This is a genomic window from Bacteroidota bacterium, assembly GCA_036522515.1.
Classification (GTDB): domain Bacteria; phylum Bacteroidota; class Ignavibacteria; order UBA10030; family SZUA-254; genus VBOC01.
In genome coordinates, this window is sequence record DATDFQ010000019.1 from 115343 (window position 1) to 164034 (window position 48692).

General features: G+C 60.2%; 41 protein-coding genes and 1 riboswitch (1 of these 42 cut by a window edge). Of the genes, 22 read left to right on the plus strand and 19 right to left on the minus strand.

Annotated features, from left to right (window positions below; all coding sequences use genetic code 11):
• The 3 genes from accC to efp form a co-directional block, all read right to left on the minus strand.
• Window positions 1–827 carry the 5' portion of an acetyl-CoA carboxylase biotin carboxylase subunit gene (accC, locus tag VI215_03100; GenBank protein HEY6191293.1) on the minus strand. It extends 514 nt beyond the left edge of the window, so only the first 827 of its 1341 coding nucleotides appear in the window; it begins with the start codon at window positions 825–827; the stop codon falls past the left edge of the window.
• 62 nt (window positions 828–889) lie between these two features.
• Window positions 890–1351 (minus strand): acetyl-CoA carboxylase biotin carboxyl carrier protein, encoded by a 462-nt coding sequence (gene accB / locus VI215_03105; GenBank protein ID HEY6191294.1) that lies wholly within the window; start codon window positions 1349–1351, stop codon window positions 890–892.
• Between the two features lie 90 nt (window positions 1352–1441).
• Window positions 1442–2008, minus strand: a complete 567-nt coding sequence (gene efp / locus VI215_03110; protein ID HEY6191295.1) for an elongation factor P — start codon at window positions 2006–2008, stop codon at window positions 1442–1444.
• Window positions 2009–2299: 291 nt separating this feature from the next.
• On the opposite strand from efp, the gene VI215_03115 reads away from it, so the two are divergent.
• Window positions 2300–2653 carry a hypothetical protein gene (locus tag VI215_03115; GenBank protein HEY6191296.1) on the plus strand — a complete coding sequence of 118 codons (354 nt, stop codon included), beginning with the start codon at window positions 2300–2302 and terminating at the stop codon, window positions 2651–2653.
• A gap of 75 nt (window positions 2654–2728) precedes the next feature.
• On the opposite strand, the gene VI215_03120 is transcribed toward VI215_03115, so the two are convergent.
• On the minus strand, window positions 2729–4525 hold the full coding sequence (locus tag VI215_03120; protein ID HEY6191297.1) for a GAF domain-containing protein: 1797 nt from the start codon (window positions 4523–4525) through the stop codon (window positions 2729–2731).
• Between the two features lie 42 nt (window positions 4526–4567).
• Complete coding sequence (purM, locus tag VI215_03125) at window positions 4568–5569, minus strand: phosphoribosylformylglycinamidine cyclo-ligase (protein ID HEY6191298.1); 1002 nt, start codon at window positions 5567–5569, stop codon at window positions 4568–4570.
• A 71-nt stretch (window positions 5570–5640) separates the two neighbouring features.
• Here purM and VI215_03130 point away from each other — a divergent pair, with 71 nt between their 5' ends.
• The 8 genes from VI215_03130 to VI215_03165 all read left to right on the plus strand — a co-directional run bounded on the left by VI215_03130 (window position 5641) and on the right by VI215_03165 (window position 16959).
• On the plus strand, window positions 5641–6372 hold the full coding sequence (locus VI215_03130) for a fumarylacetoacetate hydrolase family protein (GenBank protein HEY6191299.1): 732 nt from the start codon (window positions 5641–5643) through the stop codon (window positions 6370–6372).
• Between the two features lies 1 nt (window position 6373).
• Entirely contained in the window at window positions 6374–8683 is a 2310-nt protein-coding gene (locus VI215_03135; protein ID HEY6191300.1) for a M23 family metallopeptidase, read from the plus strand.
• A 25-nt stretch (window positions 8684–8708) separates the two neighbouring features.
• Entirely contained in the window at window positions 8709–11453 is a 2745-nt protein-coding gene (locus tag VI215_03140; protein ID HEY6191301.1) for a valine--tRNA ligase, read from the plus strand.
• Window positions 11450–13003: an alpha/beta hydrolase-fold protein gene (locus VI215_03145; GenBank protein ID HEY6191302.1), complete on the plus strand. Its 1554-nt coding sequence runs from the start codon at window positions 11450–11452 to the stop codon at window positions 13001–13003. The genes VI215_03140 and VI215_03145 overlap by 4 nt, the downstream gene beginning before the upstream one ends.
• 468 nt (window positions 13004–13471) lie before the next feature.
• A riboswitch (Fluoride riboswitch) is annotated at window positions 13472–13539 on the plus strand.
• A 64-nt stretch (window positions 13540–13603) separates the two neighbouring features.
• Window positions 13604–13975, plus strand: a complete 372-nt coding sequence (gene crcB / locus VI215_03150) for a fluoride efflux transporter CrcB (GenBank protein HEY6191303.1) — start codon at window positions 13604–13606, stop codon at window positions 13973–13975.
• A gap of 17 nt (window positions 13976–13992) precedes the next feature.
• Window positions 13993–14343, plus strand: a complete 351-nt coding sequence (locus VI215_03155) for a DUF190 domain-containing protein (GenBank protein ID HEY6191304.1) — start codon at window positions 13993–13995, stop codon at window positions 14341–14343.
• 189 nt (window positions 14344–14532) lie between these two features.
• Window positions 14533–15264, plus strand: a complete 732-nt coding sequence (locus VI215_03160) for a YceH family protein (GenBank protein HEY6191305.1) — start codon at window positions 14533–14535, stop codon at window positions 15262–15264.
• A gap of 57 nt (window positions 15265–15321) precedes the next feature.
• A complete protein-coding gene (locus VI215_03165) occupies window positions 15322–16959 on the plus strand; it encodes a hypothetical protein (protein ID HEY6191306.1) in 1638 nt (545 codons plus the stop codon).
• Between the two features lie 297 nt (window positions 16960–17256).
• Here VI215_03165 and VI215_03170 read toward each other — a convergent pair whose 3' ends face one another.
• The 7 genes from VI215_03170 to VI215_03200 all read right to left on the minus strand — a co-directional run bounded on the left by VI215_03170 (window position 17257) and on the right by VI215_03200 (window position 25000).
• The gene (locus VI215_03170; GenBank protein ID HEY6191307.1) at window positions 17257–18243 is read right to left on the minus strand and encodes an RluA family pseudouridine synthase; all 987 of its coding nucleotides are present in this window, start codon (window positions 18241–18243) and stop codon (window positions 17257–17259) included.
• Between the two features lie 11 nt (window positions 18244–18254).
• Window positions 18255–18920, minus strand: coding sequence for a signal peptidase II (gene lspA / locus VI215_03175; protein HEY6191308.1), 666 nt, complete (start codon window positions 18918–18920; stop codon window positions 18255–18257).
• Window positions 18921–18945: 25 nt separating this feature from the next.
• On the minus strand, window positions 18946–19473 hold the full coding sequence (locus tag VI215_03180; GenBank protein HEY6191309.1) for a TraR/DksA C4-type zinc finger protein: 528 nt from the start codon (window positions 19471–19473) through the stop codon (window positions 18946–18948).
• Window positions 19474–19534: 61 nt separating this feature from the next.
• Entirely contained in the window at window positions 19535–22678 is a 3144-nt protein-coding gene (gene ileS / locus VI215_03185; protein HEY6191310.1) for an isoleucine--tRNA ligase, read from the minus strand.
• 172 nt (window positions 22679–22850) lie between these two features.
• Complete coding sequence (locus VI215_03190; protein ID HEY6191311.1) at window positions 22851–23678, minus strand: purine-nucleoside phosphorylase; 828 nt, start codon at window positions 23676–23678, stop codon at window positions 22851–22853.
• A gap of 34 nt (window positions 23679–23712) precedes the next feature.
• On the minus strand, window positions 23713–24255 hold the full coding sequence (locus VI215_03195) for a DivIVA domain-containing protein (GenBank protein HEY6191312.1): 543 nt from the start codon (window positions 24253–24255) through the stop codon (window positions 23713–23715).
• Window positions 24256–24292: 37 nt separating this feature from the next.
• On the minus strand, window positions 24293–25000 hold the full coding sequence (locus VI215_03200; GenBank protein HEY6191313.1) for a YggS family pyridoxal phosphate-dependent enzyme: 708 nt from the start codon (window positions 24998–25000) through the stop codon (window positions 24293–24295).
• A gap of 143 nt (window positions 25001–25143) precedes the next feature.
• On the opposite strand from VI215_03200, the gene VI215_03205 reads away from it, so the two are divergent.
• The 4 genes from VI215_03205 to VI215_03220 all read left to right on the plus strand — a co-directional run bounded on the left by VI215_03205 (window position 25144) and on the right by VI215_03220 (window position 30903).
• Window positions 25144–26565, plus strand: coding sequence for a tetratricopeptide repeat protein (locus tag VI215_03205; GenBank protein HEY6191314.1), 1422 nt, complete (start codon window positions 25144–25146; stop codon window positions 26563–26565).
• A gap of 93 nt (window positions 26566–26658) precedes the next feature.
• Window positions 26659–27507, plus strand: coding sequence for an ATP-dependent sacrificial sulfur transferase LarE (gene larE, locus VI215_03210; GenBank protein HEY6191315.1), 849 nt, complete (start codon window positions 26659–26661; stop codon window positions 27505–27507).
• Window positions 27504–30674 (plus strand): biopolymer transporter Tol, encoded by a 3171-nt coding sequence (locus VI215_03215; protein ID HEY6191316.1) that lies wholly within the window; start codon window positions 27504–27506, stop codon window positions 30672–30674. Before larE ends, VI215_03215 begins: the two co-directional genes overlap by 4 nt.
• A 7-nt stretch (window positions 30675–30681) precedes the next feature.
• Window positions 30682–30903, plus strand: a complete 222-nt coding sequence (locus VI215_03220) for a hypothetical protein (protein ID HEY6191317.1) — start codon at window positions 30682–30684, stop codon at window positions 30901–30903.
• Between the two features lie 130 nt (window positions 30904–31033).
• Here the strand turns inward: VI215_03220 and VI215_03225 are convergent, their stop codons facing one another.
• From VI215_03225 to VI215_03235, 3 genes are all read right to left on the minus strand, one after another.
• Window positions 31034–31324, minus strand: a complete 291-nt coding sequence (locus VI215_03225) for a GIY-YIG nuclease family protein (protein ID HEY6191318.1) — start codon at window positions 31322–31324, stop codon at window positions 31034–31036.
• A gap of 64 nt (window positions 31325–31388) precedes the next feature.
• A complete protein-coding gene (locus VI215_03230; protein HEY6191319.1) occupies window positions 31389–32882 on the minus strand; it encodes an ATP-binding protein in 1494 nt (497 codons plus the stop codon).
• Between the two features lies 1 nt (window position 32883).
• Window positions 32884–33555 carry a heavy metal response regulator transcription factor gene (locus tag VI215_03235; GenBank protein HEY6191320.1) on the minus strand — a complete coding sequence of 224 codons (672 nt, stop codon included), beginning with the start codon at window positions 33553–33555 and terminating at the stop codon, window positions 32884–32886.
• 222 nt (window positions 33556–33777) lie between these two features.
• Here VI215_03235 and VI215_03240 point away from each other — a divergent pair, with 222 nt between their 5' ends.
• The 4 genes from VI215_03240 to VI215_03255 all read left to right on the plus strand — a co-directional run bounded on the left by VI215_03240 (window position 33778) and on the right by VI215_03255 (window position 37438).
• Window positions 33778–34635: a TRAP transporter TatT component family protein gene (locus tag VI215_03240; GenBank protein ID HEY6191321.1), complete on the plus strand. Its 858-nt coding sequence runs from the start codon at window positions 33778–33780 to the stop codon at window positions 34633–34635.
• 20 nt (window positions 34636–34655) lie between these two features.
• Window positions 34656–35696, plus strand: a complete 1041-nt coding sequence (dctP, locus tag VI215_03245) for a TRAP transporter substrate-binding protein DctP (protein ID HEY6191322.1) — start codon at window positions 34656–34658, stop codon at window positions 35694–35696.
• Between the two features lie 26 nt (window positions 35697–35722).
• On the plus strand, window positions 35723–36241 hold the full coding sequence (locus tag VI215_03250) for a hypothetical protein (protein ID HEY6191323.1): 519 nt from the start codon (window positions 35723–35725) through the stop codon (window positions 36239–36241).
• A 162-nt stretch (window positions 36242–36403) separates the two neighbouring features.
• Window positions 36404–37438 carry a methyltransferase gene (locus VI215_03255; GenBank protein HEY6191324.1) on the plus strand — a complete coding sequence of 345 codons (1035 nt, stop codon included), beginning with the start codon at window positions 36404–36406 and terminating at the stop codon, window positions 37436–37438.
• A 52-nt stretch (window positions 37439–37490) separates the two neighbouring features.
• On the opposite strand, the gene VI215_03260 is transcribed toward VI215_03255, so the two are convergent.
• Window positions 37491–39224, minus strand: a complete 1734-nt coding sequence (locus tag VI215_03260) for a family 10 glycosylhydrolase (GenBank protein HEY6191325.1) — start codon at window positions 39222–39224, stop codon at window positions 37491–37493.
• A 192-nt stretch (window positions 39225–39416) separates the two neighbouring features.
• Between VI215_03260 and secD the strand changes: the two genes are divergently transcribed.
• From secD to VI215_03285, 5 genes are all read left to right on the plus strand, one after another.
• Window positions 39417–41318, plus strand: coding sequence for a protein translocase subunit SecD (gene secD / locus VI215_03265; protein ID HEY6191326.1), 1902 nt, complete (start codon window positions 39417–39419; stop codon window positions 41316–41318).
• A 22-nt stretch (window positions 41319–41340) separates the two neighbouring features.
• Complete coding sequence (secF, locus tag VI215_03270; GenBank protein ID HEY6191327.1) at window positions 41341–42309, plus strand: protein translocase subunit SecF; 969 nt, start codon at window positions 41341–41343, stop codon at window positions 42307–42309.
• Window positions 42284–42625, plus strand: coding sequence for an STAS domain-containing protein (locus tag VI215_03275; GenBank protein HEY6191328.1), 342 nt, complete (start codon window positions 42284–42286; stop codon window positions 42623–42625). Before secF ends, VI215_03275 begins: the two co-directional genes overlap by 26 nt.
• A gap of 75 nt (window positions 42626–42700) precedes the next feature.
• Window positions 42701–43987 (plus strand): adenylosuccinate synthase, encoded by a 1287-nt coding sequence (locus tag VI215_03280; GenBank protein ID HEY6191329.1) that lies wholly within the window; start codon window positions 42701–42703, stop codon window positions 43985–43987.
• A 4-nt stretch (window positions 43988–43991) separates the two neighbouring features.
• Window positions 43992–45218, plus strand: a complete 1227-nt coding sequence (locus VI215_03285) for a HAMP domain-containing sensor histidine kinase (GenBank protein ID HEY6191330.1) — start codon at window positions 43992–43994, stop codon at window positions 45216–45218.
• A 135-nt stretch (window positions 45219–45353) separates the two neighbouring features.
• On the opposite strand, the gene VI215_03290 is transcribed toward VI215_03285, so the two are convergent.
• From VI215_03290 to VI215_03300, 3 genes are read right to left on the minus strand one after another with little or no spacing between them, the layout of a single operon-like run.
• Window positions 45354–47453, minus strand: a complete 2100-nt coding sequence (locus tag VI215_03290; protein ID HEY6191331.1) for a M1 family aminopeptidase — start codon at window positions 47451–47453, stop codon at window positions 45354–45356.
• Window positions 47454–47485: 32 nt separating this feature from the next.
• The gene (locus VI215_03295) at window positions 47486–48019 is read right to left on the minus strand and encodes a hypothetical protein (protein HEY6191332.1); all 534 of its coding nucleotides are present in this window, start codon (window positions 48017–48019) and stop codon (window positions 47486–47488) included.
• Window positions 48016–48498 (minus strand): DUF2085 domain-containing protein, encoded by a 483-nt coding sequence (locus VI215_03300; protein ID HEY6191333.1) that lies wholly within the window; start codon window positions 48496–48498, stop codon window positions 48016–48018. The genes VI215_03295 and VI215_03300 overlap by 4 nt, the downstream gene beginning before the upstream one ends.
• Window positions 48499–48692: the final 194 nt, after the last annotated feature.

Sequence of the window (48692 nt, forward strand, 5' to 3'; positions counted from 1 at the left end):
AATTCGATCGTTCCCGCGCCCTCGTACTTCACGCTCTTCGCCCCTTTAACGGCGGCCGCGCCCATCCTCTCCCTCAGATCAGGGTCGACGACCGGAGAGGGCGATTCCTCGACCAGCTTCTGGTGCCGCCTCTGGATCGTGCAATCGCGTTCGTTCAGGTGGACGACGTTGCCGAACCGGTCGCCGAACACCTGGATCTCGATGTGCCTCGGGTTTTCCACAAACTTCTCGATGTAGAGATCGGCGTTTCCGAACGAGGAGCCGGCCTCCGTGCTCGCCATCTGGAACGCTTTTTCAAACTCCACGGGATCGCGGGCGATGCGGAGCCCCTTCCCTCCGCCCCCGGCGGAGGCCTTGATCATCACCGGAAATCCGACCGCGGTCGCGACCTCGAGCCCCTCTTTCAACTCCTTCACGACCCCCTCGCTGCCGGGGATGACGGGGACTCCGGCCTTGCGCATCGTCTCTTTGGCAAGCGACTTGTCCCCCATCGCGGTGATCGCGTCCGGCGAGGGTCCGATAAACTTCAACCCGGACGACTCACAGATCTCGGCGAACTGCGAATTCTCCGCGAGGAATCCGTAGCCGGGATGGATCGCGTCCGCGTTGGTGATTTCTGCGGCGGAAATGATGCGGGGGATGTGGAGGTAACTCTCCCTGCTGGGAGGCGGGCCGATGCAGACTGCCTCGTCGGCGAACTTCACGTGGAGCGAGAGACGGTCGGCCTCGGAATACACGGCAACGGTTTTGACGCCGAGTTCGCGGCACACCCTGATGACCCGGAGCGCAATCTCGCCCCTGTTGGCTATGAGGACTTTATTGAACACGAGGCACCGGTCCTACGGACGAGTGGTCCGCTCCGGACGGAGCGAGGCGGGGAGAGGGGTTCTCACGCGGGTTCGAGCAGGAAGAGGGGTTGGTTGTACTCGACTGCCTGCCCGTTCTCCACAAGGATCTTGACGATCCGCCCGGACACGTCCGATTCGATCTCGTTCATAAGCTTCATGGCTTCGATGATGCAGAGCACGGTCTTCGGCTGCACGATACCGCCGACCTCGACGTAGGGATCGGCGTCGGGGGCCGGAGCCCGGTAAAAGGTTCCTACGATGGGTGACCGTATCTGATGGTGGGTTTCCTCCGCCCTGGCGGCCGGGGCGGGGGCTTCCGCGCCGGCGTGCCCGTCGAGGGCAGGGGCCGCGATCGCGGCGGCCGGCAGCGCTGCCGGAGGCGCCGAATTGTTATGGGAATTCTTCGCTACTCGTATCCGGAGCCCCTCCTCCTCAACTTCGATCTCATCCACGCTGCTTCGCTCGACGATACGGACCAATCTTTTCAAAAGGGCCAAGTCCATTGCGTCACCGGTGGAAAATGATGGACAAGCGGATCCTGCGGTTGTGAACTGATGGAGTGGAGATATCCCTGTCGGAAGCCGGCCGGAAACTCAGTCGGCCTTGACGCGTTCGATGTAGTTGCCCGACCGTGTGTCGACTTTGATCTTGTCTCCTTCGTTAATGAAGAGGGGGACATTGACAGTCGCGCCGGTCTCAACTTTCGCGGGTTTCTGGGCTCCCGTTGCCGTGTCGCCGCGTACACCCGGAGGAGTCTCGAGCACCTTCAATTCGACGGTGATCGGGATTTCAAGAGAAATCACTTCACTCCCGTTGAACATGATATCGACGCTTTCGCCTTCCTTGAGAAAGCGAGCTCCTTCACCCACGGTTTCATCCGGAACGCTGATCTGGTCGTATGTCTCCTTATCCATGAAGACAAGGCCGGACCCGTCGTGATAGAGGTACTGGAACTCCTTCGTGTCGATCCGGACCGCATCGACCGCTTCTCCGGCGCGGAACCGCGTTTCGATCACCTTTCCGGATTTCAGGCTCTTGAGCTTCGCACGCACGAAGGCACGCCAGTTGCCGGGATTCACATGTTGGAACTCGACTACCGTCCACAAGTTTCCATCCATGCGAATCGCCATGCCCGGCCGAAAATCCGTCGTCGTAGCCATACATCTCCTGGTGGTGAAATAGGAACCTGAAATCGCTGAGGAACCGTGAAAAGATACGAAGAAGACGGCTGAAAGTCAAGGTAACGGGGCGTCCGGTAGTGCCGCAGTTTCATCTTATCTCGTCATCCCGACATGTTTTAGGTCGGGATCTTTATAAGAGTTGAAAGATGCTGACCAGGAGCATGTCAGCATGACGAGGTGGAGGGACGTTTGGCCAAATTGAGACACCACCGAGGCCCCGGTAGCGTCGCAGGATTGCATTTCCGGGAGCTTATTGCTACACTGATGCCCATGCCTCCCAAATTTGTCCTGCCCCTGCTGATCCCGGTCTGCGTCGCAATACTCACCGGCCTCTCCTGTTCCGGCGTGCGCGCACCCGCACGCGCTGTTCCGGAAGCGAAGATGGTCGATCTCTATGCGCGCATCCTTGTCATCCAGGAAGAGGGGCGAATACGGGGAGCCGACTCGGTGGCGGTGATCGGAAGAACCGACAGCGTCTGCGCCTCCTACGGGGTGACCCGCGGGCAGATGCAAAGCGAACTGGAGTACTACCGGGCCGACCTGCCCGGCTGGAAGGAGTTCAACGAAAAGGTGATCGGGCGCCTGGAGGAACTGCAGCGGGAAGATCGAACCGCACGCAAGTGAGCAATTTGATGACGGCTGGGTTCGTTGCTTTCCGGAATCCCGCAAGCTAAAGCTTGCGGCTACCGATGCCTCGGGCTACGGCGCCTTCTTAATGGTGAAGAGGATGCTCGTCCCCTTGCCGACCTCGCTCTCGACCCAGATCGTCCCGCCGTGCGCCTCGACGACTTCCTTGCAAATCCAGAGCCCGAGCCCCGCGCCTTTGATCTGGCTCCCTTCGCCGGTGTCGACCCGCGAGAATTTCCTGAAGAGAGAATCGAGTTTCTCCGCCGGGATGCCGATTCCTTCGTCCGAGACCCTGAGGAGCATCTGATCCGTCTCGTGTTCGCGCGCCGAAACGGAAATCGCGCCGCCGCGCGGCGAATACTTCACGGCGTTGCCGATCAGGTTCTGCACCACCTGCCTCAGCTTCGCCTGGTCCGCTTTGATGAAGAGGACGTTCGGTTCGACCTCGAACGAGATCGTGTGCCGGCTCGAAATCCGGATCATCGAGATCGCGTCCTGGATGAGGCGCTCCACGTTCACGACCTTGAACTCGTAACTCAGCTTGCCGGACTCGATCTTCGTGATCGAGAGGGTGTCCTCCGCAAGCTGGTTCAGCTTGTTGGCCTGGTCGACGATGATCTGAAGATAATCCTTGAACCGCTTCACCTTCTGGACGTCTTCATGCTTCAGCAGGGCTTTTCCCGCCAGGATGATGCTCGAGAGAGGGGAACGGAAATCGTGTGAAACGATTCCGAGGAATTCCGATTTCATCTTATCCAGATCGACCAGCTTCACGTTCGTCCGCTGGACATCCTCGTAGAGGCGCGCGTTCTTGAGCGCGCTCCCGAGCTGCTCGCAGAGCGTCTCCAGGACCACCGCGTCGGTCTCGTCGAACGCGTGGAGCTTCCGGTCTTCCACGTTCAGCACGCCGGCGACCAGCCCCTCCACCCTGATGGGGATCGCCAGCTCCGACTTCGTTTCAGGGCTCGCGGGCGAGATGTACCGGGGATCCTGCGACACGTCGTTGCAGAGCACCTTCTCGTCGTGCGACACGACCCATCCGGCGATTCCGGCTTCGAGGTCCTGCAGGTATCCGGGGGGGAGAACGTCGCCATGGCTTCCGGAATGGGCCTCGAGCACGAGGTGCCTCCTCTCCTCATCGAGCAGGAAGATCGCCACGTCGCAATAGTTGAACGTTTTTTGAATCGCTTCCGCCGCCACCCGGAGGAGCTCTTCACGGTCCAGCATCGATCGGAGGCGGTGGGTGATCTCGTTGATCAGCTCTATCTGGGAAATCCGTTTCCCCGCGTCTTCGAAGATGGTCGAATTCTTGAGCGACACGGCGCAGTGGTGGGCGAAGACACGCGCGATCGCGAGATCCTCCTCCGTGTATCCCGCCTGGTCCGCGGATCCAAAGACGATGCAGCCGATCGTTTCGCTCCCGGTCTGCATCGGAACCGCAAGAATCGACTGAATGCCGAGGTCTTCGAGCCTCCCTTCCAAGGCCGGGCTGAACGCACGGACGGTCTGGACTCCAGACCTGAACGGCATCCGGCTCTTCATCACCATCCCCGGAATGCCCTCCTCGATGCTGAAATGCTTGTGGTTGAGATCCGCCGCGTCGGCCACGGTCGAAAGAGACCTGACGACGTAGTGGGTCCGTGCGCGGTTCAGAAGCGCGATGAAGCAGGAGTGAAATCCCATCAGCCACCTCGCCTCGGCGCGCACAAGGGAGAGGATCTCCTCCACGCTTTCCCCTTCGTCGATCATGAGTGCGACGTCGTGCAGCGTCGACAAACGTTCCGCGAGCGTCAATTCATCCACGAACTGTTCCAGCCCCGGGCCGGGATCCCGGCCGGGCTGTCGCCTGCTGGCGTGTTCAAATGACATTCTCTGTTCCACAATGGTTCCGGCGGTTAGTATTCAGTCGGTTCAGGCCTTGCACACCTCGCCGAGGAGAAACGGGATTTCCCCGGCCGCCCGGAGCGTCTTCATGACGCGATCGGTTCCGGCCTTCGAGGCGATAATGACCAATCCGGCGCCCAGATTGAACGTCGCCCGCATTTCTTTTTCCGGCACCCGCCCCTCCTTCTGGATCAATCCGAAAATCGCGGGCCTCGGCCATCGCTTCCAATCGATTTTGAGCCCGAGGTTCCGGGGAATGACCCTCGACGTGTTTCCGGAAATTCCGCCCCCGGTCACGTGAGCGATGCCATGCACCTCCGGCTTTCCCGAGAGGGCCCGGATCGCCTTCAGGTAGGAGCGATGGACTGCGAGAAGCGATTCGCCGAGCCTCATTCCGAGTTCGTCGATAAAGTCTTCCACCTCGAACTTCTCGAACAGAACGGCCCGGGCGAGAGAAAAACCGTTGGTATGGAGCCCCGTCGACGGAAGCCCGATCAGGGAATCCCCGGCGCGAACGTTCTGCTTATCGTAGAGTTCGCCTTTTTCCGCGACTCCCACGATCATGCCTGCGAGATCGTATTCGTTCTCGCGATAAAAGCCGGGCATCTCGGCGGTCTCCCCGCCGACGAGCGCGCACGAGTTCTCACGGCATGCCTTCACCATTCCGCCGATCACCTGCTTCGCGACGGCCGGGAGCAATCTACCCGTCGCGAAATAGTCGAGAAAAAACAGGGGACGGGCGCCGCAGACCGCGATATCGTTGACGCAATGGTTGACGAGATCTTGCCCTACGGTGTCGTGCTTGTCCATCAGGAATGCCACCTTGAGTTTGGTGCCGACCCCGTCCACGCTCGAGACGAGGACAGGCTCTTTAAGGCCGCCGAACCCGGCGTCATACAGGGCCCCGAACCCGCCGATATCTCCCAGGACAGACTCGGAAAACGTCGAGCGTACTTTTTCCCTGATGTCGCGGACGAGATCCTCGCCGGCCTTGATCCCTACCCCTGCCTCGTTGTATGATTTCGTCACCCTCGTGTCCGACCTTCAGTTCATGAACGGCGCACAATATAGTGATAATCGGACACAAAAATAAACCGGTTGTGACCTCTGGCACGGCGGCGAAAAGTATTGCGGAACTGGCGATTTATCCCTATATTTTCGGCAGATTCATGCATACGATCACGCTTCGGGGACATGAGGATTCGCTGCCGGTTGGCACCATATTTTGCCTGGGCAGAAACTATGCCGAGCATGCGCGCGAAATGCAGGCTGAGATCACGCAGACCCCCATCGTGTTTCTCAAGCCCCGTGCCGCCCTCATCCATGACGGCGAAACCATCGTCATCCCCTCCATCTCCCGGGAAACGCACCATGAGGTCGAGCTGGTCGTCGCGATAGGGAGAGGCGGAAAACGGATCGCGCGGAGCGCCGCTTACAGCCACGTGCTCGGATACGGCGTGGGACTCGACATGACACTGCGCGACGTCCAGGAGGAGGCCAAACAGCGGGGGCTCCCGTGGAGCGTCGCCAAGGGATTTGACACCTCCGCCCCCGTCTCGGAGTTCATTCCCCCCGACCGTCTCGGGGACCCGCACGCGCAGACCATCTGCTGCAGAGTCAACGGCTCGGTGAGGCAACGGGCTTCCACCGGTTCGATGATCTCCCGCATCGATGTAGTCATCGAATATATCTCCTCCATCTTCACGATCGAACCCGGCGACCTGATCTTCACCGGCACGCCCGAGGGGGTCGGAGCGGTAAGGCATGGAGACGTCGTCGAGGCGGAATTGACCGGGTTCGCGCGGATCTCCCACCCTGTCAGGAACGCGTAAGTTGACCTCCGCCCGAATGGTCCGCTTCGGCTCCTTGTTCTTGCTTCTCTTCGCGTGCGCGGCCGCCCCGCACGAGCCCGGCGGCGCTCACACCGCCTCTCCTCCCCCCGGCCTCGCGCCGGCGCCTCAGGGACTCCAGAACCCGGAGGAGCGCCCTCAGGTCGATCCGCGCGACTACATCTGGCCCACCGACGCGAGCACCAGCGTCACTTCGTCGTTCGCGGAGTACCGGTCGAGCCACTTTCACGGAGGCATCGACGTCAGCACTCACGGCCATACCGGTTACAAGGTGTTCGCGGCGCGCGACGGGTATGTCTACCGCATCGTGATCACCCCGGACGGGTACGGCAAGATGCTCTACCTGAGGCATCGGGACGGCTTTTTCACCACCTATGCGCACCTCAAGACCTTCAGCCCGGAACTCAACAAGCTTGTCCGGCAGGAGCAGTACCGCCGGGGGACGTATTCCATCGATCTGAGGCCGGATTCCGGAGCGATTACCGTCGAGAAGGGGGACGTCGTGGCGTACACGGGGGACACAGGGTTCGGTCCTCCGCACCTTCACTTTGAAATCAGGGACAGGGATCTCAATCCCGTCAACCCGATGCTATCCGGGGCATTCCTGGTTCCGGACAGGCTTCCCCCCGTGGTCCACCGGCTGCTCCTCTCCCCGCTCACCTACAGCTCGAGCGTCGACAAGGTTCCGCAGCCGAAAATCGTGAGGAGGTTCGCCCGCACCCGGGCGGGCCTTACGGTGCCGCAGAAATTGATCGTCCACGGCACAATCGGACTCGGGATCGACGTGATCGACCGCTCGGAGGGAACCTGGAGCCGGGCGGGAATTCACCGGCTGGAATTGTACCTGGACGACAGTCTGACGTTCGTGAAATCGCTCGACCAGGTCCCCGCCGACGAGACCAAGGAAATCGATCTCGATTACGACCTGCCGATGATTCTTCAGGGCTGGGGAAAGTTTCAGAAGCTCTATATCGAGCCGGGAAATTCTCTTCCGTTCTACAACCATCAGCCCGAAGGGACCGGCGTCATCCACGGGGAACTCCTGAGCGAAGGCCCCCACTCCTACCGGATCGTCTCGTCGGATTTTCAGGGGAATCACACGACGCTCAGCGGGACGCTGCTCGTAAACCACCGCCCGGTGATCGCGGTCAGCAGCGTCGACGACGACGGGGTGGTTCTCAACGGGAAGGACCTCGATCTGATCCAGGTGTTTCACGTCGCGGGCAGGAAGCTCTCGGGCACCTCGTGGGCCGAACATACGATCAGGCGCGGCAGCTTTGAGGCAGACGCCACCGGCATCGAGCTCCCGATCGATACGAAGCGGTACGATCTCCTGAGGATCGTGGCCGAGACGAAATTGGGTTCCGAAACTCCTCCGATCTTTGCCGTGCTTCGCAAGCCGCGCGATTCCGCGCGGAGCGTCAGCCTGAAGACCGATATCCGGGACGATTACGTTCAATTCACGCTGAACTCTGCGGGACTGTTCACATCGACTCCCCAGGTGACTGTGCAGGAGGGATCGACCGCCGAAACAGTCCCGATGTGGGCCTCCGACCTGACGAAATACACCGGGGCGTTCGTTCCGTCCGACCATATCGAAGGCCGGCGGATCGTCACGGTGCAATCCGAAACGAACGGCAACGCCCAGACCACGAGGGACGAGTTTACCCTCTACCCGGTGCCCGCGGACCGGCGCGGCACTTTCACCGCCGAGGGCCCGGGCCTGAAGTTTTCCTACGATTCCGGCGCCGTCTACAAGCCGCTTCTCCTCCAGGTGACGGGAGAAAATTATGAGCACTCGACGGTGTACATTCTCGAACCGCAGGACCGGCTGCTCAATCGCGGGATCCGGGTTTCGGTGCCCGCCGGGCCCGCCCCGCCTGGCAGCCACCGGGGCCTCTTTTTCCGGTCGACCGGCGGCTGGGGCTTCCGGACCGACAAGCCGGACGACGGGGGCGCCTCGTACTCGACCACGCTCACCCGGACGCTCGGCGAACTCGCCGTGCTCGCCGACGACGAACCCCCCACCTTCGGGCGCTTGAGGGTCTCCGCGCCCAGAGGAAAACCCTCCGTCCGGTTCCGGTACCGGGACAATCTCTCCGGCGTTGATACCGATGAAATTAAGGTGTACATTGATGACGGGCTCGTCATCCCCGAAATCGACGGAGAACATCATGACGCATGGTATCAGGCCGACGACCGCCTCGAGCGCGGTAAACACGCGCTGAAGATCACCATGAAGGACCGGATGCAGAACCAGACGCAAATCACCCGGACCTTCACCGTCCGCTGACCGACTCCCAACTTCGCTTCAAGCAATGACCGAATTATCCAAGGCCTTTAGCCCCCAGGATGTGGAAGACCGGTGGTACCGGTTCTGGGAAACGAACGGCTATTTTCATGCGACGGTGAACCCGGCACGGACTCCCTATACCATCGTGATCCCCCCGCCCAATATCACCGGGATCCTCACGATGGGACACGTGCTCAACAATACGATCCAGGATGTCTTCATCCGGTGGAAGCGCATGAGGGGGTACGAAACGCTCTGGATGCCGGGCACCGACCATGCGGGCATCGCGACACAGAACGTCGTCGAAAAGGCCCTGAGCAAGGAGGGAAAAAACCGGCACGAACTCGGGAGGGAGGAATTCCTCCGCCGGGTCTGGGCTTGGAAACACGAGTACGGCGGCACGATCATCCGCCAGTTGCGCAAGCTCGGCACGTCGTGCGATTGGGAACGCGAACGTTTCACGATGGATGAGGGGCTTTCCGCCGCGGTCGACGAGATGTTCATCCGGTTGCACCGGAAGGGACTCATCTACCGGGGAAAATATATCGTGAACTGGTGCCCGAAGGACCACACGGCGATCAGCGACGACGAGGTGGAGCGTTCCGAGCATCAGGGGAAGCTCTACTTCATCCGGTATCCGGTGAAGGGCGCGGCGAAGGGATCGCCGGGAGAGTACGCGGTCGTCGCCACGACACGCCCCGAAACGATTCTCGGGGACACCGCGGTCGCCGTCCATCCGGAGGACCCCCGGTACCGCGGCCTGATCGGGAAAACCGCAATCCTTCCGCTCGTCGGCCGCGAGCTGCCGATCATCGCCGATAAGTACGTCGATCCGAAATTCGGCACCGGGATGGTGAAGATGACTCCGGCCCACGATCCGAACGATTACGAGGTCGCCCAGCGCCACAATCTCGCGTTCATCAACATCCTCACCGAATCGGCCGCAATCAACGAGGCGGCGCCGGAGCGCTACCGGGGCATGGACCGGTTCGACGCCCGCAAGGCGATCGTCGAGGACCTGACCGCGGGGGGCTATCTCGTGAAGACCGACGATCACGTTCAGACGATCGGAAGGTGCTACCGGTGCCAGACGATCATAGAGCCCTACCTTTCGGAACAGTGGTTCGTCAGGATGAAACCCCTCGCGGAGCCGGCGCTCAAGGCCGTGCTGGACGGGACCATCAGGTTTCACCCCGCGCACTGGGTGAAGACGTACGAATTCTGGATGGCCAATATCCGCGACTGGTGCATTTCACGGCAGCTCTGGTGGGGCCACCGCATCCCGGTCTGGTATTGCGTCGGCGACGATGCGTGCAAGCTCGAATGCAGAGAGCCCGTCGTCTCGGCCACGAAGCCGGAGCGCTGCCCTCATTGCGGGTCGTCCAATTTCCGGCAGGACGAGGACGTGCTCGACACATGGTTTTCCTCCTGGCTCTGGCCCTTCTCGACGCTCGGGTGGCCCGCCAGGACCGAAGACCTCCGCTATTTTTATCCGACCGACACGCTTGTAACGGGTCCGGACATTATTTTCTTCTGGGTGGCGCGCATGATCATGGCGGGCCTGGAGGTGATGGAGGAGGTCCCCCTCCCCGACGGATCCGCGCGCCGGGGAGCCGGTGAAATCGTCCCGTTCAGGGACGTCTACTTCACGAGCATCATACGCGACATGCGGGGCCGAAAGATGAGCAAGTCGCTCGGCAACTCGCCCGATCCGCTCGACGTCATCGCTCAGTACGGCGCCGACGCCCTCCGCTTTACGATCGTCTATCTCGCTCCCCTCGGTCAGGACGTCCTCTACTCCAACGAGAAATGCGAGCTCGGCAGGAACTTCGCGAACAAGATCTGGAATGCGGGAAGATTCCTCCTCATGAACAGGGAACAGATCGGCGCATCGACCCGCGCGAATCCCGCGGGCGGGATCCCCGAAGAGTTCCTCGACCTTGCCGACCGCTGGATGCTCTCCCGGCTTCATTCCACCGCGGGCGAGCTCGAAACATCGCTGGAGCAATTCGACATCAATCAGGCGACGAAGCTCCTCTATGATTTCGTGTGGCACGATTTCTGCGACTGGTACGTCGAAATGATCAAAGGGCGTCTCTACGGCGACGAGCCCGCGGAGGTCAAGCAGGTGGTTCTTGCACGGGCCATCGGGGTCTTTGAACACGCGCTCCGGATGGTGCATCCGTTCATGCCGTTCGTGACGGAGGAACTCTGGCAGAATCTGGAGACACGGGCGCAGGGCGCGTCCATCATGATCGCCCCATTCCCTGCGAAAGATTCGCGCTGGATCGACACCGAAACCGAAAGCGAAATGGCGTTTGTTCAGAGCGCCGTCAACAGCGTCCGGAACATCCGCGGAGAACTTGCCGTACCGCCTTCGAAGGAGATCGAGCTCTTCATCCATTTTCCGGTGAAGTCGCGCGAGAAGATCCTCGAGAAGTATCAGGGGTATTTCAAGCGCCTCGCGCGCGTCACCAACATCCGGCAGTTGAAAAACGGAGAGAAGCCCGCCCACGCGGCCAGCGCCGTTGTCGAAGGGGGCGAGATCTTCATACCCCTTGAAGGGATCATCGATCTCGAGGCCGAGCGGGGCCGTCTCGAGAAGGAGATCTCCCACACACGGCGGATGATCGACACGATCACGAACAAGCTCTCCAATCCGAACTTCGCCGGGAAGGCCCCGACTGAAGTCGTGGCGAAGGAGCGCGAGAAGCTCGGGCACTTCGAGGCGAACCTCGCAAAACTCGAACAGAATCTGGAACGATTGTGATCCGTTCGTCCCTTCGCGCCCTCCGGGCGGGGCGATCGCCGCTCACCACACTTCTCTGGTTGCTCGTCACGGCGTCCCGCCTCCTCAGCCAGGAACCGGGTTTGCAATTCACCGTGACTTCCGCCCGCGGGATCCTTCCCGCTCCGCAACGAGGCCGTCTCTTCGTGGTCATCTCCCGCACCGCCGATCCCGAACCGAGAACGACCATCGGATCGACAGACATCGACGCGCCCCTGGTGCTTGCGACGGATCTTGCGAACTTCACCTCCGGCGTGCCCGGAGTCCTCAACCGGAATTCCGCCCTCTTTCCCCTCGAGCGCTTGTCCGATCTCCCCACGGGGGACTATTTCGTGCAGGCGCTGTTCGATGACAACTTCGAACTCAGGTCGGTGAACGCTCCGGGCAATCTCTACAGCAAGGTCGAGAAACTGCACCTTGATCCGTTGCGGAACGGTTCCGTTCCGCTGGTGCTCACCGGGAAGATCCCGCCCGAGCGCCTCCCTGAAGAAAGCGCTCTCGTGAAGTATGTGAAGTTCCAGTCAAAACTGTTGAGCGCCTTCCACGGCAGGCCGATCTTCCTGCGCGCCGGGATCATACTGCCCCGGGATTTCGGCCGCAACACGGCCGCAAAGTATCCGGTCGAGGTGAACATCGGAGGTTTTGGCGATTCCTACAACACCGCCGGCAGACTGATGGAAGAGGGAACGAACTTTAAGAGAATGTGGCTTTCGGACAGCACCCCGCGGATGATCTTCCTTCAGCTCGACGGGGACGGTCCGCTGGGCGACTGCTATCAGGTGAACTCGGAAAACAACGGTCCATACGGGGATGCGGTCGTCAGCGAGTTGATTCCGTACATCGAAGGAAAGTACAGGGCCGTCGGCCGGCCCTCCGCCCGGTTCCTTAGCGGCGGATCGACGGGGGGATGGGTCTCGCTCGCGCTGCAGGTCTTCTATCCGGATTCGTTCAACGGGACCTGGTCCGGGTTTCCGGACCCGGTCGATTTTCGCGCCTACCAGCTCATCGACATCTACGGAGATACGAACGCCTTCGTCAACAAAGCCGGGTTCGAGCGTCCGGCGGCGCGCAGCACCCTCGGGGAGGTTCTCTGGACGATGAGGCACGAAGTGCGGATGGAAAATGTGATGGGTGCCGGCGACAGCTACACCATGTCTGGCGGACAGTGGGGTTCGTGGAACGCCGTCTACAGCCCCCGGAGCAGGGCAGGAACACCCGCGCCGCTCTGGGACCCGAAGACAGGTACGATCGATACGACCCTCCGGAATTCCTGGAAGAAGTACGATCTCCGGCTTGTGCTTCAGGATCACTGGCAGACGCTGGCGCCCAAACTCAAAGGGAAGCTCCATATCTGGGTGGGAGACGCCGATAATTACTTCCTCAACAATGCGGTTCATCTTCTGGATGAATTTCTCACTAAGGCAGACCCTCCCTACGGGGGTTGGATCCGCTACGGCCCGGGCGAGGGGCATGGCTGGTCGCCACTCCCCCACCGCGAAATCATGAACCAGATGATGGAGAGGATGCGTTGAGCGCGCTCCGTCGGATTCTCCTTGGCTTCGTTCTGATCATTATCTTCTCGTTTCTCTGGCAGGTCCTCACCGGATCGTGTCCGGTGCCGTAACAGAATTGGCGGTGCCGCCTGAATCCTAGCCGCCGAATCGAACAAACGCAGGCTAAAGCCTGCGCCTACCAAACTCAAGGCATCGGTAGGCGCGACCTTCAGGTCGCGTAACGACCAAACCCGAGGCATCGGTAGGCGCGACCTTCAGGTCGCGATCCGAGAAGGCAACAGATCTCAGACAGTACTACATGGCGTGGGGGTGGTGTCTCAATTTGGCCGAACGTCTCTCTCCACCTCGTCATGCTGACATGCTCCTGGTCAGCATCTTTCAACTCTTTTATTGAGATCCCGACCTAAAACATGTCGGGATGACGAGAGAAGATGAAAATGCGGCATTACAGGCGTGGGTGTTTGATTGACTCTCATCATTTCGTATATTCCAGGCGGCGATGGAGTTCGCCCTTAACTATCCCCCGTCGCGGGATTGATGACTCCTACTCACAGGCAGCGGCCTGCGGCGTAGGAGTCGTTTCGTTTCTGTGCGATCAGACGAAAGGATCATCGTGTGTTGAATATCGTACTTGTCTTCGCCGGAGGAGGGGTCGGCGCCGCATCCCGCTATTGGATGGACGGAGCCGTCCAGCGCTGGAGCGGGAGCGGGCTTCCGTACGGAACCTTCGCGGTCAATGCGCTTGGCTGTCTTTTAATCGGGCTACTGATGACGAGCCTCGAAGAACGATTCATGGGCAACCCCTCCCTCCGGATCTTCCTGACCGTTGGAATCCTCGGCGGGTTCACGACGTTTTCGACGTTCAGCTATGAGACCGTGGAGTTAATGCGGAGCGCGGAGTACTTTTACGCAGCGGTGAATGTCTCCGCGACGCTCGTGACCTGTCTCGCCGCGACCTATGCGGGGACAGTGCTTGGAAGAATGTTCTAAGACAAAGGAGACGGACGATGAAGTTGAGCGGAGAAGGAAAACTTCTGAGAATTTTCCTCGGCGAGAAGGATAAATACCAGCACACCCCATTGTATGAGGTTCTGGTGCTCAAGGCGCGCGAGCTCGGGTTGGCGGGCGCCACGGTGCTGCGGGGGGTCCAGGGGTTCGGCGCGGACAGCCGCGTGTTGCATTCCGCAAAAGTCCTGAGGCTCTCGGAAGACCTTCCGATCGTGGTCGAAATCGTCGACGCGGATGAGAAGATCAGGGACTTTCTGCCGGTCGTCGACGAGCTCTTCGAGAAGGTCGGATGCGGCAGCATGATGACCATCGAACGCGCGGAAATTATCAAGTACACGCCCGGAAAGTAACGTCCGGGGGGTGCCCCAATTTCAAAGGCCGAACCGAACGAACGCAGGCTAAAGCCTGCGCCTACCAAACCCGAGGCATCGGTAGCCGCGACCTTCAGGTCGCGTAACGACCAAACCCGAGCCATCGGTAGTTGCGTCCCGCGTCGCCTTTCCGTATAATTATTCACACCTTTTCGGAGCAAAGCGAGCTTGGACGAACAGATCCGCAAACCTGAACCGGCGGAGCCGGTACCCGGGGATTTGAACCACATCGAGGTGAGAATCCTCGGGTCCCTGATCGAAAAAGAGAGCACCACGCCGGAGTACTACCCCCTCACCCTGAACGCCCTCACGAACGCATGCTGCCAGAAGAATAACCGGGACCCTGTCGTCTCGTACGACGATACCACGGTTGTCCGGGCCCTGGAGAGCCTCAGGGAGAAAAAGCTCGTGAGCACGGTGACGGGCGCGGGGATGCGCGTTCCGAAGTACCGGCACAAAATCATCGAGGCGTACGGACTCAACCCGGCCGAGACGGCCGTGATGGGGCTCCTGATGCTGCGCGGGCCTCAAACCGTTGGAGAACTTCGGACCCGTGCGGGCCCAATGCACCCCTTCGCCGGCCTTCCTGAAGTTCAGGCGACTCTTGAGGGGTTGATGAAGAACGAGACCCGGCCCGCGCTCGCCCGGATGCTCCCGCGGCAGCCGGGCCAGAAAGAGGTGCGATACATTCACCTCCTCGGAGGCGATGTGCCTGCGGAGGTTCCCAAGGATTCCACTCATCCCGCCCCGCATCCCGCCCTGCATCCGGAAAGAGCGGTGATCCAGGTCCAGGCGGAAAATGCGCGGATCGCGGCGATCGAGGAAGAGCTGAAGACGGTTCACCGGCTTCTCGACGATCTCCAACGGCAGTTCCAGGAGTTCAGGAAGCAGTTTGAATAAAGACCCGGCACATTGGACGAAAGGATCGACATGTTGAAGCACCCGGTATTCCGAATTTTGATTTGCCTCCTCTCACTCAGCATCCCCTGCAGCGCCCGGAAAGGACCGGCCCCACCCACGCTCGCGGCGCAGATCAAGCGCTTCGTACCGGCCGATATCTCGAGCAATCTTTCGGGGCTTTCGGCAAACGACCGGAAGGCGCTTTCCAAGCTCGTCCAGGCGGCCTCGCTCATGGACTCGATCTACATCCGCCAGGTCTGGAGCGGGAACGAAAGCGTTCTCCGCCGGCTTCAGGCCGACGATTCTCCGGAGGGGATCGAGCGGCTCCACTATTTCAGGATCAACATGGGTCCCTGGTCGAAACTGGACCATGACGCGCCCTTCGTCGAAGACGTTCCGGCGGTGAAACCCCCGGGAGCCAATTTCTATCCGGAGGAGATGACCAAAGAGGAGTTCGACTCCTGGCAGAGACCTCTCTCCGAAGAGGCCCAATCGCGGGCAACCGGTTTTTTCACGACGATCCGCCGCGACGAACGCGGCAGGCTGTTTCCAAGGCCCTACAGCGAGGAGTACCGGGAGTTTCTTGAGCCGGCTGCGCAGCTCCTCAGGGACGCCGCCGTCCTGACCGAGAATGCGAGCCTCAGGAACTACCTCGTCCTTCGCGCCAACGCCTTCCTCACCAACGATTACTACCAGAGCGACGTCGCCTGGATGGACCTCGATAGCCCGATCGAGCCGACGATCGGGCCCTACGAAACGTATATGGACGAGCTGTACAATTACAAGGCCGCGTTCGAGGCATTCATTACGATCCGCGACGATGAGGAGAGCGCGAAACTGGTCAAGTTCTCCTCCTATCTCCAGGAGATCGAGGACCACCTCCCCATCGACAGGCGATACCGGAATCCCAGCCTGGGCGCTCTTTCCCCGATACGGGTCGTCGATGAGATTGCGACCGGCGGCGAGGCAAAGGCGGGAGTGCAAACCGCCGCGTTCAACCTGCCGAATGACGAGCGCGTGGTGAAGGAAAAGGGAAGCAAGCGCGTCCTGCTCAAGAATGTTCAGGAAGCGAAGTTCAGCCAGGTTCTCATACCGATCGCCTTTTCCGCGATCGACTCGAAACAGGGCCCGCTCGTCTCCTTTGAGCCCTTTTTCACGCACATCCTCGCCCACGAGCTGATGCACGGACTCGGGCCGCACACGATCACAGTCGACGGCGCGCAGACCACGGTCCGGCAGGAGATGAAGGAGCTCGGGTCCGCGCTCGAAGAGGCGAAAGCGGACGTTTCAGGCCTCTTTGCGCTCCAGTTTCTCATCGACAATAACATCCTCGAGAAGAGCCTCGAGCGGCAGATGTATGTCACCTACCTCGCGAGCATTTTTCGCTCGGTTCGGTTCGGAACGAACGAAGCGCACGGCCTGGGAACCGCGCTACAGTTCAATTACCTGACCGACGAAGGGGGATTTGCGTACGACCCGGCGACAAAGACCTACAGCGTGGATTTCGAGAAGATCAGGGCAGGGGTGGAAAAGCTCACCGGCCTGATCATGACGATCCAGGCGGAAGGGAGCTACAAAAAGGCCAGGGAACTGCTCGGCACCTATGGCGTCATCAGGCCTGAAATGCAAGCGATTCTCGACAGGTCGACCGATATCCCGGTCGACATAGAACCCCGCTTCGCGCCCGTCGAATGAGCGCCGCTCAAAACGTGTTGCGCCCGTCACAGGCGGACGCCCGGGCTATTGTGTTTTCAGATCCGATCGAGTATCTTCCGGAAGTGCCTGTCATCCTGAGGGAGGAGGAAGCGGGGAAAAACCAGTTTCGTCAGTCATTCGGAGTCGTCGCTCGATCGGGTCGTCTTTATGCCGGAAGAAATGCTCAGCAAGACAATACCAGTCCTCCTCTTTTTTATCGGCGTCGTCCTCGCGGTCGGGGTTTCGGTGATGTTTGAACGGTTCAGAAAATGAGCGGCGTACCCGCGCCCGCTCCCGTTAGAGTTCAGACCTCCCCTCCTTCCCTCTGAGAACCTCAAGCACCTCTTTCATATCCTGCGGCAGTTCCGATTCAAATTTCAGCGTTTTGTTCGTGGCCGGATGGATAAATCCGAGCGTCTTGGCGTGGAGCGCCTGCCGGTTCATGATCTTCAGGAGGTGCTGAATCTCCTCCTTCAGTTTTTTGCCTGTCTTGCCGGCGGCGATCCGCCTCCCCCCGTAGGTCGGATCTCCGAACACGGGATGCCCGATGTGGTGAAGATGGACGCGGATCTGATGCGTCCTGCCGGTCCGCAGTTTCAGGCGAACCAGCGAGCAATAGTCGAACTCCTCGATCACCTCGTACTCGGTGACGGCCGCTTTCCCCGCCGCGTTCACCGCCACTTTTTTTCGATCGGACTTGCTCCGCGCCAGCGCGGCCTCGATGATCCCGGTCCGGAGCGTGCGCGGAAACCGGCCCCAGACGAGGGCCCAGTACTCGCGGTGAATGGAGTGTTTTGAGAATTGGAGCGCAAGGCGGGCGTGCGCGCGGTCGTTTTTTGCGACGACGAGGAGCCCGGATGTATCCTTGTCGAGCCGGTGCACGATCCCGGGCCGGACCGGATCGTTCAGCGTCGAGAGGCGGTCCCGGCAATGGTAGAGGAGGGCGTTGACGAGCGTTCCGGTGTAGTTGGCGTAGGCGGGGTGCGTCACCATCCCCGCCGGCTTGTTCACCACGAGGAGATCGTCGTCTTCGAAGCAGATTTCGAGGGGAATATCCTCTGCAACCACGTCCGGAGGCGCGGGACCCGGAAGGGCGACGCCGATGATATCCCCGGGAGAGATTTTGTAGCTCGACCTGGCCGGCTTCCCGTTCACCAGGACATGCCCGTCTTTGACGGCCTGCTGGACTTTGGAGCGGGTCGCGTTCTCCACATGATGCGTGAGATAGACATCGAGCCGCTCCCTGACCTTTCCGGGAGGGACCACGATTTCAAACTCGCGCAACAACCCGTTCCTTACGATTGAGGGGATGTGCCGCTGCCCGACGACTGGGAAGGATCGGGAGCCGCGACACCGGCCGGCAGAACTCCGGTGGAAGATGTTTCACCCGGCAGAGGGCCGGTCTGCGCCGCCGCCCCCGCCCCGCCGAGGTACGCTTTCCTGTGGGAAAAGAGCATCAGGACAACTCCGCAGGTGACCGAGGCGTCGGCGATATTGAAGACGGGCCACCGGGAGAGCCTGAAGCCGAGAATATTGATGTTGAAGAAATCCGCGTCGATGAAATCGACCACCCTGCCGTGGAACAGTTGCCCGTCGTTGAACAGATAGTCGTAGAAGACCCGGTCGATGAGATTGCCGATCGCGCCGCCGAGGATCATCGCGAGCGCAATCCGGAACGCCAGGTTCTCGTTGCGGGCGCGGTACAGATAGAGGAGGATCCCGACGCTGGCCGCGATCGAGAAGAGCGAAAAAAACAGTTTCCCGCCGATGTCGATTCCGAACGCCATGCCCGGGTTCTCGATATAGGTCAGGCGGAGAAAATCGCCGATGATCGGCCGGCTCGTCCCGAGCTGGAGCCCCGGGAAGTGAATGCCGAGGGCCGGGATGTTGGTCCCTTTCACCATGAGCTTGGTGAGCTGGTCCGAGAGGACGATAAACAGGCTGACGTTCAATATTCGCACGGATGGGGCCTGGGCAAGGTGAGTGTTATTTCGCGAGACGCAATTTGCACTGGAGGCACTGCTGCGCGTGCGGGACCGCCTCGAGCCGCTCCTTCTCGATCAGCTTTCCGCAGACCGTGCACGGGCCGTACTCCCCCCGTTCGATCCGCGAGAGGGCGTCTTCGAGATGGTTTAAAAACTTGCCCTCGCGGGAGGCGAACAAAAAGGTCTTTTCCCGCTCCATCGCGTCCGTCCCCTGCTCCATGTGGGTGGAATAGGTGGAGTTTTCGCTCGCATACTCGCCTGTGGTCGAATCCATCATCGTGTCGCGCAGGGTTTCGAGCTCCTCGAGGATCTCCTTCTTCTTTTCAAGGATGATCTTCTTGAAATAGTCGAGGTCCTGCTTGCCGTACGCGGCTTTGCGGATCGGCGCTTTGGGAGCTTCCGGCTTCGCCATCTTCGCCTTTGGAACGGGCTTCGCGGTGCGCGCTTGCTGCTTCCTCGCCTTGGACTTCGCTTTTAGAAGTTCCAGTGTCTTGTCGGCGACTGCCGGTGATTTCTTCGTCTTTGCCATGCTGATTTGGTTCCTTCCTTCAGTGAACAAGAATGCGCTTTGGAACGGTTCCTTTTGCGCACTATGCGTCGTGATGATCAACAACTTTCTCGATGCCGATTGAACAGGGGACCCCGTTGAGTTCGGACTCCGTCAGGCCGGCGGCGGCCGGCGGCGCTTCAAGAAGGTCCACCGCGAGCGTCTCGCTTTTGACGTACGCCCCGAGGGCGCTCAGGGCCCGCCTGAGCCTTTCTTCGCCCCGGTACGAAATCCTGATCCTGTCGGTGACCTCGAACCCCGAATCCTTGCGCATGTTCTGAACGCGGTTGACGAACTCGCGGGCGACCCCCTCGTCGATGAGCTCCTCGGTCAACTCGGTGTCGAGCGCCACGGTGACATTGTCGTGCGATTCCACAATCCAGCCCTTGAGCTCCTCGCGAAGGATCTCCACGTCCTCGGCGGTGATCGTCGCCGTGCCGCCGTTCAGCGGGATGGTCAACGATCCGCTCGATTCCATTTCCCTGATCTGGTCCGACCCGAGTTTCCTGATCGCGCCGGCGACTTCCTGGACGCTCTTTCCGTACTTCGGGCCGAGGACCCGGAAATTCGGCTTCGCGGACTTGTGCACGATCGCCGAGTCGTCGCTCACGTACTCGATCTCCTTCACGTTGATCTCCTCGAGGATCATCCCCTCGACCCGCGAAACCGCCTCGCGGTCCTGCTCGTTCGCGATCGGGAGGATGACCCGCTTCAACGGCTGCCGGACCTTGAGGTTGGACTTGTTCCGGATCGCGCGGACGAGCGAAACGATCGTCTGCGCTTTCGCGATCCTCGATTCCAGGCCGGCATCGATCGCCTTCTCGTCGGGTTCCGGGATGGTGGCGAGATGGACCGACTCCGCCGCCTCCCTGTTCAAGAACGAATTCAGGTTCCCGTAGATCTCGTCGGCGATGAAGGGCGCGACCGGCGCCATCAGCTTCGTGACCGTGATCAGGCATTCGGAGAGCGTCTGGTACGCCGCGATCTTATCCGGCCCCATCTCGCTCTTCCAGAAACGGCGGCGGTTCCTCCTAACATACCAGTTGGAAAGCTGGTCGATTGTGAAATCGGTCACAGCGCGGGCGGCCCGGGTGACCTCGTAGGCGTCCATGTCGGACCGGTATTTTTTGACCAGCGAATGGAGCAGGGAGAGAATCCACCTGTCGATCTCCGGCCGTTCGCCCGGCGGAACCGGGGCCGCCGAAGAATCGAACTTGTCGATATTCGCATAGAGGGAGAAAAACGCATACGTGTTGAGGAGCGTCCCGAAAAACTTCCGCTGCACCTCGGCCAGGCCCTCCTCGTCGAAAAGCGTCGGCCTCCACGGGGGGCTGGTGGCCACGATGTACCAGCGGGCCGCATCGGCCCCGTACCGGTCGAGGATCCCGAAGGGATCGACCGTATTTCCCTTCGACTTCGACATCTTTTGCCCCTTGCTGTCGAGCACGAGCTCGTTCACGAGGATGTTTTTCGACGCGGGCGCGTCGAACAGGAACGTGCTGATCGAATGGAGCGAGTAGAACCACCCGCGCGTCTGGTCGATCCCCTCGCAGATGTAGTCGGCCGGATGGCGCGACCGGAAAATCTCCTCGTTCTCGAAGGGGTAATGCCACTGCGCGAAGGGCATCGATCCGGAATCGAACCAGACGTCGATGAGCTCCGGGGTCCGCCTCATCTCCCCGCCGCAGGAGCAGGTGAACGTGATCTCGTCGACGAACGGTTTGTGCAGATCGAGCGGTTCCCTGACGCCGTGACCCTCCCGCAATTCGGCGATGCTGCCGACGCATTTCTTCGAGGAACAGAGGGAGCAGATCCAGACGGGAAGCGGCGTCCCCCAGAACCGGTCGCGGGAGAGAGACCAGTCCTTGTTTTCCTCGAGCCAGTTCCCGAAGCGTCCCTCTCCGACCTCCGGCGGGTGCCACCCGATCGTTTTGTTCAGCTCGACCATCCGGGCGGCGTACTTCGTGGTCGCGATGTACCACGATTCGCGCGCGTAGTAGAGAAGCGGGGTGTCGCATCTCCAGCAGTGCGGATAGCTGTGGGTGATCGTTTCCTTTTTATAGAGAAGCCCGCGCTTCTTGAGGTTTTGAATAATGAGCGGGTCCGCTTCCTTCACGAACATCCCCGCAAACTCTGTCACCTCCGGCCCGAAGTTCCCGCTCTTGTCCACCGGATGGATGGTCGGCAGGTTGTACTTCTTCGACACCTGATAATCGTCCTCCCCGTAGGCGGGCGCAAGATGCACGATGCCGGATCCGTCCGCCGTCGTCACGAACTCCGCTTCGACGACAAGAAAAGCGCGCTCCTTCACCGGATGGTAGGAGAAGAGCCGCTCGTATTCCATCCCCGCAAGCGAGGCCCCCTTCATGCGATCGACGATCGAATACTCCCCCTGGAGCGCCCCGAGCCGCGCCTCGGCGAGGATCAACCGGCGGCCGCCGTTCTCGACCCTGACGTAGTCGACCGAGGGGTGAACCGCAAGAGCCACGTTCGAGATGAGCGTCCATGGCGTCGTCGTCCAGACAAGAAAACTGCAATCGCTCTCCCCCTTCACCGGGAAGGTCACATAGACGCTCGGATCGCTCACGTCGTCGTAACCGAGCGAGACCTCGTGCGACGAAAGGGGCGTTTCGCACCGCGGGCAGTAGGGCTGGATCTTGTACCCCTTGTAGATCAGTCCCGCGTCGAAGTACCGCTTCAGCGACCACCAGACCGACTCGATGTACTCGTTGGTGAAGGTGATGTAGGGATTGCCGAGATCGACCCAGTATCCCATCCGCTCGGTGAGATGTTCCCAATCCGACTTGTACTTCCAGACCGATTTCCTGCACTCCTCGTTGAACCGCGCGACGCCGTAGCTGACGATCTCGTCCTTGTGTTTGAACCCGAGGGCTTTTTCGACCTCGATTTCGACCGGGAGTCCGTGCGTGTCCCAGCCGGCTTTCCGGTGGACCTGGTACCCGCGCATGGTCTTATAACGGCAGACGAGGTCCTTCAGCGTCCTGCTCATCACGTGGTGGATTCCCGGACGGCCGTTGGCGGTGGGGGGCCCTTCATAGAAAGTAAACCCGGGCTTCCCCTCGCGGGAAGAGACGCTCTTCTCGAAAATCCCGCGCTCCTTCCACATCTTCAGCACGTCGAGCTCGAGTTGCGGGTAGCTGATTTTATCTGTGAGTTCTTTAAACAACGTTTGGTCCCCGACCTAGCAACCTCTAAAAAAGTTTGTCATCCTGAGCACATTCGCTTCGCTCAGTGTAAACTCTGCGAAGGCTCTCAGACCTGAATTCAACGGAACAGCGGGATTCTTCGTCGCTTCGCTCCTCAGAATGACATGCATAAAAAAAGTTTCGAAACCCATGCTATATCCTTTTGACGACTTCCTTGATGATTCGCGTCAGCTTCGGCTCGGCCTTGTTGGCCGCTGCGATGACCTCCTCGAGCGTCACGGGCTTCAGGTTCTCCGGGAAACATTCGTCGGTGATGATCGAGATTCCGAGGACCCGCATCCCCAGGTGGATGGCGACGATGTCCTCCGGAACGGTCGACATGCCGACCGCGTCTCCGCCGATTCCGCGGAGGAACGCATACTCCGCGCGGGTCTCGAGGTTCGGCCCCTGCACCGCGACAAAGACGCCGTGCCGGACGGGAATATGCTGGCCGGCGGCCACCTCATCCGCGAGCGCGATCAGCTCCCGGCTGTAGGGCTCCGACATGTCGGGGAACCGGGGCCCGAGATCGTTGTCGTTCGGCCCGATGAGAGGGTTGTCCCCCTGCAGGTTGATGTGATCGGTGATGATCATCAGGTCGCCGCGCCTGAACTCCGGATTCATGCCGCCTGCGGCGTTCGAGATCAGGAGCGTCTTGACGCCGAGTCCGACCTTTTTCGACATGAGGCGGACCGGAAACGTCACCTGCTGGAGCGTGTAGCCCTCGTAGTAATGGAAGCGGCCCTGCATCGCCACGATTTTCTTGCCGCCAAGCGTTCCGAAAATGAGTTTCCCGTGGTGCGATTCGACCGTCGAGACGGGGAAATGCGGGATCTCGTCGTAATCGAGGACGATCTCCTTCCGGATTTCCTTCACCAACCCTCCGAGGCCGGTCCCGAGGATGATCCCTATCTCCGGCCGCATCTTCGTGTGCTTCCGGATGAAAGCGAGCGATTCGTCGATCTGTTCCCTCAGCAGCATCGGCACGTCCGTCTCCCCGGTCCCCGGCCGCCGCTCATTTGTCAAGGCTTCGTATGATTTCTTCGATCTCAAGTTTCTCTGTCGACACCTCCCTCCGTTCCTCGGCCTCCGGGGCCGCCTGGTGTTCGCCCTCCACCTCGAGCGCGCGGATCAATTCGAGCTCAGAGTTGAGAAGCATTTTGAGCCGGGAGGTGATCGAGTCCCTCTTCGCCCTGAGAATCGTCACCTGTTCCCGCAACATCGTGAGGTCGTTGCGCGCTTTCTCCACAAGCAGCGCCGCCTTCAGCTCCGCTTCGCGGATGATCAGCTGGCCTTCGCGCTTCGAAGAGTCGATCGCCTTGCCGCTCGCCTCCTGGGCCTGCATGATCGTCTGCTGAAACCCCTGCTCGAGGGACCGGAAATCGCGGATCTGAGTCTCCATCTCCGCCACCTTTTGCTCGAGAGAGGCATGCTCTGCGGCCGACGTTTCCCATTCCGACGCGATGCGGTCGAGGAATTCTCCGACCTGCGCGGCGTCCAGCCCGCGAAACGATTTGCTGAACGAGTGGTTTCTGATTTCCGACGGAGTCGTCTTCATACGCTGCACTGCTCCTCAATTGTGAACGCGCTTCGCGTCAATTATTTCCCGCCTTCGCGCGCGGGCCGAAGATTGCCGTTCCGATCCGAACCATCGTCGCACCTTCCTCGATCGCCACCTCGAAATCATGCGTCATGCCCATCGAAAGGTGGGGCAGCGGAGGCCCTTCTCCCGCAAGACGCTCGCGAAGGGATCTCATCAACCGGAACGCGGGGCGGGAAGACTCAGGGTCGGGGAGGAAGGGTCCGACCGTCATCAGCCCCGTTATGGCGAGGTTCGGAAGCCGGCGGAGTTGTCCGGCGAGGGCGGGGAGATCCTCCGGCCGCACGCCGAATTTCGCGCTTTCACCCGTCGAATTCACCTCTATCAGAACCTCCACCCTTCTGCCCGCCGTCGCAGCCCGTCTGGAGAGTTCCGAACCGAGGCTCAGGGAATCAACCGAATGGACCAGGTGGACCCAATCTACGATATGCTTGACCTTGTTCGATTGCAAGTGACCGATGAAATGCCACCGGATGTGCGCAGGGAGCAGGTCTTGCCGCTTTTTCAACAGCTCCTGGACAAAATTCTCGCCCAGATCAAGGACTCCCGCATCGACGGCCTCGCGTACCCGGATCGAGTCGACGGTCTTCGTGACGGCGACGAGAGTGACATCCCCGGGGTCTCTTCCGACACGCTGGCAGGCAGCGGCAATCCGGCGGCGTATCGTATCGACATTCTGAGCGATCATCGGGCGATGGAGCATGAAATATACTTGATTTTGGAACAAAAATCAATGACGGGAGACCTTCGCGGCTCAATCATTACTTGACTTCGACTTTATTTTTTTCTTATATTTTAATGGATGCGCCGGCGCTCACCCGGCATGGACCAAATCACAGACGGGTCATGGATACGTACGATTTTGATAATACCGACGACGACGCAGAAGCCCCCGGCTCGAAAAAGAAGAATTTCGAGGAGGAGATCAGGAAGTTCAAGGAGCGTCTGAGGGAAGGCGGAGGCACCACCAACATCGAGGCCCTCGAAGAAATCGTCAGCTTCTATTTCGAGAACGACAAGTTCGAAGAAGCCCTCCACTTTATCAACCTTCTGCTCGAATATTTGCCCTTCAGCTCCGACACCTGGCAGCGCAAGGGGATCATCCTGAACAATCTCCAGAAGTACCAGGAGGCCTTGGAGTGCTTCGAGCGGGCGCTCAACCTCAATCCGGTCGACACGGAGCTGCTCATCAGCAGGGGGCTCGCCCTCGACAATCTCGGAAGGCACGAGGAGGCCCTCGAGTGTTTCGACCGCGCGCTCGAACTCGATCCTTCGAACGAGGAGGCGCTCTTCAGCAAGGCCGTGACGTTCGAGCGGATGGACCGGTTCGAAGACGCCGTGAGCCTGTTCCGCTTCATCCTCGCCGCCAATCCGGCGCATAAGGAAGCCTGGTACGAGCTCGGATTCTGTTTCGACTGCACCGAGAAGCTCGACGAGGCCCTGGGGTGCTACGACAAGCACATCGATCTCGATCCGTTCAATCACAGCGCGTGGTACAACCGCGGCATCGTCCTCAACAGGATGATGCAATACGCGAAGGCGATCGAAAGCTACGACATGGCGCTCGCGATCAAGGAGGATTTTACCGCGGCGTGGTACAACAAGGGAAACGCCTTCGCGAACCTCGGCCGGCTCTACGACGCCGTCGATTGTTACAAGGAGACGCTGCGGATCGACCGCAAGGACGTCCCCGCCTGGCACAACATCGGGAACGCGTACGAGGAATTGGGCCTGTACAAGGACGCGATCAAGTGCTTCACACAGGCCGTGAAATTCGATCCCAAGCATTACGAATCGTTCTTCGGCCGCGGGAGCTGCCACGACTCGCTCGGACAGTACAAGAAAGCCTACAACGACTATAACAAGGCCCTCACGCTTTGCAAGAATTACCCCGAGCTCTGGCACGCGAAGGCCGATGTCGCCTACACGCTCGGCAAATGGCGGGAAGCCCTGTACAGCTACAAGATGGCGGTGCGGTTCGACCCTGCCAACGCCGAGGCCTGGTTCGACTTCGGCGAGACCCTCCTCGAGTACGGATACTTGAAGAAAGCCCTGATGGCCTTCAACCGCTGCATCGAGCTGCAGCCCAAGTGGGCGGATCCGTTCTACAGCCGGGCGAAGGTGTTGTTCCTTCTCCGCAAGACGCTCGACGCGCTGGAATCCTTGAAGACGTCGTTCCAGATGGACCCGGAGAAAAAGAAATTGTTCGAGAAGGAATTTCCCGGAGTCCACTCCATCAGAGAATTCACCACAATCCTGGAGCAGTAGCCGGTTCTGTTCCTCCCGCCGTTCCTCGCGGCCGGAGGCCTTGCAAACGAAGGATGCGGAACCGAATTGCGGGAACCGCCTGTTTCTATCCCCATGACCCCTGACCTCCTCAGAAAATACGAGCTGCTCCGGAACATTCTCCGGGAGCTCGGCAGCGTCGTGATCGGCTACTCGGGAGGCGTGGACAGCACGCTTCTGTTGAAGGCGGCGGTCGACGAACTGGGCGATCGCGCCCTGGCGGTCATCGGCCGGTCGGAAACATACCCGACCCGCGAGTATGAAGAAGCCGTCCGCGTCGCGCTGGAGTTCGGAGCGAGGTTCGAGGAAGTCCGGACCGAAGAAACCGACGACCTGAAGTTCAGCGAGAACCCGGTCGACAGGTGTTATTTTTGCAAGACGGAACTCTTCTCCAAGCTCCACGGGATCGCCGCGGCGCGCGGGATCCGGTGGATTGCCGACGGCACGATTACCGACGACCTGGGGGATTTCCGTCCCGGGATGAAGGCGAAGAGCGAGCAGAACGTCCGCTCGCCCCTTCTCGAGGCGGGGATGTCCAAGAACGATGTGCGCGAACTTTCGCATGAGCTCGCGCTCCCGACCTGGAACAAGGGATCGTTCGCCTGTCTCTCGTCCCGCTTCCCCTACGGGTTCCCCATCACGAAGGAGGCCCTCCGGAAGGTGGACGACGCCGAGAGCCTGTTCAGGGACCTCGGGTTCCGCGACTTCCGCGTCCGGCACCACGACGAGAAAACCGCGCGCATCGAAGTGGGCGCCGGGGAGCTCGCGCGGCTCTTCGACGAGGAGCTGCGGACGTCGGTCGTGGCACATCTGAAAAAACTCGGTTTCACCTACGTCACGCTCGATCTCCAGGGGTACCGGACCGGCTCGATGAACGAGGTGTTCCGCAGGCTTGGGGTTCCGAAACCCGAAACCCCGGCATGAAGACCCTCCGCGCCTTTCTCCTCCTCGCCCTCCTCGCCGCCGCCGCCGCCGCGCAGAGAGCTCCCGCGCAGGCCACGGTGTTCGGGAAAAACAAGGTTCAGTACAAGCACTTCAACTGGTACTATATCCAGTCCGCCCACTTCGACGTCTACTTCGACCAGGGCGACGAGTACATAGCGGACTTCACCGCGGATATCGCGGAATCCTCCTACGAGGCCATCGGCAAGTCGTTCCGGTACCAGCTCACGAACCGCGTGCCGATCATCGTCTACGATTCGCACAACGAATTCCAGCAGACGAACGTCGTGAACGAATACCTCGAGGAAGGGATCGGGGGCGTCACCGAGCTGTTCAAGAACCGCGTCGTGCTGCCGTTCGAGGGCGACTACAAGAAGTTCCGGCACGTGATCCATCACGAGCTCGTCCACGCGGTCATCAACGACATGTTCTACGGCGGATCGATCCAATCGATCATCGCGAACAACATCACCCTCCAGCTCCCCCTCTGGTTCAACGAGGGGCTCGCCGAGTACGAAGCGCTGAAGTGGGACACGAATTCCGACATGTTCATGCGTGACGCCACCATCCACGAATACATCGTGCCGATCGACTACCTGAACGGGTACTTCGCCTACCGCGGGGGGCAGTCGGTGTGGAACTATATCACGACGAAGTACGGCGAGCAGAAGATCGCCGACATCCTCTCGCGCATCAAGGGGACCCGCAGCGTCGACGCGGGATTCAGGAGCGCGATCGGGTTGAGCGTGAGCGAGCTTTCCGAGCGGTGGCAGAAGGATCAGAAAGTGCAGTACTGGCCCGACATCGCGAAGCGCGAGGACCCCGCGGACTACGCGCGCCGCCTGACGGACCACAAGAAAGACGGCAGCTTTTACAACACGAGCCCGAGAATTTCCCCCCAGGGCGACAAGATCGCGTTCATCTCGAACCGCGACGATTATTTCGACGTGTTTATCATGAGCGCCATCGACGGAGCGATTCAGGACAAGATCGTGAAGGGCCAGCGCACTCCGGACTTTGAAGAGCTCCACCTGATCACTCCCGGGATGACCTGGTCCCCCGACGGCAAGCGGCTGGCGCTCGCGGCCAAAAGCGGCGACAAGGATGCGATCATCATCATCGACGCCAACTCCGGCAAGGAGGAGAAGCTCGAGTTCGAACTCGACGGGATCTTTTCGGTCGACTGGTCGCCCCCCTCCCCCGACTCGACCCCGAGGGACGACCGGATCGCCTTCGCGGCCGCAAAAGGGGGGAGATCCGATATCTATGTGTACGACCTTCAGACCCGCGAGCTGAAGAACCTCACCGACGACATCTTCAGCGACGGGGATCCGTCCTGGTCGGGCGACGGCAACGCGATCTTCTTTTCCTCCGACCGGAACGACCACCTCGACCCGGCCGCGGTCCCGCGCGGGTTCAAAATGCAGCGGTACGATTTCGGGCAATCCGACATCTACCGGCTCGACCTCCCCACCCGTAAGATCACGCGGATCACGGATGATCCGAACAGCGACGAGACCTCTCCGGTGGCTTCGCGCGACGGCAAGCACCTCCTCTACATCTCCGACGTCAGCGGGATCAACAACGTGTACGCGAAGGACCTGGACAGCGGAACGGTCCGGCCCCTGACCAATTCGATCACGGGGGTCTACCAGCTCTCCCTTTCCCAGGACGGATCGAAGCTCACCTTCAACTCCCTCACCGACGGCGGGTTCGACGTGTTCCTGATGCGGATGCCGTTCGAACGGACGCTGAAAGTGAAAGAGATCGAGCCGAGCGAATTCATCAAGCGGCTCCGCCAGCCCGCCGTGCGGACGGAGACGGCCGAGGCGAAAAAGGAAAGCCTGAAGGTGGGGAACGACATCGTGGTGCGCGGGGAGGGGAGGGACTCCACCAAACTCTACGGCGACGAGGTCAAGATCGACCTCCGGAACTATGTGTTCAACGACGTCTTCCGGGAGGGCCGGGAGAAGAAGCCCGACTCGGCGAAGACGTTCGCGATCACCGACAACCTCGATTCGACGGGGAATTACAAGATCAACAAGTACAAGCTGAACTTTTCACCCGACATCGTCTACGGGAACGCCGGCTACAACACCTTCTACGGCGTGCAGGGATCGACGCTGATGGCCTTCAGCGACATGCTCGGCGACCACCAGCTCTTCCTCCTGACCAACCTGCTCTTCGATCTGAAGAACAGCGATTACGCGCTGGCCTATCTCTACCTGCCGAAGCGGATCGATTACGGGATTCAGGCGTTCCACAGCGCGCGGTTTCTCGTCCTCGACGACAGCGTCAACGGGTCGAGCCTCTACCGGTTCAGGAACTACGGGGTGACCGGGCTCGCCTCCTACCCGCTCACGCACTTCGAACGCCTGGAGTTCAACCTCTCATGGTACAACATCACCAGGGAAAACGTCGACCTGACGTTCCAGCCCTCCCAGCGGCGGAGCCTCATCCTCACGGAGCTCAGTTATGTCCACGACAACAGCCTCTGGGGATTGATCGCCCCCGTCAACGGCGACCGCTACAACCTCTCGGTGCTCGCGAGCCCGAAGATCGGGGGTGAAGCCCTCGGATTCTACACGGTGACCGGCGACTACCGCACCTACTTCCGGCTCTGGAAAAATTACACGTTCGCCTTCCGGCTCGCCGGAGGGGGAAGCTTCGGGGAGGATCCGCAGCGGTTCATCGTGGGGGGAGTCGACAACTGGATCAACCGGCAATTCGAGAACGACCACATTCCGATCGACAACGCGGAGGATTACGTGTTTCTGACCTCGGGGATTCCTCTCCGCGGCTATAATTACAACGCGAAGATCGGCACCAAATACGGGCTGATGAACATGGAATTCAGGTTTCCGTTTTTCGGATATTTTGTCGCCGGCCCGCTTCCGATATTCTTCCAGAGCCTCAACGGCGTCATTTTTCTCGACATGGGATCGGCATGGTCGGGGAGGGACGATTTCAAGGGAATCGACAGGGACGCCGGCGGCAACCTCTACATGAAGGACCTCCTGACGGGAATGGGCTACGGTGTGAGGGTCGTCTTCCTCGGATTCCTCCTCAAGTTCGACGTCGCCTACGCCTTCAACCTGAAGGACTTCTCCACCCCGAAGTTTTATTTCTCCCTCGGACCGGACCTCTAGGAATCCGTTGAGCAGAGCATTCATGAAGGAGAGCGACGGCATGTGGCTCTCCGATGTGGCCCCGACGATGAGCGCGCTTCTCGCATTCCTTGCGAACGAGAATAACGGAATCAGGGTGGTGGAGGAGCGCAGAAGCATCGACGCCCGGGGCCGCGAAGTCTTTCACATGACCAACGGGCTTGCCTACGTGAAGGACGACGAAGGGCGCTGGAGCGTCGCGAAGGAATAGGGGACGTCAGAGGTACCGGTAGCCGCAAGCTTTAGCTTGCGCCAAACCTAACGCGACCTAAAGGTCGCCCCTCACCCAGCGGTGTCATTCTGAGCGAAACGAAGTGAAGCGAAGAATCTCCGGCGTGTCGTTACTCGTACCATCCTTCACTCAGATCTCTCCACTTTGGATTACCAGACTCGATCAAGGCGATCTTTTTTTGTCTTGTCCACCCTTTGATGCGTTTCTCCGCAGTGATCGCACCAAGGACGTCGGGTGAAGAATCAAAATAGGCAAGCCTTGTACAGTTGTATTTGCTTGTAAATCCAGGGACAAGTTTGAGCTTGTGTTCCTGAACTCGTCGCTCAAGATTATTTGAGACGCCCGTGTAGAGGACACCCCGTTTTTTGTTGGTCATGATGTAGACAAAGTATTGGTTCATCTAAAGCCCCCCGAAGATCCTTCGCTTCGCTCAGGATGACAATATGAAGGTAGGCAGGTATGCTTTACAGCGGCAGGAAAACCGTGAACGTGCTCCCTTTGCCCACCTCGCTCTCCACGTCGATGTGCCCGCGGTGAAGCTCGGCGATCCACTTGGCGATCGCGAGCCCGAGCCCGCTCCCCCCCATCTCGCGCGACCGCGCCCGGTCGACGCGGTAAAAACGGTCGAAAATCTTCCCCAACTGGTCCCGCGGGATTCCGACGCCGGAATCCGCGACCCGGACCTTGATAAAACCGTTCTGCCGCTCCGAACTCATGCTGACCTGCCCGTTCTCGGGAGTGTACTTGATCGCATTGTCGAGCAGGTTGAGAAGCAGCTGGTGCAACCGCAGGCGGTCGCCCATGATGACCACATCCTCGTTCTTCCGCAACTCGACCGCGACGTTCTTTTTCATCGCGATGATCTTGCCGTCCTCGTAGAGCTCGGCCAGTAGGTCCTTCAGATGAACATCCCCGAACTGGATGTCCTGCTGGTTGAAATCGGCTTTCGACATCGTCATCAGGCCGTCCACGATGGAGGAGAGCCTGAGCAGCTCCTCGAGGTTGCTCACCAGGACGCGCCGGTATTCCTCCGGGTCCTTCGTGCTGCGGAGCGAGAGCTCGACTTCCCCGCGCATGATCGTCAGTGGAGTGCGCAACTCATGGGACGCGTCGATGGAGAATTGCTTGATCTGGTCGAACGACTGGCTGAGACGGGCGATCATCTCGTTGAACGTCGAGATGAGCCTCCCGATCTCGTCGTTGACGTCCCGTTCCGGAATCCGCTGGCTCAGATTATTGACCGTGATCTGATGGGCCGTTTTCGTGACGAGATCGACGGGCTTCAGGGATTTGTAGGCGAGGAGCCATCCGCCGCCGACCGACACCATGAGGGCCGCCGGGATGAGAATGAGAAAAATCGAAAAGAGGTTCGCAAGCGCGTCGTTCAGGTCCGCAAGAGGGTAGGCGACGAAAATGTCGAGATCGGGGGTCATGGTGGCCGCCACCCTCAGCTCCATCCCGTGCTGGTCGCGCAGGGTCTTGGTGATGACCGAATCGAGGCGGAGCTCAGGCGCCATGACGCTCTCCGCTGCCGCCATCAGGCTGTCTTCCCCGGGGCCGAACGACCGGAATTCTATCGCCCCCCAGTTCCGGTTCGTGACTTCGATCAGCGTTTTCTTCGGGTTCGACAACGCGTGCGCATAGACTTCCTGCCAGATCGCTTCGTCCACCGCCGTGGAATCGGCGGCATGCTCGCCCGCGGCCCGGGCGCTGTCGGGCACTGTCGGGACTGTCCGAGGGGGGAATGTTCTCCTCGCCGGCCTTCCCTTCGACCTCCGGAGCTCGATCGAACTCTTGACCCACACCACTTCGTTCCTCAGGGAGCGGTCGAGGTTCTCCGCGAGCCGCTCGCCCGAGTACATGTACTCGGTCAGGCCGAAGGCAACCAGGGTGGTGAGGAGAATGAACGAGTACCAGTAGATGAGCTTCGCGCGGATCGATCTGAACAGACTGACCACGCTAGTCGTCTTTCAGGACGTATCCGACACCGCGGATCGTATGGAGAAGTTTCGCCTCAAACCCGTCGTCGATCTTGCTGCGAAGGTGGTTGACATAAACGTCGATGACGTTCGTGCCGGTATCGAAGTTGTAATGCCAGATATGCTCCGAGAGGATGGTGCGCGTGAGGACCCGGTTGACGTTTCGCATGAAATACTCCAGGAGCGCGTACTCCTTGCCGGTCAGCTCGATCGAGGTTTCCCCCCTTTTCGCCTTATGGGCGACCGTATCGAGCTGGAGGTCGGCGATCTTCAAGAGGGTCGACTTTTCCAGGGCCCCCCGGCGGATGAGGGAGCGCACGCGCGCCACCAGCTCCGCGAACGCAAACGGCTTGGTGAGATAGTCGTCGGCCCCGGAATCGAGCCCCTCCACTTTCTCCTCCACCGCGCTCTTGGCGGTCAGCATCAGGACCGGGGTCCGGATCTGTTTCGACCGGAGATCTTTGAGCACGAGGATTCCGTCCTTCTTGGGGAGGAGGATGTCGAGAATGATCAGGTCGTAATTTCCGGCGGATGCCATGGCCTCGCCCTGGGCGCCGTCATACGCCACTTCGACGGCGTACCGTTCCTCTTCCAATCCCTGCTTCAGGAATTTCGCTACTTTCTTTTCGTCTTCAACGATCAGGATTTTCATGCGCCTCTTCGTCTGTGCGGCTGCGGGTAATATACCAAAGCGCCGGTTCTCAAGTGTTAAACGGAAATTAAAACTTTTTAATCTCAGTTCAAAACCATCCGGTGCTGCATGATTTATCCGATTCGACCGTCTGCGCGCTTCTCCTGGGGCCGCGTCACCCCGATGTGACGGGCATCCCTCCTCATTTTGCATCTTCCCGACATTTTGTATATTGCAGCGATTATGAAAGGCTTTTTCCTCATCTCAATTTCGACGATCGCATTTTCGGGCTGTTTCCAGCAAATCGCTGTCAGCTCGCTCGGGGGCATCATGCAAACCGGTTTTGAGGTGCTCAACCAGGAACAGGACCTGGAGCTTGCGGACCGGAGCATCGCCTCGAACCTCAAGCTTATCGAAACGATCCTCGAAAAGGACCCGGATAACACCCATTACCTTCTCCTCGCCTCGATCGGGTATTCCAGCTACGCGCTCGGATTCGTCGAGGACGACAGTATCGAGCGGGCCCGGCTTTTCTATTCGAGGGCCAAGGAGTTCGGGCTCCGTATCCTGCGCAGGCACGATCGGATTGCAGCCGGCCTGGGCCTCGGAATCGGGGATTTCGCGGCGTCGCTTGCCACGCTCTCGAAGGAGGACGTGCCGGCTGTGTTCTGGACTGCCGTCGCCTGGGGAAGCCTGATACGCTCCGATCTCAGCAATTCGGCCGGGATTGCCGAACTCCCCAGGGTGGAGGCCCTGATGCAATTTGTCCACGAAAAAGACCCCACGTTCTTCTATGGCGGGGCTGATTTCTTTCTCGGCACCCTCTATGCGAGCCGCTCCAACATGCTCGGCGGGGACACGGCGCGCGCGCGCGGGTATTTTGAGGATTGCCTGCGGATCAACGGGGGAAAATTCCTGATGACCTACATCTATTACGCCCAGACGTACGCCTACCAGACCCAGAACAGGGAGCTCTTCGAGCGCTGCCTGACCGCGGTGGACACGGCGTCGATCGATATCCTGCCCGAGTCCAGGCTCTCAAATGCGATCGCCAAGAAGAAGGCCAGGCTCCTCCGCTCCCATATCGAAGAGATCTTCTGAACCAATTGACGGGAATCCGAATGAACCGCATCCGAACATGTATGGCCGCCCGCTTGTGCGCGCTCCTTCTCGTCGGCCTCGGGGGGCTTTCCGCCCTCTCCGCCCAGCCGCAATATACGATCAAGTTTGCCACGGTTGCGCCCGACGGGAGCCCCTGGATGACCGTCATGCGGGAGTTTGACCGCCAGATCCGGAAGGAAAGCGGAGGCCGGCTCGGATTCAAGATTTACCCGAACAATATCCAGGGCGACGAGAAGGACGTCCTCCGGAAGATCAAACTCGGCCAGCTCCAGAGCGCGGGCATCACCGGGAACGGGATGACGACAATTTCCCGGCCGCTCAGGATCCTCGACGCTCCCTTTCTGTTCAAGTCGGCGGATGAAGCCGATGCAATCCATAAGGAATTCGACGCGGAGTTCAACAAGGCGTTTGAGGAAAACGGGTTCGTCAACCTGGGGTGGGCGGAGGTGGGCTTCATCTACGTGTTCTCGAACACGCCGGTCCGCAGCCCCGATGATCTGAAGAAAGTCAAGATGTGGATGTGGGAAGGGGATCCGATCGCGGAAGCGGCGTTCAAGACGATGAACGTCAGCCCCATCTCTCTTTCGATCACGGACGTGCTGACCTCCCTCCAGACGAACCTGATCGACGGCTTTTACACTTCGCCCCTCGGGTGCATCGCCCTCCAGTGGTTTTCGCGGTCGAAGTATATGCTCGACGTGCCCCTGGCGAACGCCTCGGGAGCGGTGATCATCTCCCGGAAGAAATTCGAGGAGTTGCCGGCCGACCTCCGGGAGATCCTCCTCCGGAACGGGGCGATCTACATGAAGAAGCTGACCGACGTGAGCCGCCGGGAAAATGAGAAGGCGATGGAAACGCTCAGGAAAAACGGGATCACGATCGTTGAACCCCCCTCGCCGGAGGCGTTGCGAAGTTACGAGGAGATCGGCCGCAAGTCGCGGCGCCTGCTCGTCGGCAACCTCTATTCCCAGGACCTGCTCGACCGGGTCGAACGGGCCGTGGCCGCCTACCGGACCGGCAAGCGAGGCACCTCGAAATAACGGATTAATTCAAGGAGAGCTCCCCGATGAAAAAACTCATTGTCCTGATACTCTTCTTCGCCTCAGCGGCTTACCCTCAGGGCGGCGGCCATCTCATCGAAAACCCGCTGAAAGATATTCCGAAATGGGTCCGGAATGAATTCGCTGCGAGGCACCTCGATCAGCGTTACACCATCGTGTTCCGGCTCTATCCGCGCATACTCCGCGGCGACTTCAACGGGGACGACAAGCGGGACGTTGCCATCCAGATCGAAGAGACTTCGAGCGGCATGCTCGGCGTAGCGATCTTCCATACCAAGAAGGTTCAAGCGCTCTTTGTCCCGGTCTCGATCCTCGGGGCCGGCAAGCAGATCGGAAAAGCGGGTGACGATTTCAAGTGGGTCGAAGTCTGGAGCCTCCATCGCCAGCATGCCACGCTCTCCGGCCGGAAGACGTCGATGCCTGAATTGTCCGGAGATGCGCTCAGAGTGGGTAAACGCTCGGGGAAGAGCGGCCTCCTCTACTGGGACGGGAAGAACTATGCCTGGCATCAACTTTCCAAGTAGGGGCGCGCTCATCCCCCGGTATCGCGGCACAACTCTCCAACTCGTCATGCTGACATGCTCCAGGTCAGCATCTTCCAACGCTTTTAGAAAAAGCCCGACCTAAAATATTTCGGGATGACGTGTGGGAGTGAAGTGGAGCCAATAGGCTATCCCCACTAGGCTATGAAGAATTTCAGATTTGCGGAGCGCCTGGCCGCCGATCTTAATCTCCTCCCGGCGGCGCTCTACGATGCCTTCCCGGCAGTCCTCTTTGGCCGGGTGCTGGTTCTTGCCTCCCGGCTCAGCGTGTTCGAAGCGCTCGACCGGGGCCCCATGACAGCCGGGGAGGTATCCTCGCGGCTCGAACTCCCCCGGCAAAGCGCCGAACTGATCCTCTCCTCGCTCGAAGCGAAATCCTACCTCCGCAGAAAGGGCGAGCGCTATACGCTGGCTCCCCAGGCAAGGAAATGGCTCCTCAAAAGTTCCGCGCATTACATGGGACATTTTCTGAGGTATATCGAGTTGCTTCACGGCCGTTGGATGTCCCTCGAACTATCTCTGAAGTCGGGAGCTCCCGAACAGGGTTACGCCGCCACCTTCACATCCGCCGAGTGGCTGATCTACACCGACGGGATGATGGACCTTGCGAGGCTGATCGCGCCTCGCCTCCTTCCGCACCTCACGCTCCCGCGGACGGCGAACTCCCTTCTCGATATCGGCGGCTCGCACGGGCTTTACTCGATTGAACTATGCCGGCGCTCCCCCCGGCTGCGGGCCACAATCGCGGATCTGCCCCCGGTGCTCGAGCGGACACGAGAAATCGTACGCGAGCACGGGCTCTCGGACCGTATTTCACTCCTGCCGTGCGACCTCGCCTCGTCATCCTTCGCGCCCGCCGGGTTCGATGCCGAACTGATCTTCAATGTTGTTCACGGTTTCGCGGCCCGGGAGAACCGGGATCTCCTCGCCAGGGCGGCTTCCGCCCTGACGCCGGGGGGACGGCTCTTCATCCTCGATCAGTTCAAGCGCGAACAGAGCAAAGGCGCGGACAGACTCCTCCCGCTGATGGTGGGGATCAACCTGCTGAACGAGGCGGGAGGAAACGTCTATGATGCGGGCGAAGTCATGGGGTGGTGCCGCGAGGCGGGCTTCGCCGAAGTCAGGTTGAAGCGGCTCTCTCTTCCGGGGGTGGGGTTGATCATAGCTGACAAAACCTGACAAGGTCGGTTCCGTAAGGGGACCCGCGACCTTTCGGTCGCGTCCGCCTTTCCTAATTCTGAATTCTGAACGTCCTGCTGGCGGAGAGAGTCCCGGCGACGAGCTTGAGCGAATAGACTCCGGCTTTGAGCTTCGAAAGGTCGCCCGACGCGACGTACCGGCCGGGGAGCTGAGAGGCCCGCACGAGGTCCGCGACCGGGCGTTCGTGTTCATCGAGAATCGACAGCCTGACCGGACCCTCCTGACCGAGCTCGTAGGGGATGAAGAGGATCGAAGAGGCCGGTTCCGGGTAGGCTCTGCCCAGCCTGAAGGAGGGAGCGATCCTGCCGAGCGCTTCCACGATCTCGGGAAGGAGCGCGCTCGATTCCACCGGCGCGCTCTCGTTATTTCCCTTGTCGAGAGCCGAAACGGCGTAGAAATACCGCGCGGAAGCGGGATGGATCACCGTGTCGGACATGCGGGTGGCCCCGTTCCGGAGAAGCGCGATGAGATTTTCCGCGGCGCCGACATCGACCGGCGAGGAGGTCGACCGGTAGACGGCATACGAGCGCGCCTCATCGCCGTCGGCCGCCTCACGTGGCGGAGCCCATTCCAGCCTGAACCCGCCGCGCACGGCTCCTGTCACAGCGAAAGACGCCGGAGGGTTCGGGGGAATCGAGTCCTTCCACCTCATGGCGGGGATGATCGCGAGAGTCTTGTATCTCCCTCCCACCTCCAGCGAACGTTCGATGTTCCCGTAACGGAAAAACGAATTCCCGGGGAAACCGAGAGAGCGCGTCACATCGATCATCTGCGGTATTTGGTCGAACACCTCCGGCTTGTAGGCGCCGATGCCGAGATAGACCTCCCGGCCGTACGTGTGGAGAGCCCAATCTTTCGCCACCACTCCAAAATCGGGGCTTCCGGGACGGGCACCGAACGGCCAGTAGGTCTGGGGAACCAGATAGTCCTGCTTGCCTTCCCGGAGCCACTCCCGCGAATCCTGATAGAGGTCGGAGTAGCTCTGAAGACCGCTCACGTTCGGGATGTTCGAATAGATCCCGATCGGGGCGGAGCCGACTTTAAGCATCGGCTTCAGGGAGGTTGCCGAGTCGTAGAACGCCCGGACGAACATGTTAATGTTTTCCCGCCTCCAGTCCTCCTTCGACATGGTCCCCCCGTACTTGCGGAAGGTGCTCTCGTCGGGAAAGAGCTTCGCCGGATAACGGAGGAAGTCAAAATGAATCCCGTCGATGTCATAATGGCGAACGAGGTCCATCGCGACGTTCAGCACATATCGCCGCGCCGCGGGGACCCCGGGATCGAACCACCACTCTCCTTCCGCAAGCCGGACCCAATCGGGATGTTTCAGGATCACGTGCGGAGGGCTCGTTTGGGGGGGAAGGGCCCTCCCGCTCCTTGCATAGAAGGTGTTGAACCAGGCGTGGACTTCCATTCCGCGGGCGTGCGCCTGCTCGAGAACGAGAGCGAGCGGATCCCAACCGGGATCTTTGCCCAGGACCCCCGTCAATTGCTGCGACCATGGCTCGTACCCCGAACGGTACATCGCATCGGCCCTGCTGCGGACCTGGAAGAAGACGGTATTATAATGCGCGGCCGCGAGCCGGTCGATGATCGCGACAAGACTTTGCTTTTGCTCGGAAACGTCGTACGATTTCGGCCAGTCGAGTCCGTTCACCGTGGTGATCCAGACAGCACGGACTTCGCGCACCGGGGTTGCGCATCGCGCGGAGGAGGCGAGGAGTGAGAGCGAGAGGATTGCGGCGCCAACGCGCGTTCGATTCAAGAGCCGGCCGGGTTCAGAATTGGTTTCGGGGTCGGAATTGCCGAAACAATATAGAGGAGTGGAGCCCGAGAGTCAAGCGGATTAGCCCGTTTTTGATTGACTTTCAGGTAAATTTACGTTATATTTTTACCCGGTGTTTGCTCAAATCATCGGCAAATCAACTTTTTCCACCAAGGAGTTCAGAAGGCCTACGTGAAGAAAAACCGCGGTCGAACGTTGTTCATCGTAATTGCCGTCGCTGTCTCGCTGTACTTCCTCTACCCGACCTACAAAGACTACAAGTACACCAGTGAGCTTCGAAGTTTAACCGGCGCCGACAGCCAGAAGTACGCGGAGGAGCATGAAACCGCCATCAAGGACGCGCGGCAGAAGCGGATTAAGCTCGGACTCGACCTCCAGGGAGGGATGCGGGTGGTGCTCGAAGTGAATGTCCTGAAGCTCATCGAGGACCTCGCGAAAAACAAGGACGATGTGTTCAATTCCATCATGACCGAGGTCCGGGCGGCCGCGAAGACCTCGGACCAGGACGTGATCGACCTCGTGGCCGAGCGGTTCAGCGCGAAGCAGGTGCGGCTCAGCCGGTATTACGGGAGCTTCCGGGACGCCGACGACGACGTGATCAAGAAGTTGCGGCAGGACGCCGGCGATGCGGTCGATCGGGGGATGGAGATCGTGCGGAACCGCGTTGACCAGTACGGTGTGTCCGAGCCGTCGATCCAGAAACAGGGAAGCCAGCGGATTATCGTCGAGCTTCCGGGCGTGAGCAAGGAAACCGAAGTGCGCCAGCTCCTCCAGGGAACGGCGCTGCTCGAGTTCAAGCTCCTGATCGAGCCCGAAATCGCCCTCAAAGTGTACGAGTCGATCGACAAGGCCCTCGGCGGCAAGCCGATGAACGACTCGACATTGACCGATTCCACCACGGCCGATTCGTCAAAGAACGTCGCCGCGAACGAGACTCCCGCGGGCGCCGACAGCTCCCTCATTCCGCTTTCGACGGAACAAACCAAAGCGCAGGAGAAGGCGAAACTCGACCATCCCTTCTTTGCGCTCGCGAACCCCTTCCAGCAGGAAAACCAGGCCTGGAGCGGCCAGCTCTATTCAGCCGAAGAGGACAAGGGCAAGGTCATGCGCATCCTGACGAGGCCCGAAATTCAGAAGATTCTTCCCTCGGACATGGGATTCGTCTGGTCGGCAAAGCCTTCCTTCATCGCGGACGCCAAAAAGTTCTACGCGCTCTACGCGGTGAAGAAACAGGCCGAGCTTACCGGCGGCGTGATCGTGAATTCGCGCGCCACGATCGACCCGCAGTATAACACCTGGGTCGTCAACATGGAGATGAACAGCGAGGGAGCCCACGATTGGGCCCGCATCACCGGGGCCAACGTGAAGAAGCGGATCGCCATCATCATGGACAACGCCTGCTTCTCGGCCCCGACGGTGATCACCAAGATTACGGGCGGAAACTCGCAGATCACCGGGATGGAGAGCGGCGACGAAGCGAAGCTTCTCGAAATTGTGCTCAAGGCGGGCGCTCTACCGGCCCCGGTGGAAATCATCCAGCAGGCGACCGTCGGACCGTCGCTCGGAGAAGACTCGATCCGCGAGGGGATCTGGTCTTCGGTCCTCTCCCTCGCCCTGATCATCGTGTTCATGATCATGTACTACAGCACGGGCGGCACGATGGCCGATATCGCCCTCGTCTTCAACATGATCTTCATGCTGGGGGTCCTCGCGGCGTTCCAGGGGACGCTCACGCTCCCCGGCATCGCGGGCGTCATCCTCACGATGGCGATCGCGGTCGACGCGAATGTCCTCATCTTCGAGCGGATCAGGGAAGAGTCCGTCACAGGAAAATCTCTTCTCGCGGCGATCGACGCCGGCTACGACCGCGCGTTCAAAGGCGCCATCATCGACGCCCACCTGACCGCCTTCATCACGGGGATCATCCTCTATGAGTTCGGAAGCGGACCGGTCCAGGGCTTCGCGCTGACGCTAATGATCGGCCTCGTCGCGAGCGTGTTCAGCGCCGTCGTGGTGAGCCGGGTCATTATCGACCTCCTGATCGAACGCGGAACCCACGTCAGCTTCGGCTGAACCATCCTCAAGGAGCATAGAGATGCGATTTTTCGGTAAGACAACGATCGACTTCATGGGCAAGCGGAAGATGTGGTACGCCATTTCGGGCACCATCGTCCTCCTCGGCTTTATTTCGCCGGTCATCAAGGGGCTCCACTTCGGCATCGATTTTCTCGGCGGCACGGAGATGATCATCCAGTTCCGGCAGCCGGCGGATATCGGGAAGATACGCTCGATGATGGACAACGCGGGTTTCCAGCGGTCGGAGATCAAGGCGTACGGAAAAGAGAATACGATCCTCCTCCGGACGGAGACGCAGGGTGAAGGCACCGTCATCGGAGACAAGATCAAAACGGCTCTCCAGCAAACCTTCCCGGACGACAACCCGAAGATTCTGCAGGAACAAAAGATCGGGCCAAAGGTCGGGGCGGAACTGCGGAGAAACGCGCTCCTGGCGGTGATCTTTTCACTTGTGGCGATGGGCATTTACGTCGCCTTCCGTTTCAAGTTCATCTACGGCATCGGCGCCATCGTCGCCCTCTTCCACGACGTCATGGTGACGCTGGCCGCCATCTCCATTCTCGACGGCCTCTCCCCCTATACGAACTTCGAGATCGATCAGAACATGATCGCGGCCTTCCTCACGATCATCGGCCTCTCGATGAACGACACCGTCGTCATCTTCGACCGGATCAGGGAAAACCAGAAGATCTTCCGTTCCATGGGGCTGATGGAGCTCATCAACAAGAGCCTCAACGAGACGCTGAGCCGGACGATCATCACCTCCGGAACCGTCTTCATCATCACGGTGATCCTCTTCTTCTTCGGCGGCGAAGTGATCAGGGGGTTCGCCTTCGCGCTCACGATCGGAATCACCACAGGCACCTATTCTTCGATCTACATCGGCAGCGCGATCGTCCTCGACTATTCCAACTACAAAACGGGCAAGAAGCTCCGTCCCCCCGCCGCGGAAAAAATCTCCTATGAAACTATCAACCAGGGAAGCTGACGGGGTCACGATCGTCGGCCTCGAGGGAAGCGTCCTGGGGGGACCCGACGCGACCGACCTGAACGAGACCCTGCACAAGCTCGTCGAGAAGAACAAGAAGCACGTGCTCCTTGATCTCTCCGGCGTGCAGACGATGAACAGCTCGGGCCTCAGCATGCTGATCGCCGCGCTCACGACGATGCGGAACGCCGGCGGCGACCTGAAGCTCGCCGCGGCCTCGAAGAAAATCGAGAGCCTCCTCGTCATCACGAAACTGAGCACCGTCTTCGAGCTCCACCCCACCGTGAAGAAGGCGATCGCGAGCTTTGCCGCGTAAGCTTCCGAAATCCAATGGCATCCAAACTCCGATGGGAAACTGAATCTCATCGGAGTTTCAATTTATGATGATCCCATGCCGGTTCAGGTGATCGTGGGCGCCCAGTGGGGCGACGAGGGAAAGGGAAAGATCGTCGATCATCTCAGCGAGAAGGTCGACATCGTCGCGCGCTACCAGGGGGGCGCCAACGCGGGGCACACCGTGGTCATCGGCGGGCGGGAGCATGTCCTGCACCTGATCCCCTCGGGGATCTTCCATCCGGAGGTTGCCTGCGTCATCGGCAACGGGGTCGTGATCGACCCGATCGCCCTGATGGCCGAGGTGGCGCAGCTTCGCGCCCTGAACATCGACCTTGCCGGCAGGCTGCTCATCAGCCACAACGCCCACCTGATCATGCCCTACCACAAGCTGCTCGATTCGATCCATGAACAGTCCGGGGAGCAATCGGGCGAGAGGATCGGCACGACCGGAAGGGGCATCGGCCCCGCCTACATCGACAAGTTCCTCCGGGTCGGGATCCGGATCGTCGACCTGCTCGACCGGGATGTCTTTGTCACGAAGCTGAAACGCAACATCGCCGAGAAGAACCGGATCCTCAAGCGCATCTACGGGGAGACCGAACTCGACGTCGAGAAGATCGTCTGCGAATATGAGGCGTTCGACAAGGAGATCGACCCCTATGTGACCGACACCGCGCTCTACCTGAACGGCGCGCTCGGCGAGGGGAAGCGCATTCTCGCCGAAGGAGCGCAGGGCGCACTCCTCGATGTCGACCACGGCACCTACCCGTTCGTCACCTCGTCCAATCCCACGAGCGGGGGCGCCTGCACCGGACTTGGAATCCCCCCGACCGCGGTCACGTCGATCCTCGGCGTGGTCAAGGGGTATTCGACGCGCGTGGGAAACGGGCCGTTCCCGACAGAGCTGACCGGCGAGACCGGAGACCGGTTGCGGGAGACCGGAGGCGAATACGGCGCGACGACCGGCCGGCCGCGCCGCTGCGGGTGGTTCGACGCCGTCAGCGTGCGCTATTCCGCGATGATCAACGGCTTGAGACAGATCGCGATCACGAAGCTCGACGTCCTCGATGCGTTCGAGCGGGTCGAAGTCTGCACCGGCTACCTGCTCGACGGCAAGCCGGTGAAAACCTTCCCCTCCGACGTGAAATCGCTCACGGCCGTGCAGCCGCAATACGAGACGCTCGAGGGATGGAACGCCCCCACCGGCGGCGTGAGGAGATACGCGGAGCTCCCCTCCCGCGCGCGGGCGTACGTCGAGGCGCTCGGGTCGCTCACCGGCGCCGAGGTGAGCATGATCTCGGTCGGCCCCGACCGCAATCAGACGATCCTCGTGAAGGAATGACCTGATGGCCGGACCCCGGTCGGCAAACATCAAGATCGTCCTGATCGCGCTGGCGGTGCTCATCGTCGTCGGCATCCTGATCTACACCCGCCATATCGTCAAGCAGCTGGTCGACCGCGAGCGCGGCATCGCGGACCTCTACGCCAAGTCGGTCGAGTTCATCGCGAGCCCGAACCGCCCCGCCGACAGGCTCAGCGACCAGCTCGACTACAGTTTCATCTTCGAGGAGGTGATCCGGTCGATCGATTTTCCGATGGTCCTCTCCGATCCCCACAACCACCCGTTTCCTCCCTACCAGACGAGCGCGAGGAACATCCCCTTCGACTCCACGCTCCCGCTCGACAAACAACGGGAGTTCTTCCAGCACGTCATCGACGAGCTCGATAAACAGAACCCGCCGATCAGGGTCGCGGTGCAGGAGTCGATCGTCGTGAATTACGTCCATTACGGGGAATCGGGGCTCGTCACGAAGCTCCGCTGGCTCCCCTACATCGAGATCGTCGTGGGCGGCATGTTCATCATCATGGGCTACATCGGCTTCAGCTACATCAAGCGGAGCGAGCAGAGCAATATCTGGGTGGGGATGGCGAAGGAAACCGCGCACCAGCTTGGCACTCCCCTCTCGAGCCTGATGGGCTGGATCGAGATGATGAAAGGGTACGCGGCAGACAACCCGAAGCAGCTTTCCACGATCACGGAGATGGAAAACGACCTCCAGCGGCTCCAGCAGGTCACCGAGCGGTTCTCCAAGATCGGTTCGAAGCCGAGCCTGAAGGAGGAAGACCTGCATGAAGTGATCGCGTCCATCATCGCTTATTTCAAGCGGAGGCTCCCCTCCCGCTTCGGGGAGAAGGCGAACATCGAGATTTCGATCGATACCGACGAGCACGTGAAGGCGAAGATCAACAAGGAGCTCTTCGGCTGGGTCGTCGAAAACCTGATCCGGAACGCCCTCGACGCGATGGAAGACGGCAAGGGAAGCATCACGTTTTCAATCTCCTCGAGGGGAAGCGCGATTACGGTCGACGTGAGGGATACCGGCAAGGGAATCGACATGAAACAGCGGCAGGATATTTTTCGGCCCGGTTACAGCACCAAGGTGCGCGGCTGGGGCCTCGGGCTCAGCCTCTCAAAACGGATCATCGAGACCTACCACCGCGGAAAGATTGCGGTGAAGGAAAGCAGGATCGGGAAGGGTACCACGTTCAGGATCAAGCTCGATAAGGGGTAACCGCAGCCTTTAGGCTGCGCCGATCTTTCGGAGACGGTAGCCGCAGCCTTTAGGCTGCGGTCTTTTTCCCGCCATGACACATCTCCACGATCAAAAGCCCGCAAGCTGAAGCTTGCGGCTACCGAATCTTCAAGATTACCTGATCTCCACCACCCTCTCTCCGTCCTTTACCTCCCAGATTCCGGAACCGATCTCATTCTTGCCCCGGGCGATCACCCACGAATGCTCGTAGGGTGAGAGAGCCGGCTTGGCGAGAACGCTCAGGGGCGCGACCCACACCAGAACACCCCGGTTCAGATAGGGGCTTTCGATGCACTGGAGAAGCGTGAGGGTGCTGTCGAAGATCGTCCCGCTCCGGAAGAGCCCGGTATCCTGTGCGCCCGGGCCCCGGAACCCCCCCGGGATCTCGACCGAATCGCCCCGGAATCCGATCGGGAACTTCGACGCCAGCTCCGCAACGGCGCTGTTCTCGGATGCTTTCCCGTACAGGAAGACCCGTTCGCTCTGGAGGTCCCCCAGCGTCACCTCGACGTCCCTCTTGATCGAGATCGACCAGGACGAAGCCGACATCTCTGCGGAATCCTTTTGGGCAAGCGCCATCAGCTCGGCGGCGTGCCCGCGCGTTCCCACGACGAGGAGGCCGTCGGCGGGGTCCCGCAAATCCGAGAGCGTGACAGGAAGTTTTTGATAGAGCAACAGGTCTCCGTCGGGATCGAGAACGGCGCGGTCCGGCTTTACGGACGAAATGATCTCGAAGGGCACGTCGTTTCTATAGACTCCGAGCGTGTCTTTGCCGAGCCAGACGGAAGTTTTTTGAATGCCGGCCGGGGATTGAACCCCCACATCGACAAGCGCCGTGTATTTCTCATACCCGACGACACGCACCCGGCCCCGGGTGCTCCATCTCCCCCCTTCGGCGCTCGACTTCACGTTGTAAATCTTGAGGCGCGGTATCCCGCGGTTTTTGACCCACTGTTCGAAAAACCAGTCGAGCGTTCTCCCGGAGATCTCCTCGGAGAGACGCCGGAAGTCGTCCAGACCGGCGTGCTTTCCGCCGAACCGGGAGGCATACTCCCTGTAGAGCCGGATGAACGCCGAATCGCCGAGGATGTGGCGGAGCATGTGATGGATGTAAGAGGCCTTCAGGTAGTGAGTCGGAAGAGACCGGAGGTCGGCTTTCCGCTGGAGCGGAAGGTCGCGCCCCTGCTCGGCGCGGAGGATCAGGGAGCGAAGAAGCGGGTGATGCTTGAGGGAATCGCGAACCGAAAGAGTCCCCATCGATTCATTGAAGAGAAGCGCCGAATAGTCGCACATCCCTTCGGAGAGGAGCGCGGCGTCCACATCGTCGTTGAACACCGTCATCGGCCACCACTGGTGGGCGATTTCGTGGGGCAGGATCGTCCGGACCTGGTTGAAGCGGTCCTCCGAGTGGAGCGTGACTTTCTTGATCAGCACCATGGTGGGAATCGCGGCGGCGAGGACCGCGCCTCCGCCGAGCCAGTCCTCGACCTCGACGATCTTCAGATCCGGAAACCGGTAGGGCGAAAATGTGCGGGAGTAGTAGTTCAGTACTTTCCCCGCGAGGCGCAGAATCCTCCCGGCATCCGCCGAATCCTCATCGAACAGGTGGACCGACACCGGATACCCCGAGCTGTCGTCCCGGCTCGACCGGTATTTCCCGGCGCAAATCCACCCGAGGGTCGGGATCGGTTTCTTGAGTTCGAACAGGTAGAGGGTGGAGTCCTTCAGCTCCTCCCGCCGGATGAGGGTTCCGACCGTCTGCGCTTCCCATCCTGCGGGCACAACCACTCCGAGCCGGACCTCCTCCAGTTCGCTGTTCCCGTGCGGGAGGAATTCCTCCTCCCTGAGTACAGCCCGGTCTTTCGTCAGGAGCGTGACATCAGAACGGAAGGCAAGCACTCCCGAATACCGGATCGCGCACCGGAGCAGAGTGTCCGGAGGGATGTCGTCGAGCCGCAGCGAATCGCCCTCCCGCTTGAAGCGGGACGAGCGCCCGCCGATGGCGACCCCCTCGACGTCAAAGACCGGAAGGAGGCGAAGAGTGATGTGACCCCGCCTCCCCGAAAGGCGGATCGTGAGCGTGTCGGAACAGGAGAGGGCATTCTGCCCGGGAAAAATCCGCACCATCGCCTGGTGCGCGACGATCCGGTATCCATCCCCCTTTTCGTCCGCCGAACGCGAGACCCATGGAATCAGGAAGAGCAGAGCCGTCAAGAACTTCGGGCCCGCCCCGCAGACCCCCCGGGTCATGAAGGCGGGGCCATCGGCGGAGGGAGTGGCATCTGCGGCGGTGGCAGCTCCTTCGGTTTCAGGATGCTGTATCCGATCAATCCCCCGAGCAAACCGAAAATAGTGTCAATTACCAGTGAACTTCCGAACTGGAACACCATGCGGAACCCCGAGCGGCCCTCCCTGATGCTCTCTTCTATCTTGTCGAGCAAATCCGGGGGAAACTGCAGGGAGCTATTCTTGAGCAGGTTGAGAAGCAACTCCCGAGCCACATCTCCGAAGATCGCGGCGAAAATGAGCGAGAGAATCGTCCCCACGAACGCGCCGACGACGCCCGCCATCGTTCCGACCGCAAGGCAGTCCGCGGAATTGAAGGGAGGCGAATCGGCTGTGAAGTTTTTCTTGTAAAACATCACGGCAAGAAAACCGCCCAGCAAAACGCCCGCGCAGCAGAGGCAATTCACCAGGTTGAGGAACGGGATGGAGGAAATAAGCCCCATGATGATCCCGCCGTAGAGCGCCGGAATGAATTTGTCGGGTTTTTGGTTCATGGATCGGTTCGGGGAAGTTTGCGGGGACGGTGAAAGAAACCGGAACAGGTGGAAACGAGGATGGGCGTGAGGATCGTTGCGGCGATGACGCCGAACCATCCCCCCGATCCCAGCCTGGTGAAGAGATTGCTCGCGTGAACGCCGAGGAGGTCGGCGCCGACGTCGAGAAGCATCGGAATGATCGCCGCGAGCCAGAACCACGCCGCCCCCATTCGCATCCTGCGGGAAAGAAATGGGCTCAGCAACACGCCCGCGAAGAATGCGAAATAGATGGCCGAGCAGCGGGCACAGACTGCCATCGGATATCCCGCGATGTGCAGCGAGCGGGCGTCTTCCTGGTGGCAGATATGCGAAAAGAAGGCGTACCCGTCTGCCGCCGGGGAGAAGCCCGCCGCCCGGGCAAGAGGTATTGCCACGAGAGCGGCGCACCAGAGGAAGACAGCAGCCGCGACAGCGAAGTAGAGGGGATAACGGCGCACCGGGAGTCGAATTTTTTCTAAGGTAGGAGAATTCGGAGAGATAATCAACATTGCGATTTGACTCACTAAAGATCTATTCCAAATGGGGTTGTTGCCTCACGTATATTTCTATTCCAAAATCAGTGGAGATTTTCGACCTTTTGGTAACCATTCCGAGAGGTCGATCCCATGGGACTTACTATGCGTGAGAAGCA

Bases quoted from the DNA above. Each gene is read 5' to 3' on its own strand.
- VI215_03205 (HEY6191314.1), top strand. From the start codon at position 25,144: ATGGATACGTACGATTTTGATAATACCGACGACGACGCAGAAGCCCCC.
- efp (HEY6191295.1), bottom strand. From the start codon at position 2,008: ATGGCTACGACGACGGATTTTCGGCCGGGCATGGCGATTCGCATGGAT.
- VI215_03235 (HEY6191320.1), bottom strand. From the start codon at position 33,555: ATGAAAATCCTGATCGTTGAAGACGAAAAGAAAGTAGCGAAATTCCTG.
- VI215_03295 (HEY6191332.1), bottom strand. From the start codon at position 48,019: ATGAACCAAAAACCCGACAAATTCATTCCGGCGCTCTACGGCGGGATC.
- VI215_03140 (HEY6191301.1), top strand. From the start codon at position 8,709: ATGACCGAATTATCCAAGGCCTTTAGCCCCCAGGATGTGGAAGACCGG.
- VI215_03120 (HEY6191297.1), bottom strand. From the start codon at position 4,525: ATGTCATTTGAACACGCCAGCAGGCGACAGCCCGGCCGGGATCCCGGC.
- VI215_03200 (HEY6191313.1), bottom strand. From the start codon at position 25,000: ATGCTCCATCGCCCGATGATCGCTCAGAATGTCGATACGATACGCCGC.
- VI215_03155 (HEY6191304.1), top strand. From the start codon at position 13,993: ATGAAGTTGAGCGGAGAAGGAAAACTTCTGAGAATTTTCCTCGGCGAG.
- VI215_03240 (HEY6191321.1), top strand. From the start codon at position 33,778: ATGAAAGGCTTTTTCCTCATCTCAATTTCGACGATCGCATTTTCGGGC.
- VI215_03255 (HEY6191324.1), top strand. From the start codon at position 36,404: ATGAAGAATTTCAGATTTGCGGAGCGCCTGGCCGCCGATCTTAATCTC.
- dctP (HEY6191322.1), top strand. From the start codon at position 34,656: ATGAACCGCATCCGAACATGTATGGCCGCCCGCTTGTGCGCGCTCCTT.
- VI215_03285 (HEY6191330.1), top strand. From the start codon at position 43,992: ATGGCCGGACCCCGGTCGGCAAACATCAAGATCGTCCTGATCGCGCTG.
- VI215_03250 (HEY6191323.1), top strand. From the start codon at position 35,723: ATGAAAAAACTCATTGTCCTGATACTCTTCTTCGCCTCAGCGGCTTAC.
- VI215_03275 (HEY6191328.1), top strand. From the start codon at position 42,284: ATGAAACTATCAACCAGGGAAGCTGACGGGGTCACGATCGTCGGCCTC.
- larE (HEY6191315.1), top strand. From the start codon at position 26,659: ATGACCCCTGACCTCCTCAGAAAATACGAGCTGCTCCGGAACATTCTC.
- VI215_03190 (HEY6191311.1), bottom strand. From the start codon at position 23,678: ATGCTGCTGAGGGAACAGATCGACGAATCGCTCGCTTTCATCCGGAAG.
- secF (HEY6191327.1), top strand. From the start codon at position 41,341: ATGCGATTTTTCGGTAAGACAACGATCGACTTCATGGGCAAGCGGAAG.
- VI215_03180 (HEY6191309.1), bottom strand. From the start codon at position 19,473: ATGGCAAAGACGAAGAAATCACCGGCAGTCGCCGACAAGACACTGGAA.
- VI215_03115 (HEY6191296.1), top strand. From the start codon at position 2,300: ATGCCTCCCAAATTTGTCCTGCCCCTGCTGATCCCGGTCTGCGTCGCA.
- VI215_03195 (HEY6191312.1), bottom strand. From the start codon at position 24,255: ATGAAGACGACTCCGTCGGAAATCAGAAACCACTCGTTCAGCAAATCG.
- VI215_03225 (HEY6191318.1), bottom strand. From the start codon at position 31,324: ATGAACCAATACTTTGTCTACATCATGACCAACAAAAAACGGGGTGTC.
- VI215_03280 (HEY6191329.1), top strand. From the start codon at position 42,701: ATGCCGGTTCAGGTGATCGTGGGCGCCCAGTGGGGCGACGAGGGAAAG.
- accB (HEY6191294.1), bottom strand. From the start codon at position 1,351: ATGGACTTGGCCCTTTTGAAAAGATTGGTCCGTATCGTCGAGCGAAGC.
- VI215_03215 (HEY6191316.1), top strand. From the start codon at position 27,504: ATGAAGACCCTCCGCGCCTTTCTCCTCCTCGCCCTCCTCGCCGCCGCC.